Below are 56,077 nucleotides of genomic sequence, written 5' to 3'. Positions count from 1 at the left end.
TCGAAGCCGTCGCGGTGCTTGCCGAGGAAATCCATGACGCGGCTCACGCCGGCGGACTCCGAGCGGGGCACGATGTCGACCAGGACGAGCGCGCGGATCGCGCTCCCGCCCGGCGTCGCGGTGGCGAGCAGTCCCGTGATCCCGCCCATGCTCGCCCCGACGACCACCGCGCCCGCGTCCGGTGTCGCGCCGAGCTGTGCGAGGACGGCGTGCAGGTCGGCGATCATCGCGGTCCGGCCGTAGTCGGCGGTCGGCGACCAATCGCTGTCGCCGTGCCCGCGCGCGTCCACGGTGACAACCCGCATCCCCGCCGCCGCGAGCGCCCGCCCGGTCCGCTTCCAGGAAAACCGGTTCTGCCCACCACCGTGCAGCATCACGACCAACGGGCCGTTCTCCGCGCCGAAGCTGTCGGCGACCAGGGTGAGCCCGTCGGCACTGCGCAATCGCAACGTGGTCGGCTCTAGGGGACCGGTGACACTCATAGGACGAATGTACGACGAGCCGCGCGAATCAATGCCGCCGGGCGATGAAAATACGCCAGGATCCTTGAAGCTGCGGGTCAGGAATTGGCCAATTGTGATGCCCGCTGGAATGTCACGCCGAGAACGGCGCCGATATCGCGGACTGGTACGCCGTCCGCCGCCAATCGCCGCGCGGTCGCCGTCGCGACCCTCATTGCATGCGCTTCCTGGCGGGCGGCCTCCGCGCGGGCTTGTGAGACTTCTTCGGCGGCAGCTGTCACGTCCGTATCGCCGACATGGGCAGTTATGGCGAGTTCGACAGTTGAGGGAGCCACGTCGGCGACTGTGCAGATGTAGTCGGTTGCTTCCTTGGTGATGTCGGCATAGCGACGTGCCTGGGTGAGACCTTCGATGTTGCCGTTGACGCCGTCCAACTGCGGGATTCGGATCATCCACCAGCGGTCGTCTCTGGACACGTCGATCTGGTAGGTGGTCATGCTTCCTCCGTGCATTGTTCCTTGCACTGCGCGATCGCCTTGTTCACAGTCCGCACTACTCCAGGCGACTGTGAGTTGTGCCCGGAAGCCACGGTCACAGTGACGACTCCATGTTTGCAGATCCACATGGTATGGCTGCCTTTGCCTGGGCGGCTGCTGAATCCGGCTGCAACGAGGCGCTTCAAGGTGGTGCGCGTGGGTTCCGGTGCAATCACCAGAATAGTCTAGTATATTTTACGGAATCAAGTCTAACTGGGTAGACGATTCGGACATTCGACTGGAGGGCCCGGGGTTGTCCCGAGTCGGTAGCGTCTCGGGTTATGGCTGGACGGAATGTGGTGGATCCCGCGCAGGTACGGGCGGCTGTGTTGGGCGTGGGGGAGTGGTTGCGGGATCCGGGGTTGCCGGAGCCGGGGCGGGGGGAGTTGGGGGCGGCGGTGAAGGGGACGGTGCGGGCGTTGGCGGGGAGTGCGCCGGGGCATTCGGTGGAGGTGCGGGTGCCGCCGTTCGTGGCTGTGCAGTGCGTCGCGGGGCCGCGGCACACCAGGGGGACGCCGCCGAATGTGGTCGAGACGGATGCGCGGACCTGGTTGCTGCTGGCTACCGGGCTGTTGGATTTCGATGACGCGCTGGGGTCCGGTGCGCTGTCGGCGTCGGGGTCGCGGGCGCGCGAGATCGCCGCCTGGCTGCCGATCGTGGCGCTGCGCGCGACCGAGGATCCCGGCGTCGGTTAGGTCAGACGGGGGCGTTCTCCTCGGCGATCCGGTTCTGCCGGTGCAGGCCCTTGTAGTCGTAGTACCTGGTGATGAAGACTCCGCCGACCAAGGCAAGGAGCAAGCCGAGCAACGACATCCAGATTCCACGGCCGAGGCCTGCGGTGTAGTCGGATTCGAAGTACAGGATCGAGCGCATGCCCAGGTAGACCTGGTGCATCGGCTCGAACTCGGCCAGCCAGGCGATGTAGGTGGGGGTGGCCTGGATCGGGACGGTGCCGCTCGACGAGGGCAGGCCGAGGATGACGAAGACAGCCAGGTTGATCAGCAGGCCCGCGGTGCCGAACGCGGCCAGCGAGGCCATACAGGTCAGGCCGACCGCGATCAGCGCCAGCACCGAGAACAGGAACAGCTGCGTCGGATGGTCGCCGGAGACGCCGAGGGCCTTCGCCGCGATCAGATAGATCAGTGAGGCCACGACGGCCACGATGATCATCACGCCCCACTTGATCAACAGGGTGCGGAAACGCGAGATCGGCGTCGGCGGGTAGTGCACGTACCAGGGGCCGTACTCGGTGGGCTGGAAGCCGAGTTGGGCGTCGACCATGGTGTGCACGACCATCGCGCCGACCACACCGGCCATCAGGATCAGCAGCGCGTAGAAGAAGGCGGTCAGGCCGAGGCCCGCGCCCGCGCCCAGCGGTCGCCAGTCCTGCTGGACCACGTGGATCGGCTGCGCCAGTGTGAGCTGGGCGGCGCCGGAGATCTGCGGCTGCGTCGCGCCCGCGGGCGTCGCGGCGAGCGTGTCGCGGACCTGCGCGCTCAGCTGCTTGCCGACCTGCGCGTTCACCTCCGTCATCGCCCGCTCGCCGATGCGGGTCACGATGCCCGCGGAGTACGGGCCCATCCCCGGATTGGTCTGCACGGTGATGATCGGGCGCTCGATCTCGCCGCCGACCACGCTGCCCACCCCGAGAATGCCCAGTCGCTTGCTGAAATCGCTGGGGATGATGATGGCGCCGTAGATCTGGGCCGTGCGCATCAGCCGATCGGACTCGGTGATCGCGACCACCCGCAGGTCGACCTGATCGGCGGGCACCCCCGCCACCAGCGCATCGGCCACCTGTTTGCCGAAGTTGACCTGCTGGGGCCTGCCGTTGACGTCGATGGTGTCGCCGACATCCTGATTGACCAGCACGATCGGGAAATCGTGCAGATTGCCCTCCGGATCGGAGATGTAGGCCAGATACATCACGCCGAGCAGGGACAACACGACCGCGAGAACGGTGGTCGGCGCCAGCACGATCCGGACCCAGCGCCGGGCCGGGATCCGGAGTGTGTCCAACGTCGCTTCCCCTCGCCGCGAACTATCGGAATCCTTCGGCGCCGAATCGGCGTTCTCTTCAGGAGACGCTGGGGATACAGCGGGTTCGTGCGCACTGCCCTCGGTGGTCACGATCGGCACCGTAACAGCTGTTCCGCCGGAATTCGCGCGATCACCGTTGCTCGATTGCGCGGGGTTTGCACCGTGGTGCGCGTCGAGTCATGAATCACCCGTAGAATGACGGGTGCCCCCAGCCCGCCCGAACAGGGAGCAAACGGTGAACGACGTCGATCCCACGATCGTCTCCACGTCCAATACCCCCGATGAGATCGAGCACGACCCTCGCGAGGAGTGTGGCGTCTTCGGCGTCTGGGCTCCCGACGAGGACGTGGCGAAGCTCACCTATTACGGCCTGTACGCCCTGCAGCATCGCGGGCAGGAGGCGGCCGGTATCGCCGTCTCCGATGGTTCCCAGATCTTGGTCTTCAAGGATCTCGGCCTGGTCTCCCAGGTCTTCGACGAGCAGACGCTCGCGGCCATGCCGGGGCATATCGCCGTCGGACACTGCCGCTACTCCACCACCGGTGGTGTCACCTGGGAGAACGCGCAGCCGATCTTCCGCACCACCTCCGTCGGCTCCGGCCTGGCGCTCGGCCACAACGGCAACCTGGTGAACACCGCCGAATTGGCTGGTCGCGCACGCGAACTCGGCCTGATCGGCACCGGCGTGATCGACGGTCGGCCGCAGATGACCGGCGCCACCTCCGACTCCGACATCGTCACCGCGCTCCTGGCGCACGCCTCCGCCGATTCCAGCATCGAGGCCGCCGCGATGGAACTGCTGCCGCAGCTGCGTGGCGCGTTCTGCCTCACCTTCATGGACGAGCACACCCTCTACGCCGCGCGTGACCCGCACGGCGTGCGCCCGCTGGTGCTGGGCAGGCTCGATCGTGGCTGGGTCGTCGCCTCCGAGACCGCCGCGCTCGATATCGTCGGCGCCGCGTTCGTCCGCGAGATCGAGCCGGGCGAGCTGCTGGCCATCGACTCCGACGGTGTGCGCTCCATGCGCTTCGCCAACCCCGAACCCAAGGGTTGCGTCTTCGAGTACGTGTACCTGGCCCGTCCCGACACCACGATCGCCGGTCGATCGGTGCACTCCACCCGCGTGGAGATCGGTCGCAAGCTGGCCAAGGAGCATCCGGTCGACGCCGACCTGGTGATCCCGGTGCCCGAGTCGGGCACGCCCGCGGCGGTCGGCTACGCCCAGGGCTCCGGCATCGCCTACGGCCAGGGTCTGATGAAGAACGCCTATGTGGGCCGCACCTTCATCCAGCCCAGCCAGACGATCCGCCAGCTCGGCATCCGGCTCAAGCTCAACCCGCTGCGCGAGGTGATCCGGGGCAAACGGCTCATCGTCGTCGACGACTCGATCGTGCGCGGCAATACCCAGCGCGCGCTGATCCGCATGCTGCGCGAGGCCGGTGCGCTCGAGATCCACGTGCGCATCGCGTCGCCGCCGGTGAAGTGGCCCTGCTTCTACGGCATCGACTTCGCCTCGCGCGCGGAGCTGATCGCCAACGGCACCGGCGCCGACGACAGCTACGCCGACATGGTCGAGAACGTGCGCCGCTCTATCGGCGCCGACACCCTCGGCTACGTTTCCACCGAGGGCATGATCGCCGCCACCGAGCAGCCGCGCTCGCGCCTGTGCACCGCCTGCTTCACCGGCGACTACCCGATCGAACTGCCGCCGGAGGCCGCCATCGGCAAGAACGTGCTGGAGGGGATGCTCTCGGGCAAGGCGGAGTCGAAGCTGCTCGGCGAGAACGCCAACGTGGACGCGCTCAGCCGTCCCTGACGCATCGCCGTCGCACCGAGATCGCCGCCACATTCGCCACCGAGCTGGAACAATGACCGAGGAGCCGCACGACACCCGGACTGGCGGATCACTTAGAGTTATCAGGCATCTATCCGCCGATTCGGTTTGGAGCTTTCCCCCACAATGACTGAACAGACACCCAGCGGTGCAGGCGCTTCCTACGCTGCGGCGGGCGTGAGCATCGAAGCCGGTGACCGTGCCGTCGAATTGTTCGGACCATTGGCCAGGAAGGCCAGCCGACCCGAGGTACAGGGCGGTATCGGCGGCTTCGCCGGGCTGTTCGCGCTCAAGGGCGGATATCGGGAACCGTTGCTCGCCGCCTCCACCGACGGCGTCGGCACCAAGATCGCCGTCGCCCAGGCGCTGGACAAGCACGACACCGTCGGGCTCGACCTGGTCGCCATGGTCGTCGACGACCTGGTGGTGTGTGGCGCCGAGCCGCTGTTCCTGCAGGACTACATCGCCATCGGCAAGGTCATCCCGGAGAAGGTCGCCGAGCTGGTCTCCGGCATCGCCGAGGGCTGCATCAAGGCCGGCTGCGCACTGCTGGGCGGTGAGACCGCCGAACACCCGGGTCTGATGGACCCCGATGACTACGACCTGTCCGCCACCGGCGTCGGCGTCGTCGAGGCCGACGCGGTCCTCGGCCCCGACCGCGTGCGTCCCGGCGACGTCGTGATCGCGATGGGCTCGTCCGGCCTGCACTCCAACGGTTACAGCCTGGCGCGCAAGGTGCTGCTCGACATCGACCGGATGTCGCTCACCGGCTATGTCGAGGAGTTCGGCCGCACCCTCGGTGAGGAACTGCTCGAGCCGACCCGCATCTACGCCAAGGACTGCCTCGCGCTGATCGCCGAGACCGATGTGCGCACCTTCTCGCATGTCACCGGTGGCGGTCTGGCCGCCAACCTGGCGCGCGTACTGCCCGCAGGCCTGGTGGCCGAGCTGGATCGTGGCACCTGGAACCCGGCGCCGGTGTTCAAGATGATCGCCCAGCGCGGACGCGTCGAGCGGATCGAGATGGAGAAGACGTTCAACATGGGCGTCGGCATGGTCGCGATCGTGGCGCCCGAGGATGCTGATCGTGCGCTGGCGGTGCTCACCGCCCGCCACATCGACTGCTGGACGCTGGGTCAGGTCAAGAAGGCCGCCGATGTCGAAGCGCCGCGTGCGGTGCTGCTGGGCGAACACCCCAGGTTCTGATCTCCGCTGTGCACTGAGCCGGGTCGCGAGTCATCGCGACCCGGCTCAGTGCGTTCAGGGTTTGTCCGGCCACGTTTGTCCAGTCACTCTGTGGTTAACCCCATGGCAGGAGGGTTTGCCCGTCGGCTCGGGGTGGTCGGGGCCCCGAGGCGACGAAGACGACGAGCGCCCTGTGCATGCACAGGACGCTCGTCGCGTATTCAGGTATTCACCGTAACTGCTACTGCGAGCCTGTCGTCACTCACCTGAGAACGGCTGGAAGGGGGAGGCCCGCTCGGCCTCCCCCTTCGTCGCTGTCAGGTCAGCGGCGCCAGCTGTCGTAGCCGTCGTCCTCGTCGTTCCAACGAGACGGCGACTCGTCCGCATCGTGCTCATCGGACAGCACTGCACTACTCCTGGGTTGGGAGTAGGGCGAAGCATCGCTATCCGACAGCTCGCGCTGAAGGCTCGCGAAGTCCGTCGGCGCGGAGCTGTACTTGAGCTCACGTGCGACTTTGGTCTGCTTTGCCTTAGCCCGGCCACGGCCCATGGCTGACCCCCTCGCGTCACTGCGGGGCGGCCTGGGGTTTGTTGGCGGCCCCGTTCGAATTAATACTCTTCCTGACAGACACTTTAGCGTGTGTCAGGGCGTCGCGCTCCCAGGAGTGGGTGAAGACCTGTCGAAGCGCCCCGGTTTGCCCCTTCTTCGCCCAGACCGCCCGGTCTCAGATGACTCCCGGAATCGCGCGGATCACCCCGACTCTGGCGTCGCCGCCGAACACCGCGGTGGCCGCGAGTTGCGTGTGCTGATCGGTCCACTCGACACCCAGTTCGCGCAGAATCGCCAGCGTCAGAGGCATCCGGGCCCGATCGTGACCGTCTTCGATCTTGTACGCGAAGGCCCGTCCGTCGGGTAGCGCACCCGCGTGCACACCGTCGGCGCCGATCTTGCAGAACAGTCCGGGGGTCGCCGACATGGCCAGTAGATCCGGGCCGCTCGTGCCGGAAATCACTCGTGGATTCGCCCGAACGGCATCGGCGATCCGGCGCGGCGCGGTACCGGACTCGGCCGTGGTGAAGCCGGCGAACGCGCGCGCGAGGTTGATCAGCGAGACGGGCACGATCGGCAGGCCGCAGCCGTCGATGCCCAGATCGGTCTCCGGTTCGCCGGTGACGTCGGCGACGGTGGCCAGGACCGCCTGCTGCAGCGGGTGGTCGATCTCGAGGTATCCGGTGCGCGGCCAATCGTTGATCGCGCAGGTCGCCAGCATCGCGGCGTGTTTGCCGGAGCAGTTCATGTACAGCGGGCTCGCGCCGGCGCCGGTGATCGCGGCGGCGCGGGCTTTCTCCTCGATCGGCAGGTCGGGCGGGCAGGCGAGGTCGGCGGCGGTGAAGCCGAAGCGGTCGAGCAGGCGGCGCACGAGGGCGATGTGGTCGGGTTCGCCGAAGTGGGAGGCGGTGGCGATGGTGAGTTCGTCGTCGTCGACGGGGTCGAAACCGTTGCGCAGCAGAGCAAGTGCCTGCATGGGCTTGTTCGTGGAGCGCGGGAAGATGGGGCCGTGGATCTCGCCGAGTTCGAGGGTGGGGGTGCCGAAGGCATCGAGAATGACGACCGAACCGCGGTGCACGCACTCACGGAAGCCGGATCGGACCACTTCGACCAGTTCCACACTCATGCTGTCCCCCTCGGGATGCTCATGCCTCGACCTCCACGGTGGCGCCGGTGCGTTTTCGGGTGTGGCGGTCGATCTGCATGTGGACGTCGGTGGAGATGGTCGGCTCCTCGGCGCGCAGGCGTTCGAGGCGGGCGGGGTCGGCGCCGGTGAACAGGTCGCGGACGGTGACGCCGTGTTCGGGGACGTGGACGACGCGGACTTCGTCGCCCGCGCCGATCGTGCCCTCGGTCAGCACGCGGAAGTACGCGCCGGTGTCGGATCTCAGGGCGAAGCGTTTCACCCAGCGCTGTTCGCCGGACCACTGCTGGAAGGTGGCGCAGGGGACGCGGGGCGCGCTGACCTCGAGCAGGGTGTCGCCGATCGTCCAGTGCGCGCCGATCACCGCGTCGCTCACCGGCAGGCCGGTCAGGCGCAGATTCTCGCCGAACCAGCCCGCGGGCAGTTCGCGGTCGAGTTCGTCTGCCCAGCGGCGGGCGTCTTCGTCGGCGTAGGCGTACACGGCCTGGTCGAGGCCGCCGTGGTGGGCGGTATCGCACACGTGATCACCAGCGAGGCCGAGCGCGGCGACCGCCACCCTGCCCGCGACCGGGCGCTTGTCGATGGCGGAGCGGCCGACCCGCGTGCGCACCTCGATCTCGGCGTGCACCACACACACGGCCTCGACGCGGCCGGTGTCGCCGACGCGCATGACCGGACGGTTCATCGCCCGCGCAACCGGTCGACGGCCGCGCGGCCCGCCTGCACGGTGTCGTCGGCGGGGACCGAGTCGGGGTCGATGGCGGCGGCCATGCTGCCCACCACCAGTTCGGTGCCCGCGGGGACCGAACGCTTGACCAGGGCAAGGGCGATCGGGCCGAGTTCGTAGTGGTCGATGACGGTGCCCAGGCGCCCGACGGTGCGACCGCCCGCGGTCACGTCATCGCCGGTCGAGGGGCGCTCGTCGGCCGAGCCGTCCAGGTGCAGCAGCACGAGATTGCGTGGCGGCTTGCCGAGGTTGTGCACCCGGGCCACGGTTTCCTGGCCGCGATAGCACCCCTTGTTGAGGTGTACGGCCCCGTGCTCGTCGATGCCGCCGATCCAGCGGGCCTCGTGCGGGATGGTGCGTTCGTCGGTGTCGACGCCGATGCGGGGCCGCAGCGCGGCCACCCGCAGGGCTTCGTAGGCCCACATGCCCGCCGGCGCTGCCCCGGCCGCGGTGAGCCTGGTCCACCAGGCCGACAGCTCGGCCCTCGGCACGAGCAGGTCGAAGGAGTCCGGCATCCGCCGTAGGAATCCACCGCCGGGCAGCGGCGTGGCGACGTAGGTATCGGGCAGTTGCGCGATACCCAGGGCGTCGAGCAGCGTGTCCACCCGGGGGCCCAGCAGGCTCAGCACGGCGTGATCAGGGGCGGGCGCGGGTTTGGCGTCGGCCCAGAACACCATCTTCGTCAGGAACGACAGCAGGTCGGCGCCGCGCGCGGCCTCGGTATCGAGCCAGACGGTGCCGTCGAGGTCGGTGAGCACGAAATGGTGCAGGACCCGGCCGTTGAGATCGAGGTCGAGATTCTCGGCGCTGTGCCCGTCGGGCAGTGCGGCGATGTGCTGACTGGTGATGGTGTGCAGCCAGCTCAGGCGCTCCGCGCCGGTGATGGTGGCGACGCTGCGATGGGAGCGATCCACGACCGCGACCCGCTGCGCGGCAGCCTTCTGCTCACCGAAGGGATCACCGTAATGCCAGGCGACCGCGGCGTCCGGGGTATCTGGCGCACCCGCGACGGCACCCGGGGTATGCAGAACAGGACTGGGGGAGACGACCTGTGACACGACACCCACTGTAGGCGCGTCTACCGACACGCGCCGCACGTGGTCGTCTTCGCGGCGCGCGTCGCGACCTCGATTCGAGGTAGCCGTAGGCATAACGGAGCGATAACGCCTACGCTCGGCGCATGGGAGAACGGGTTCTTGTGACACTCGACGGGACGGTCGCCGACGCGAACGTGCCGTCACTGTATGCCGACGATATCGGCGCACTTCGTGGCGACGGAGTATTCGAAACGATTTTGGTGCGCGGCGGCACGGCCACCGCGCTGGAATTCCACCTGGCGCGGCTTCGCCGGTCGGCGCAGGCGTTGGAACTACCGGAACCGGGCCTGTCGAGGTGGCGTTCGGCGGTCGAGCTGGCGGTGAAGGAATGGGGCTCGGAAGAGGAGGGGATGTTGCGGCTGATCTACACGCGCGGCCGCGACTCGGAATTCGACGCGCCGCGCTCGGCGTTGGCGCCGGAGGACCCGCAGCCCACCGCGTATGTGCTCGTCTCCCCGGTTCCCGAGCGGGTCGCGACGGCGCGCGCCGATGGGGTGAAGGTGATGTCGCTGGCGCGCGGCATCTCGGTCGACCTCGCGCAGGCGGCGCCGTGGCAGTTGCTCGGCGCGAAGACGCTGTCCTACGCGACCAATATGGCCGCGTTGCGGTTCGCGCGGCGGATGGGCGCCGAGGACGTGATCTTCCACAGCACCGAGCACAAGGTGCTGGAGGGCCCGCGCTCGACGGTGGTGATCGCTCGCGGCAAGCAACTGATCACCGTGCCCGCCAAGAGTGGCGTGCTGCCCGGTGTCACCCAGCGCGCGCTGTTCAATGTCGCGGAGAAGGCGGGCTGGGAGTGCAAGTACCAGACACTGTTCACCGCAGACCTTTTCGACTGTGACAGCATATGGCTGTTGTCGAGCATCACCCTCGCCGCGCGAGTGAACCAGCTCGACGGAATTCGCTTGTCGGCGCCGGACAACGCGCAGGAGATCATCGACATGGTCGATCTCGGGATCGAACGGCCGGGGACCATCGGAGACTGGTGATCCGTGTGTGGGGCACGGGTGGGCGTGCCCCTGCGGGAAGGGGTTCCGTGCGTCGTGGCGGTTGTCACGTCGGAACGGGGTGATTCTGCGCGTACGATCTACTACACATCGTCGTAGAAGATTGTCGTAGTAGATCGGTGGAGGTCGGATGGACACCCTTGATGTCTCCCGGTGGCAGTTCGGGATCACGACCGTCTATCACTTTCTGTTCGTCCCGCTGACCATCGGACTCGCTCCGCTGATCGCGACGATGCAGACCGCCTGGGTGATCACGGGCGACGAACGCTGGTACCGGCTGACCAAATTCTTCGGCAAGCTGTTCCTGATCAATTTCGCCCTCGGCGTCGCGACCGGCATCGTGCAGGAATTCCAGTTCGGGATGAACTGGAGCGAATACTCCCGCTTCATCGGCGACGTCTTCGGCGCGCCGCTGGCTCTGGAAGCGCTGATCGCCTTCTTCATGGAGTCGACGTTCATCGGGTTGTGGATCTTCGGGTGGACCCGTTTGCCCAAACTCGTGCATCTGGCGACGATCTGGATCGTCGCCATCGGCGTGAACGCGTCGGCGTATTTCATCATCGCCGCCAATTCGTTCATGCAGCATCCGGTGGGCGCCCGATACAACCCGGAAACGGGACGTGCCGAGCTGGAGAGCATCGCGGCGCTGCTCACCAACAACACGACACTGGCCGCCTTCCCGCACGTGGTCGCCGGCGCGTTTCTCACCGCGGGCACCTTCGTCGCGGGCATCGCGGGCTGGTGGATGGTACGCAACGCGCGCAGCGGGGATCCGGCGAAATACGAACAGGCGCGGACGATGTGGCGTCCGGCGGGACGATTCGCGCTCGTGGTGGTTGCGCTGTCCGGCGTCGCCTTGATCTTCACCGGCGATATCCAGGGCAAGCTGATGTTCGAACAGCAACCGATGAAGATGGCATCGGCGGAATCGTTGTGCCACACGGCGACCGACCCCGATTTCTCCGTTCTCACCGTGGGCACGCACAACAATTGCGACGGTGTGATCCACGTGCTCGAGGTGCCCTATGTGCTGCCCTATCTAGCCGAGGGCGAGTTCACCGGGGTGACCCTCGAGGGTGTCGTCGATCTGCAGAAGACCTACAACGTCGCGTACGGGCCCGGTGACTACCGACCCAACCTGTTCGTCACCTACTGGTCCTTCCGCGCCATGATCGGGCTGGCAGGCGGGTCGGTGCTGCTGCTGTTGGTCGGGTTCTGGCTGACGCGCGGTGGCCGGGTGCCGGATCAGCGATGGTTCTCCTGGCTGAGCCTGCTCGCGATCCCCACCCCGTTCCTGGCCAACAGCGCGGGCTGGGTGTTCACCGAGATGGGCCGTCAGCCATGGGCGGTGGTGCCGAATCCGACCGGTGATCCGAACATTCGCATGACGGTGCAGCAGGCGGTCTCCGAACACTCCGCCGGGACCGTGCTGTTCTCGCTCGCGGTGTTCACCCTGCTCTACGGGGCGCTCGCGGTGGTGTGGTGCTACCTGATGCGCCGGTATGTCGTCGCGGGGCCGGATACCGAGGGGCACGCCGAAAGCCCGGACAGCACCGACACCCCCCAACTCTCCTTCGCCTACTAGGAGCCGACGATGGATCTGCAACAGTTCTGGTTCCTCCTCATCGGTGTGCTGTTCACCGGCTATTTCGTGCTGGAGGGATTCGACTTCGGCGTCGGCATGCTGATGCCGATTCTCGGTAAGGGGTCCGACACCCGCAGGCGCGTCGTGCTCAATACGATCGGGCCGGTTTGGGACGGCAACGAGGTATGGCTGATCACCGCCGCCGGTGCGCTGTTCGCGGCGTTTCCCGAGTGGTACGCCAGCATGTTCTCCGGGTTCTATCTGGCGCTGCTGCTCCTGCTCGTCGCCCTGATTCTGCGGGTGTGCGCGATCGAATACCGGGGCAAGATCAATGATCCGAAATGGCGGGCCTGGTGCGATATCGGCATCGGGATCGGGTCGTGGATTCCGGCGATGATCTGGGGATGGTTGTTCGCGAATATGGTGCGGGGCGTGCCGTTGAACGCGGAAAAGCAGATCGTCGGGTCGGTCGGGGAGCTACTCAGCCCGTATGCGCTACTGGGCGGTGTCACCACCGCTGTGCTGTTCGCACTGCACGGTGCGGTGTTCCTGGTACTCAAAACAGCGGGTGAGGTTCGCACCGACGCATTGCGGATCGCGCGGTCGCTGCTGATTCCCACCGCGGTGGTGGTCGGCGGATTCGGAGTGTGGACCCAGCTCGCCTATGGCGCCGGGTGGACCTGGATCGTGTTGGTGACCGCGGTGCTCGGACTCGCGCTCGCTGCGGTGGCGAATTTCGCGGGGCGGGACGGGTGGGCCTTTGTCGGCACGACGCTCGGTGTCGTCTCGGCGACGGTGTTGATCATCGGGTCGATGTTTCCGAATGTCTTGCCGTCGACCATCAGCTCGCTCTACGACCTCACCATCCACAATGCGTCCTCGTCGCCGTATACGTTGAAGGTGATGAGCTGGGCGGCGTTGCTCGCTACGCCGGTGGTGCTGATTTATCAGGGGTGGACCTATTGGGTTTTCCGGCAGCGAATTCGGGTCGAGCAGATTCCGCCGCCGATAGGTCTGCCGCGCAGCGGTAAGGGCTGACTGATGACGTCGGCCTTGTCTCGCGACAATGTCGCTCGTGAAAGGTCGGACGCTGTGGTGTCGGAGAGCTTGTCACCGGAGGGGACGCCGCGCCGACCCAGGCGCGGGCCGGTGGATCCGCGGTTGTGGCGGTACGCGCGGCCGGCGCGGCCGCATCTGGTGATCGCTGTCGCGCTGGCGCTGGTGATCACGGCGACGATCGTGGTGATCGCCCTCGTCCTGGGACGGGTGCTCGCCGGGGTGATCACCGATCCGGGCAAGCGTGAAATCGGCGCGTGGACAACGGAGTTGGCTGTGCTGGCCGTCGCCGTCGCGGTGCGCGGGTTTGCGAGTTGGTGGCAGGCGCGGTTGGCTCACCGGGCGGGCAGCACGGTGGTCGCGGAGTTGGAGACGGCGGTGCTGCGGGCAGGCGCCGAACTGCCGCCGCGGGAACTGGACGCGCGCCGAACCGAGATCGCGGTCGTCGTCGGCAACGGTCTGAGCGGGTTGCGAGGGTGGTTCACCGGCTATCTGCCCGCGCTGTTGCTGGCCTGTCTGGTGCCGCCGGTGGTGTTGGTGGTGATCGCCCTACACGATCGGACCTCGGCGCTGATCGCGGTGATCACCGTGCCGCTGATCCCGATTTTCATGGTGCTGATCGGGCTGCTCACCCAGGGTCGCGCCGAGGCGACGCTCGCGGCGACCACCCGGTTGTCGGATCAGCTCCTCGACCTCTTCGCGGGCATGCCCACCCTGCGCGCGCTCGGACGCGAGACGGCCGCCGGTCCCTCGATGGCGAATCAGGTACAGGCTCTGGGTGATTCGCTGCGGCAGCGGACCATGCGCGCGCTGCGGATCGCGTTCCTGTCGTCGATGGTGCTGGAAAGTCTCGCGACGCTCAGTGTCGCGCTGATCGCGGTCGCGATCGGGCTGCGGTTGGTGTTCGGGGAGATGGCGTTGTACAGCGGGCTGGTGGCGTTGATTCTCGCGCCGGAGGTGTACTGGCCGCTGCGGCAGGTGGGGGAGAAGTTCCACGCGGCCCAAGACGGAATGGCCGCCGCTGACCGGGCTTTCGCGGTGCTCGAACCGCGCCGGCGAGTCGAATCCGCGCCGCCTCGCGCCGCTTGGGGCGTCGTTTCCGGTGGGGGCGTGTCCGGCCTGTCCGAGGCGAGACCGGGACGCGACGGGGAATCGAGGGTGGTGGGCGTCGAGTCCGCGACGAGCGCGCGTGCCGACGCGGAAGTGGGTCCGGCGCGCATCGTCCTGCGCGGACTGTCTGTCGCCGCCAGGACGGGCACCGCGCCCGACCAACTGTCCGCCGTGCTCGAACCCGGGCTGGTGACCGTCTTGACCGGGCCGAACGGGTGCGGGAAATCGACTACGGTGCAGGCGATTCTGGGACTGATCGAACCCGATGACGGCGCCGTCCACGTCGACGGAATCGAGTTCGGTGATCTCGACTCCGAGAGCTGGTGGAGGCGGATCGCCTGGTTGCCGCAGCGGCCGGTGCTGGTTCCGGGGACCTTGCGCCACAATGTCGAGCTGCTCGGGGCCGTCCCCGACTCGACCGACGACGGTCTTCGCGCCGTGAGCGCCGCGACAGGATTCGACAGCGTGCTCGCCGAACTCCCCGACGGGTGGAACACCGTCGTGGGGCGCAACGGCGTCGGCCTGTCCCTCGGCCAGCGCCAGCGCCTGGCCCTGACCCGCGTGCTGGCCGCGCACCGACCGATCCTGCTCCTCGACGAACCCACCGCCCACCTCGACCCCGAGAGCGAGCAACGCGTGCTCACAACCCTGCGCGACCGGGCCGCCGCCGGGGCGACCGTGGTGGTCGTCGGCCACCGTCGGACTGTGCTGGCCGCGGCCGATGTGGTGATCGAGGTCGTCGCGGCCGACCGGCCGGACACCCCGGATCGCGCTGTGGCGAGTGACGCCACGCCGGACCTGCGGCATGCGGTGGGAGCCGCGTCGGAGTCGGCCGGTCAGATGTACGGGGCGCGGGTCCGATGATCGGCGATCTGCGGGAGATGTGGCGGTTGCTCGCGTTGTCGCCCGCGCGGGTAGCGGTGGCGATCGCGTGGGGTGTCGCGGCGCTGGGGAGCGGGCTCGGATTGGCCGCACTCGCCGCGTGGCTGATCGCGCGGGCCTGGCAGATGCCGCCGGTGCTGGATCTGAGCGTCGCGGTGGTCGCGGTACGGGCCCTCGGTATCTCGCGGGGGCTGTGCCGGTACCTGGAGCGGCTGGCCACCCACGATGTGGCGTTGCGGGCGATGACGACGGCCCGCACCTCGGTGTATCGGACGTTGGCGGCGTCCGATGTCTGGTGGTGGCGAGACCGCGGCGGCTCGCCTGCCGCGCGGTCCGGTCCGGTCGCCGCTGACCAGGGCTCCCGTCCGAGCGAGGAGCCGGTGAACCGGGTGTCGCCGGCACGGCGCGGTGCGGGTCAGGCGTTGCGGCGCGGGGATGTGCTGGTCCGGATCGGTACCGATATCGACGATCTCGGGGCGGTGGTGGTTCGGGTACTGGTGCCCGTGGCCGTCGCCGTGGTGCTGTCGCTGGCCGCGGTGGCGCTGATCGCGTTCATCTCGCCACTGGCCGCGGTGATCTTGGCTGTCGCACTGGCGGTTTCGGGGATTCTCGCGCCCTGGCTGTCGGCGGCGGCCGCGCGGCAGGCCGAGCGGGCGGTGGTTGCCGACCGGGCCGAGTTCACCGCCGAGGGCCTCACGGTGCTCGATCATGCCGCCGAGCTCCGGGTGGCGGGGCGGCTGGATGCGGCACTGACGGTGGCGGGCAACGCTTCTCGGCGTGCGGTGCGCGCGCAGGATTCGGCCGCATCGCGCAGCGCGTGGGCGGCGGCGGCCACTCCGCTGTCGATCGGGGTGAGCGCGTTCGGCGCGTTGCTGGTCGGCATCGCCGCCTACGGACCGACCGGCGGACTGCCCGGTGGCATGACGCCGATGGCGTTGACGATCCTGGTGCTGGTCCCGCTGTCGGCCTTCGAAGCCGTCGGCGCCCTTCCCGCCGCCGCGACCACCCTCACCACTTCCCGTGCGGCCCTGCATCGCCTCCGTGGCATCTCGGCAGGGTCCGACGACGCTGGGAGCGGGACGACACGCCGCGAGTGGGGGTCGGTCGAGCCTGCTCCGGCTGAAGTCGATCGGACATCCGCGGGTATTCGAGAACGTGCGCGGGCGGTGGACGTGACCGATCGGGCACCGGCGCCGGGTCCACAGGCCATGGCAAGGCGATTCCCGATGCCGACGGGGCGGCGGGTAGCTGTCGTCGGACCGAGCGGGGCGGGGAAGACGACGTTGTTGATGGCGTGGGCGGGACTGTTCGATACGCCTGCCGAGGGGGTCACGTTCTTCGCCGAGGACGCGCATCTGTTCGGTACCTCGATCCTGGAGAATCTGCGGGTGGCGCGCGGTGATCTCACCGTCGACGAGGCCGAAAGCGCCCTGCGAACAGTCGGTCTCGGCCCGTGGCTGGATTCACTGCCGGACGGCCCGCGCACTTCGCTCACCGCGGGCGCGGCCGCGGTCTCCGGTGGACAACGCCGCCGCATCCTGCTGGCTCGCGCCCTCGTCGCGTCCGCGCACACCCTGCTCCTCGACGAGCCGACCGAGCACCTCGCCGCAGCCGAAGGCGATCAGCTCCTGCGCGATCTCCTCGATGCGGGCAGTGGTCTCGTCGCACCCGATCGCACCGTTGTCGTTGTCACCCACCAACTTCCCGTCGACCATCGAGCGGACGTGATCGTCACCGTCGACGCCGACGGCTCCTGTCGAGTCGACTACCCGGCCACATCGGCCGGGTGAGCGGCGAACCGGTCTTCGCCTCGTGGCGTGGATTTCGCATTCGGCCAGGTCAGAGCCGCGATTAAATCAATTGCCGACAGCCGTGCGCGCCACTAGATTCATCAGTACACAAGAGAGGAGGTGGTCTGAAGAATGTATGTTCATCGGATGCGTGAGGTGGCTGCCCGCTAGCAGCTCCACTGCGGGAGATTCCCCAGCGGTGCGCTGAGCGAATCCCAGGCAGTCACCCGACCCCCGAGCCCCCGGACGATCCAACCGGGACCATCGCGTTCACAGATGCGGTGGAACGGCTCGGGGGTCGCTCCATTTCCGGACGCGAACGGCCCGCCCAGAGCTATCTGGACGGGCCGTTCGCGAAGAATTGTCAGCCGATGTAGCGGCCCAGCCGCGCCGAGAGGCGAGGCACGAGTGCGCCGTCGGGGTCGACGCGTTCCTCCACATAGGCCAGGTCGCCGTTGTCGACGATGCCGTAGAGGCGTTTCGCGCCGCCCACCACCGCGCCGGAGGTGCTGCGGATGGAGACATCGGTCGCGAGCTCCCAGGAGGACTGCGTGCGGGCCGTGCCGTAGTACAGCTCGATGACGCCGTTGCTGTGGGTGAGCAGGAGCTCGATCAACTCGTCGGTGCCCTCACCGCCGACCCGCCAGAACCCGCTCTCGCGCAGGTCGGGGCCGGTGTAGGCGCCCTCGGCGTCGAGTTTCCAGGTCTGCGATTCCCAGGTCAGGTAGTCGCCGCCGTCGTGGGCGACGATGATCTGCTGGCCGAACCGGTAGTCGCCCTCGCCGGGGTGATTGCCCTCGCCCTCGCCGCGCCACACACCGACCAGCGGCAGCAGGGCCAGCATGGCGTGGTTCAGATCCGGGCCGAGGCGCAGATTGGCGGTGTCTTCGGGCAGGGGAAGACCGGGCAGGACCGCGATATTGCGGGTGCCGGTCTCTTTCGCCCGTTCAGCCGCGACGTTCACTGCCTCGTCGCCACTACGACGCTCGGCCGGAGCGCCCTGCTCTGTGCTAGCTCGCTCGCCCGGTTCGTTACCTTCGCCAGCGAGCCCGCTCATGACTCGGTGAAGAGCCGGTAGAAGACGTACAGGCCGAACCAGCCGATGAGAATCGACACGGCGACAAGGAGTACCTCGAAGAAGATGACCACAGTCGGAGTCTAGCTACTGCGCGCGACAGATACGACAACGGCCCTGGTAGTTCCCGCACGGGAACTACCAGGGCCGTTGCGCGCCTGAGCGTCAGGGCTCGGAGGCGGTAGCTTGCGTCACCACGCAGAGCCCCGAGCAGGCGCCATTGATGCTGCTTCTTACTTGGCGACCGCGACGTCGACGGCGTGAATGCCGGCGCCCTCGGGGCTGATCTCGGCGGAGCCGTTGCCCGACGAGGACAGCGCGCGCAGGGTCCACGAACCCGGCGCGGCGAAGAAGCGGAAGTCACCGGTGCCCGAGGCGACGACCTCGGCGGTGAAGTCACCGTTGCCGTCGAGCAGACGCACGAACGCGCCGCCGACGGGCTGGCCGTCGGTGCTCAGGACACGGCCGGTGATGACCGTTTCCTTCTCCACATCGACGCCGGCCGGGATGGCCTGACCCTGGGTAGGTGCTGCACACATATTGATTACGCTCCCAACTCGATAGGCGCTCCGACCAGCGAACCGTATTCGGTCCAGCTGCCGTCGTAGTTCTTGACGTTCTGGTGGCCGAGCAGCTCCTGCAGCACGAACCAGGTGTGCGAGGAACGCTCGCCGATGCGGCAGTAGGCGATGGTCTCCTTCTCGCCGTCCAGGCCCGCGTCCTTGTACAGCTCGGCCAGCTCGGCGTCGCTGCGGAAGGTGCCGTCCTCGTTCGCGGCCTTGCTCCACGGCACGTTGATCGCGGTCGGGATGTGGCCGGGACGCTGGCTCTGCTCCTGCGGCAGGTGCGCGGGCGCGAGGATCTTGCCCGAGAACTCGTCGGGGCTGCGCACGTCGACCAGGTTCTTGGTGCCGATGGCCGCGATGACCTCGTCACGGAAGGCGCGGATGCTCAGGTCGGGAGCGGCGGCCTTGTACTGGGTGGCCGGGCGGCTGACCGCGTCACGCGAGAGCGGACGACCGTCGAGCTCCCACTTCTTACGACCGCCGTCGAGCAGCTTGACGTCGTTGTGGCCGTACAGCTTGAAGTACCAGTAGGCGTAGGCCGCGAACCAGTTGTTGTTGCCGCCGTAGAGCACCACGGTGTCGTCGTTGCCGATGCCACGCACCGAGAGCAGGTCGGAGAACTGCTCCTGGTTCACGAAGTCGCGGTTGACCTGGTCCTGTAGGTCGGTCTTCCAGTCCAGGCGGACGGCGCCTTCGATGTGGCCACCCTCGTAGGCGGAGGTGTCCTCGTCGACCTCGACGAAGACGACGCCGGGGGCGTTGAGGTTCTCTTCGGCCCAGTCAACGGAGACCAGGACATCGGAGCGAGCCATGTTGTTCCTTTCAGAGACGTGCAGGGGGTCAGTTCGGTGCCGGGGCTGGTGACCGGCGGAATCGGGCTACCAGTGGATAGATCTGGCAACCCAGGCAGACCCCGAACGCCGCGTTCAAGAACGCCGCGAACAGGGCGAAGCCGGCGAACACCGCGCCGACGATCGAGGAGCCGAGCGCGAAGCCCAGCAGGGAGAGACCGGCGAACACGAAGCCGAGCGCCTGCGCGAAACGCAGCGGCGGCACGGGCTCGGTCTCGGTGGGCGGACCGTTGCGCGGCGCGACGAACGCGGCGTAGATCCGGCCGTAAGGATGCTTGACGGGACCGGCGATCGCGCCGATCGCGAAGACGACGGCCTGCAGGCCGATCAGAATCGCGGCCGCGACGGTCGAGACGGCGCTGACGAGCAGCACGAGAACGAGAACCCCGGTGGTGATCCAGGCCACGAAACGCGGCCCGCGGACATCGACACGAGGGGGAGATGCGGAGGGACTGGTCATTGTGCGAACTCCTTGGCTTGGGTAAGTCAGAGGATCTGCCTGGTCACCGGGGGATCTGAAGGATCACTCGCACGGCGGGCATAGATCGACGTCAGAAATCTCGGGAGAGAAAAAAGCCGATCAATCAGCGGCACAGGCAGCAACAACCACCGAGGCGACACAGATCAACTGTGCGGCGTCGGGTGAGCATCAGCTCGTGGTCGGTTTGCACGAGAAGTAGTTTACCCGGTCTCCACGGAGAATGTCTCGGCCCCCCGGAATAGGGGGCTGGATCACACGGTCAGGGGCTCGAGGGCGGTGCGCAGATCGCCCGCCTTGGGGACGCCGGAGATGCGGAAGCGCTCCTTGCCCTCGGCGTCGAAGACGAAGGTCGTCGGTAGCGAGAGGACATTGAGCTCGCGGGCCAGCGCGGGGTCGGCGTCGATGTCGATCTCGATGTCGCGCGGGGCATTCGGGGACTGCGACAGGTCGGCGGTGACACCGGCCACGACCCGGCGGACCGCGTCGCACGGGCCGCACCAGTCGGCGGAGAAATGCAGCACCGCGGGGGCCTCGCCGGTCACCCCGGCGGCGTCGAGGAGGCGGGCGCGCTGTTGGGTCTGCGGGTCGAGCGTGGCCGGACGAACCTGCCCCTGCCGACGCGACACGACGATGCCGACGATGACGGCGGCCGCGATGACGGCGGCCAGAATGACGATCTCGATCATGGTTGCTGCAATCGGTCCAGGTCGATGGTGACGTTGCGGCCGACACCCTCGACGACGATCTGGCCGCCGAGCGCCCGCACCTCGGTCGGTGCGACACCGAACGGCAACTCCTTGATATCGATCGTACGGCTGAATCTGGCGAGGACAGCCGCGTGGTCGGTCTCGGGGATCTTGGAGTCGGTGGTCACCGCCGCGGTCGTGTCGACCGTGCTGGTGGTGTCGGTGTAGAAACCGGTCGCCTGGATGCGAACCTTGTCACCCTCGAGCAACAGGTCGGCCTGGATCTGCACCGGCACCCGCGTCGCGGAACTGGACGGGGTGACGCCCACCGGCAGGACCCGGCCGTTCGGCGCGGTCGGCAGGGTGCCCTTGAGGACGAGGACGCCCGCAGTGGTCATCCCCGAACCGCCGGAGCCGCCCGTGCCGTCGGACTTGTCCGCGGGCGGGGTGTGGACCTGCAGGTCCGGGATGCCGAAGAGTTTGCCGAGTTCGGTGGGCTCGAAACGCATCGACGCGTCGATCCGGTCGACCTGCGCCTTGCGTGCCCCACCGTCGAGCAACTCGCTCGCCGTGGCGTGCAGGCCCTGCAGCTTGGCCTCGATGCCGACCTCGCCGGGGATCTCGGGGCGCACGGCGCGGGCGCGGATCGTCACGTCGTCGTAGCGGCCGCTCATCGCCTGGGCGGCGAACGGGAAGCCGTGGAAGGTGACTTCCGGGTCGGCGGACAGATCCGCGCCCGCCCGCAGTTGACGGGAGACGTGGTACTCCGAATAGGCGGCGGCGCCGAAATCGATGACCACCGCCAAACCGGCCAGGCAGAGGAGCCCGATGATCAGCTTGCGCATGAGGTGACCCTAGCGGCTGGCGGCGCGGGTCCGGAAGCGGGACGGCCCGCGCGACGAGGCCGCACGGTGGACCGCCTACCAGGCACTCGGCAGCACGCAAAGACACAAATCGGACGCCGTGTTGCGGGGTAGTGGCTGCGGAGGCGCTAATGTTGCACACGACTTAACCTGTGTTTCGGCGACGTAGCTGCGCGGCTGCTGTCGTCCGCGGAGCAACGAGATAGGAGGAGAGCCCCATGGAGCTGCTCCTACTGACCTCCGACCCCAACCCCGATGCGGTCCTGCCGTCGTTGACGCTCTTGGCGCACAACGTCCGGCCCGCGCCGACCGAGGTGTCGTCCCTGTTGGAGGCGAGTAGTGCCGATGTCGCGCTGGTCGACGCCAGGACCGACCTGGCCGCCGCGCGCGGCCTGTGCCGACTGCTCGGCAGTACCGGATCGTCGGTTCCGGTGGTCGCGGTCCTGACCGAGGGCGGCCTGGTGGCGGTCAACGCGGACTGGGGCCTGGACGACATCCTGCTGCCCGGGACCGGCCCCGCCGAGCTCGATGCCCGCCTGCGGCTGCTGGTCGGCCGCAACGGGGGAGTCGCCAGCCCGGAGAACACCGGCAAGATCACCCTGGGCGAGCTGGTGATCGACGAGGGCACCTACACCGCGCGGCTGCGTGGTCGCCCGCTCGACCTCACCTACAAGGAATTCGAGCTGCTCAAATATCTCGCGCAGCACGCGGGCCGGGTATTCACCCGTGCCCAGCTGCTGCAGGAGGTCTGGGGCTACGACTTCTTCGGCGGCACCCGCACCGTCGATGTGCATGTGCGCCGCCTGCGCGCCAAGCTCGGCTCCGAGTACGAGTCGCTGATCGGGACTGTGCGCAATGTCGGCTACAAGGCGGTGCGCCCCGCCCGGACGTCGACGGCCAAGGGCGAACCCGCGGTGGCCTTCGTCGACGAGGACATCGACGGCGACGACTCCTTCGCCCCGCTCAACGGCACCGCGCAGTAGCGGCGAGGATACCGATGCCGCACACAGCAACCCTGACCTGGGCCGATCGGATCGAGCCGGGCTCCGCGACCGAGGTGCGCGCACTGCTCGAACGCGCGGCGGACCTCGACGGCGTCGCCCCGGTCTCCGAGCAGGCGGTGCTCTCGCTCGCCGAAGGCGATCCGTCGACCCGGCATCTGCTGGCGGTGCGCGCGGGCGAGGTGGTCGGCTACGCGAATCTCGTTGCGGCACATGACGAACACCCCGCGATGGCGGAGGCGGCCGTCGATCCCGCCGCGCGAGGCGCCGGCCTCGGCGCGGATCTGGTGCGTGCCGTGCTGGCGGCGGGCGGCGCGGGGGCCAGGGTATGGGCACACGGCGACCTGCCCGCGGCCAAAGCGCTGGCGACCGGCCTCGGTTTGGTGACGGCTCGCGAGCTGTGGCAGATGCGCCGCTCGCTGGCAACTCCGGAGTTACCAGAGCTCGAGCTCCCCGAAGATCTCATCCTTCGCACCTACGCGGGCCCCGTCGACGACCTCGAGATACTGCGGGTGAACAACGCGGCTTTCGCCTGGCATCCCGAACAGGGCGGCTGGACCGAGCGCGATATCGCCGCCCGCCGTGCGGAATCCTGGTTCGAACCTGCAGGTCTGTTCATGGCGTTCGATGCCGCCGATACCGACCGACTGCTCGGTTTCCATTGGACCAAACAGCATCCCGACGCCGCGCCCGCCGGTGAGGTGTACGTGGTCGGGGTCGACCCGGCCGCACAGGGGCGTGGCCTGGGCCGACTGCTCACCCTGGCCGGTCTGCGGCACCTGCGCGCAACCGGTTCCACCGAAGTGCTGCTCTACACCGAGGCCGATAACACCGCCGCCGTGCACACCTACACCAAGCTCGGATTCGCCCCCGCCCACATCGACGTCGCGTACACGACGTCCTGACGCGAGGCTCCTCACATTCGAGGTGAACTCTGGTGCGTCAGGAGAATATTGCGCGGATTACCGGGTAAGACCGAGTAAAACTGGGGCTAACGTCACATTCGCGGCATTGATCGCGCCGGGCTGTTCATTCTCCGTTAACCCACTCCGGGCCAACTGTCAACCGGGCGACCTTAAGTTACTTCTGGGCGGCACAGTCGTCGCCTGGTGCGCGCATTCCTCATCGGGATAGCGAGCATCAGCCAGCCTCGCTCGGGCCGGTGAGGGACCGAGCGGGACACCCAGGATTGTCGGAGGAAAAGTGAACTTCAAGCGCACCAGTGCCCTGGTCGGTGTCTTCGCCGTGGGCGCCATGACCCTGGCGGCCTGTGGCAGTGACGACAACACCACCACCGGCGATGCCGGCAGCGCCGCCAACACCAGCGTTTCCTGTGGCGGCAAGAAGGCGCTGAAGGCGTCGGGTGCCTCCTCGCAGAAGAACGCCATGGAGCGTTTCGTCGCGGCCTACGAGAAGAACTGCGACGGCTTCACCCTGAACTACACCTCGAGCGGCTCGGGCGCGGGCGTCAACGAGTTCCTCGGTGGCCAGACCGATTTCGGTGGCTCCGACTCGGCGCTGAGCTCCAAGAAGGAAGAGCCGGCCAAGGCCGCGGAGCGTTGTGGCGCCCCCGCGTGGAACCTGCCGACCGTCTTCGGCCCGATCGCGGTGACCTACAACGTCGACGGCGTCACCGACCTGGTGCTCGACGGCCCGACCGCCGCCAAGGTGTTCAACGGCTCCGTCGCCACCTGGGATGCCCCGGAGATCAAGGCGCTCAACCCGAACGCCAAGCTCCCCTCGGAGAAGATCGCCGTGATCTTCCGCTCCGACGAGTCGGGCACCACCGACAACTTCCAGCTCTACCTCGACGCGGCCTCGGACGGCGCGTGGGGCAAGGGCGCGGGCAAGGCGTTCACCGGCGGCGTCGGTGAAGGCGCCAAGGGCAACGAGGGCACCTCGGCCGCCATCAAGAGCACCAAGAACTCGGTCACCTACAACGAGTGGTCCTTCGCCAAGGCGCAGAACCTGTCCATCGCGCAGATCATCACCTCCGCGAGCAAGGACCCGGTCAAGCTGTCGGCCGAGTCGGCCGCCAAGGCCATCGACGGCGTGAAGATCAAGGGCGAGGGCAACGACCTGGTTCTCGACACCAGCTCGTTCTACAAGCCGACCGCCGCGGGCTCGTACCCGATCGTCATGGCCACCTACGAGGTCGTGTGCTCCAAGTACGCCGACGCCGAGACCAGCAAGGCCGTCAAGGCGTTCCTGACCTCGGCCGTCACCAACGGCCAGACCGGTCTGACCGAGGCCGGCTACGTGCCGCTGCCCGACGCGTTCAAGACCAAGCTGACCACCGCGATCAACGCCATCTCCTGATCGCTCACTGGCCATGACCATGCACCCCGAGGTGACCGCAGTGGGCTCGTCGAACTCGACGAGCCCACGGGCGGCCGGAGATACTGCGAATATGCCGACCGAACCGAAAATCGACAAGGCCCCTGACGGGGGTCGTACCGGCCGCCTGAACGCCGAGACGATCTTCCGGTGGACGGCCACCGCGGCCGGCGCGACGATCGTCGCGGCCATCGCGCTGATCGCGCTGTTCCTGCTGATCCGCGCGGTCCCCTCGATCCGTGCTGATCAGGTCAACTTCTTCACCAGTACCGAATTCTCGACCGGTGACGCGAACAACCTGCGCTTCGGTATCCGCGACCTGTTCATGGTCACGGTGCTGAGCTCGGTGTTCGCGCTCATCGTCGCGGTGCCGATCGGTGTCGGCATCGCGCTGTTCCTGACGCACTACGCGCCGTCGCGACTCGGCAAGCCGCTCACGATGCTGGTCGACCTGCTCGCCGCGGTGCCGTCCATCGTGTTCGGCCTGTGGGGCTTCCTCGTGCTGGCGCCCAAGATCGTGCCGGTCCAGGAATTCCTGAACGAGAACCTCGGCTGGTTCTTCCTGTTCTCCCACACCGAGGGCGGCATCTCGATCAGCGGCGGCGGTACGATCTTCACCGCCGGTGTCGTGCTCGCTGTCATGATCCTGCCGATCATCACCTCGGTGTCGCGTGAGGTGTTCTCCCTCACACCGCGTGCGCACATCGAAGCCGCGCAGGCGCTCGGCGCGACCAAGTGGGAAGTCGTTCGCATGACGGTCCTGCCGTACGGGCGCAGCGGTGTGATCGCCGGTTCCATGCTCGGCCTCGGTCGCGCGCTCGGTGAGACGATCGCCGTACTCGTCGTGCTGCGGACGGCCTCCGTCGCGGGTCAGTGGTCGCTGTTCGACGGCGGCTACACCTTCGCCTCCAAGATCGCCTCGGCAGCTTCGGAGTTCAGCTCGCCGCTGCCGACCGGTGCCTATATCGCCGCGGGCTTCGTCCTCTTCGCGCTGACCTTCGTGGTCAACGCACTGGCCCGCCTGGCTTCCGGTGGAAAGGTAAACGGCTGATGACCACCACAACCACTCTCGACAAGCCGGTCAAGGCTCGGACCTTTCGCGAGGTCAGTACCGCGCGGCGGATCAAGAACAACGTCGCCACCGGCCTGGTCACGCTCTGCTTCGTCATCGCGCTGATCCCGCTGGTGTGGGTGCTCGGCCTGGTGATCACCAAGGGCATCACCGCGGTCGCCTCCGCCGACTGGTGGATGAACTCGCAGAAGGGCATTCTGCCGGATCAGACCGGCGGCGGCGTCTACCACGCGATCTACGGCACGATCGTGCAGTCGCTGGTCGCCTCCGTGATCGCGGTGCCGCTGGGCATCATGGGCGCGGTCTACCTGGTCGAATACGGTCGCGGTCGGCTCGCCAAGGTCACCACCTTCATGGTCGACATCCTGGCCGGTGTGCCCTCGATCGTCGCCGCGCTGTTCATCTTCGCGCTCTGGATCGCCACCTTCGGCATGCCGCAGAGCTCCTTCGCCGTCTCGCTGGCGCTGGTGCTGCTGATGCTGCCGGTGGTGGTGCGCAGCACCGAGGAAATGCTGAAACTGGTGCCCGACGAGCTGCGTGAGGCGTCCTACGCGCTCGGTGTGCCGAAGTGGAAGACCATCCTGCGGATCGTCATCCCCACGGCGGCGCCCGGCATGATCTCCGGAATCCTGCTGTCGGTGGCCCGCGTCATGGGTGAGACCGCACCGGTGCTCGTGCTGGTCGGCTACAGCAAGTCGATCAATCAGAACATCTTCGACGGCAACATGGCCTCGCTGCCGCTGCTGATCTACCAAGAGCTGGCCAACCCGGAGGCCGCCGGCCGCGAACGCGTCTGGGGTGCGGCGTTCACGCTGATCCTCATGATCGCCCTGCTGTACCTGGCCGCCGCCGGTGTCAACAAGCTGCTCACCCGGAACCGATAGAAGCGAACGGAATACTCAGATGGCCAAGCGGATCGACGTCAAAGATCTCAACATCTATTACGGCAGCTTCCACGCCGTGGCGAATGTGGAACTGACCGTGCTGCCGCGTAGTGTCACCGCCTTCATCGGTCCGTCCGGCTGCGGCAAGTCCACCGTGCTGCGCTCGCTCAACCGCATGCACGAGGTGACCCCGAACGCCCGGGTCGAAGGTGCCGTGCTGCTCGACGGCGAGGACATCTACAGCTCCTCGATCGACCCGGTCGGCGTGCGCCGCACCATCGGCATGGTGTTCCAGCGCCCGAACCCGTTCCCCACCATGTCGATTCGCGACAATGTGGTGGCCGGGCTCAAGCTGCAGGGTGTGCGCAACAAGAAGGAACTCGACGAGGTCGCCGAGCGCTCCCTCAAGGGCGCCAACCTCTGGAACGAGGTCAAGGACCGTCTGGACAAGCCCGGCGGCAGCCTCTCCGGTGGTCAGCAGCAGCGTCTGTGCATCGCCCGCGCCATCGCGGTCTCGCCCGACGTCCTGCTGATGGACGAGCCGTGTTCGGCGCTGGACCCGATCTCCACCCTGGCGATCGAGGACCTGATCACCGAGCTCAAGAAAGAGTTCACGATCGTGATCGTCACCCACAACATGCAGCAGGCCGCGCGGGTGAGCGACCAGACCGGTTTCTTCAACCTCGAGGCCCAGGGCAAGCCCGGCAAGCTGATCGAGATCGACGACACCGAGAAGATCTTCTCCAACCCCACCGAGCGCGCGACGGAAGATTACATCTCCGGCCGCTTCGGTTAAGAGTAGTTCCGCCTCCCCGCGACTTCAGGCCGGACCTGAAGTGCGGGGAGGTTTGCGTTCGGCGCCCGGACGATGGTTGTTGCCGGGTCGGCCCGTACCGGTGAGTTGCCCATGTTCGTGCGAAATCAGTGGGCAGGTACGCAAATGGCCCGTGCGTGTGCACGGGCCATTTGCGTTCTGGCTCAGCTGGTTTCGAGGTCCTCGTCGCTCGGTAGGACGCCTGTTACCAGGAAGATCACGCGACGGCCGATCTCCACGGCGTGGTCGGCGAAGCGCTCGTAGTAGCGGCCGAGCAGGGTGACGTCCACCGCGGCGGCCACACCGTACTTCCAGTCACGGTCCATCAGGAGGGTGAACAGGTGGCGGTGGAGGTCGTCCATCGCTTCGTCGTCCTGGTTGAGCTGGGCGGCGCGCTCGGGGTCGCGGGACTCGAGTACCTCTTTGGCGCCCGCGCCCATGTTGACCGCGATGCGGCCCATCTCGGCGAAGTAGCCGTTGACCGACTCGGGTAGCGCGTGGGCGGGGTGGCGGCGGCGGGTCACCTTGGCGACGTGCAGTGCGAGCGCGCCCATCCGGTTGACGTCGCCGACGATCTGAATGGCGCTGACGACCTGGCGCAGGTCGCCCGCGACGGGGGCCTGCAGTGCGAGCAGCGCGAAGGCCCGCTCCTCGGCCTCGGCGATCATCACCGAGATCCGATCCTGCTCGCCGATGACCTGCTCGGCCAGACCGAGGTCGGCCTGCAGCAGCGATTGGGTGGCCTGTTCCATGGCCTGGCCAGCGAGACCGGCCATCTCACCAAGGAGATTGGCGAGGTCGGCCATTTGCTCGTTGTAGATGACACGCATGATTGCAGACCCTAGTGGGTACGGGGACCCCTGTCACCCAACACTGGGTGAATGCCGCATGGCACCGTCATGGCAGGTCAGCGGAGGTTCACCTTACTTGCAGGTGTCGTCGGCGGCGTTCATGTGCTCGAGGTCGGAGGGCAGCGCGATCGGGGCCGCGCTGTGCGGCTGTCCCATCGGCACGATCGGCAGCTCGGTGCCGACCGGCGTCGCCGAGCGGACGGTGCCGGCGAAATCGGTGCCGACCACCACCTCGATGATGCTGCCGAGCTCGTTGGCCTGTTCCAGGACCGCGCCGGGGATCGTGCTCGCCACGGTGGCGGCCTCGGCTTCCAGACCCGCGGCGTAGCGGATCGTGGAGGTCGACGCGGTACCACCGGCGTAGTTGCCGGTGTTGTAGATCCCGAACCCCTGGTAGCTGAGTTTGGAGGCGACGGTCTTGGCCGCGCCCACCGTGCCAGAACCGTTGGACACCAGCAGCGACGTCGTGCTCGGCGACACCGCGTACTGCTTGGGTGCGACCTGGGCCGATGACGGCGTCGAACTCTGCACCTCGGGGGCCTTGGTCTCACCGGGCAGCGGCTGGTCGTCGATGACGGCGCGGAAGATGGCCTTGATGTCGGATTCGCGCGGGATCTCGTTGCCGTAGGAGGTGGTGCCCGCCGTCGGGATGGTCAGGAAGGTCACCGCGCCCGCGTCCATCTTCTGCAGCGAGCGGCCGAGCAGCAGCAGATCCTGCGGCGTCACCTTGTCGACGAAGGTGTGGGCGGTGAACGCCTGGATGAACCCGTTGAGCTTGCCCGGATCGAAGAGCACCTTGCTCGACAACGCCCCGCGCAGCAGCGAAGCGAGGAAACGTTGCTGCCGGTTGATCCGGTCGTAGTCGCTGCGTTCCTCGCCGATCACGTGCCTGGCGCGCACATAGTTGAGGGCCGTCTCGCCGTTGACCCGCTGCTTACCGGAGGTCTCGAGCACCGTGCCGAGTACCCCGTCGAGGATCGGCTTGGTCGAGCACACCTCGACGCCACCGATTTGATCGACCATTGCCTCGAAACCGGCGAAGTCGATGCCGATGAAGTGGCCGATGGTCAGGCCCGACATCTTGCGCACCACGTCGACGAGGCACTTGGGGCCACCGAGGGCGTAGACGGCGTTGAGCTTGTCGCCCATGGCCGACGGGAACTTCTGGTCGGTGTAGGCGGCCTTCTCGTTGTCCCAGCCCGCGCACTGGGGCCGGGTGACGTCGAGGTCGCGCGGGAACGACACGACAACCACGCGCGAGCGGTTCTTCGGGACGTGCACCAGCATCGCCGTATCGGCGCGGGCGCCTTCGGTGTCGGTGGCATTGCCCGCGCCCATCTCGGCGTTGACGCCCGCCCTGGTGTCGGTGCCGACGATCAGATAGTTCTCGTCGCCGAGCTGCATGTCGCCGTCGAGCACGTCGCCGGAATCGCCGCCGCCGAGCGCGTCGACCTGGGTGAAACTGTTGTTGGTGGCCTGCAGGTAACTCCAGCCGCCGCCGGTGATCACCAGCGTGAGCACCGCGACGAAGGTGAGCGTGACGCGCCCCGCCATCCGTGCCTGCTTGTTCCGGCGCCCTCCGGCACCCGCGGCGCCGGCCGGACGACGCGGTGGCGCCCCGGACGCGGTCTTGACCGGCCTGGCGCGCCCCGGTTCGCCCGCGGGGTCGACCGTGGGCAGGATGTCGGTGGGCGGATCGACCGGCCCGCCCACCCGCCGTGCCGGGACGGCGGTGCGCACCGACTCCTTCGACTGGGCGGGCAGTGCGGTGGTCGCGGTGCGGTCGGCGGGAGATTCGGCGCGATGGGGTGGGGTGCCCGCGATGTCGTCGACGACAGGGGAGCCGCCGGTGCGTGGCGTGATGTCGGGACGCGGGGTGGGGCGCGGTGCCTGTTCGCGGGCGCGGCGGCCCGCGCGGGAGCCGGGTTCGGCGCTCTCGGCGGGCGGAACGCGTCGTCCGCGTTTGGTGCGTTCGCTGTCGACCCGGTTCACCAGGTCGGCGACCGTCAGCGGTGCGGCACCCGCGTCCGGTGTCGCATCGGCATGACGCGAACGCCGAGCGCCGCTGTCGGACTGCTCGGTGGGTTCGGCCGTCGGATAGCGCTCCCAGGGGGCGCGATTTCCGGGCCGGGGCGTACGCCCGCGCCGATCGTCACCCACCAACGAACCTCACTTCTCTATCTGGCGCAGCCTGCGCGTCATCGGCCGGCTCCGATTCGAACCAGAGTCGAACGATCCCGCAATGATAACGATTCCGCCACGAGAGGCCACTCCAGTGCACACGGGAATCGCTGACGATCTGGTGACGAAACCCGAACCGCGGCGGAAAAGACCTGTTCGAGCGGGTGTCGTCGGACGAAACCGCGGCGGCTTACGAATTGATGTAGGCCCGTTGGCGGCGGCGGGTCAGCCGCCGCTGTGCATCACGTCCGCCGCGGCCGGGACGGTGTCGTCCTCCGGGTCGTCGAGCCAGCCCTCCGGCAGCACCACCTTGGTCTGCGGTGAACCCTGCCGTCCGCGGGGTCCGAGCGCGTCGGTGGGGAACGGCACGGTGGGGTCGAGCTGCCCGACCAGATCCTCGATCTGCGACAGCTTCGACACGGTGGCGAAGCTGCGCCGCAGCTGCGAGCCGACCGGGAAGCCCATCAGGTACCAGGCCATGTGCTTGCGGATATCGCGCATCGCCTTGTCCTCACCGTCGTGCTCGGTGAGCAGGGTGGCGTGGCGCACCAGGATCTCGCCGACGCGCCCGAGGGTCGGCCCGTCCGGGATCGGTTCGCCGCGCAGCGCCGCGCTGAGTTCGGCGAACAGCCACGGCCGCCCGAGGCAGCCGCGGCCGACGACTACGCCGTCGCAGCCGGTCTCGCTCATCATCCGCAGGGCGTCGTCGGCGGTGAAGATGTCGCCGTTGCCGAGCACCGGGATGGTGGTGACGGTTTCCTTGAGCCGGGCGATGGCCGACCAGTCGGCCGCGCCCGAGTAGAGCTGGGCCGCGGTGCGCGCGTGCAGCGCCACGGCGGCGGCGCCCTCGGCCTCGGCGATGCGGCCGGTGTCGAGGTAGGTGTGGTGGTCGTCGTCGATGCCGACGCGGAACTTGAAGGTCACCGGAACGCCCGCCGGTTCGGCCGCCGCCACCATCTCGCGGACGATATTGGCGAACAGCCTGCGCTTATACGGCAATGCCGAACCGCCGCCGAGTTTGGTCACCTTGCGGACCGGGCAGCCCAGGTTGAGGTCGATGTGGTCGGCCCAGCCCTCGCCGACGATGATCCGCACGGCCTCGCCCAGCGTCTTGGGGTCAACGCCGTAGAGCTGCATCGAGCGTGGATGCTCGTCGGCGTCGAACGACATCATGTGCAGCGTCTTCTCGTTGCGCTCGACGACCGCGCGCGCGGTGATCATCTCGCACACATAGATCGAGGTAGCGCTACCGAACTCCCGGCACAGCCTGCGGAAGGCACGGTTGGTGATGCCCGCCATCGGCGCGAGCACAACCGGCGGATCGACCGGGTAGGGCCCGATCCGCAGCGCCGTGGGCGCCTGGGGCAGTGTGGTGGTCACGGCTGCCATTCTCTCATCCGGGTCGATGTGATCGATCTCGCGCACCGAGGCCTTTGCCCGGGTCATGACCGCCATCACGACCACGCGCCACCTTTTACCTGTTACTCGGGGTACGAGTATTGTCCACTCACTCAGTAGCCTTGGCATGCTGGCACCGTCGCCTCCGGCGGTGCGCTGTCCCCACGTAATCGGAGAAGACCCCCATGGCCGAACGCAACGAAGGCGCCACCGACCTGCCGGAAACCCCGGCCCCCACGACAACCCTGCCCGCGCCCGCGAAGGGTACCGTCGCCGTGCGTGTCTCGTCGCTGGTGGGCGGCGGCGTGATCGTCGTTCTCGCGGTTGTCGCGCTCGTGCTCGGCGTGCTGCTCGGTTCGGCCCGCTCGGAGATCTCCGACATGAAGGACCAGGCCGCCGACAACGCCAAGGCCGAGCAGATCGCCCTCGACTACGCCGTCGGCTCGGCGAGCTTGAATTACCAGGACGTCAACGCCTGGGTCGGCAAGCTCAAAGCCGGAACCTCGCCCGAGTTGTCCAAGAAGTTCGACGCCACCGGCGCGAAGCTCGAGCAGATCATCATCCCGCTGAAGTGGACCTCCACCGCCACGCCCATCACCGCAAAGGTGCTCTCCCACGAGGGCGGGGTCTACCGGGTCGCCGCGTTCGTCGATGTGAGCACCACCAACGCGCAGAACCCCGACGGCCTGCGCAACACGGTCACCTACAACATCACCGTCGACGCGGGCAAGGACTGGAAGATCACCGATGTCGGCAGCGCCGACGGCGCCCTTCCGATGAAGTAATCCCCACGAAAAAGCGACGCCCACCTCGATCGAGGTGGGCGTCGCTGTGTGTGCGTGTGCTGACTAGACGCTCACCATCTCGCGGCGCTTGGCTTCGCGAGCGAGCATCTTGTCGCGCTGCTCCTCGAACTTCAGCACGTCCTGGCCCAGCTTCTCCAGGAAGTCGGCCAGCCGCTCGCGGGTGGCCTCGCCACGCGCGGTGAAATCGGTGCGATCGAAGACGTTCCACTTCTTGAGCACCGGCTGCACGACCTCTTCGAGGTGCTGGCGCAGATCGTAGATGCCGTGCTTGGCCATCAGCACGCCGTTGCGACGGAAGTTCGGCATGCCGGCGCCGGGCATCTGGAAGTTCTCGACGATCAGCGAGATGGCCTCGATGGTCTGGTCGGGGCTCAGGTCCATCGCCGCGCCGCAGAGGTTGCGGTAGAAGATCATGTGCAGGTTCTCGTCGGCGGCGACGCGCTGCAGCATGCGATCGGCGATCGGGTCGTCGCAGACCCGGCCGGTGTTGCGGTGGCTCACGCGAGTGGCGAGCTCCTGGAAGGTCACGTAGGCGACCGAGTGCAGGAAGCCCGCGTCGACCTCGGTGGGGGAGGCGAACCCGTTGGTCATGTGGATCATCCGCGCCTCTTCGAGGGCGACCGGGTCGACGCCGCGGGTGACCACCAGGTAGTCGCGCATCACGATGCCGTGCCGGTTCTCCTCGGCGGTCCAGCGGCCGACCCAGGTGCCCCAGGCGCCGTCCTGGGAGAAGTTCTCGGCGATCTCGCGGTGGTAGGACGGCAGATTGTCCTCGGTGAGCAGATTGGTGATCATGGCCGCCTTGGCGACCTCGCTGAGCTTGGACTGCTCAGGATCCCAGTCGATGCCGCCCATGGCGGCGAAGTTGCGGCCCTCGTCCCACGGGACATAGTCGTGCGGGTGCCATTCTTTGGCGAGCGACATGTGGCGGTTGACGTTTTCCTCGGCAACCGGCTCCAACTCCGTGAGCAGTTCGAGTTGAGTCAGATCCCTTGCCATGTAAAAACCCTTCGCTGTCGTGCTTGCGGTCGAACGTCGCGATGCCGCCATACCCTACGGCACCGTAGGTGTGACGCGAAACGCAACGGAACGATTTCTCATCGATGTCGTGCCACGCCACAATGCGGTGGCAGATCCGATGGTCGTGCTGACGAGTCTAGGCGTTCGGCCCGCAGCATAGGGTCTATCGCTGCGGGGCTCGCGACGTTAGCTACAGGTTGATGAATTCTCGGCGCTTGCCCTCGGCGGCGCCGCCCACGTCGAGTGGTGCGGGCGCGCCCCGGGCCCTGGGTCGGGCGTGGGTCAGGTGGGTCGGCGCAGGAAGCCGATGGTTCGGCGGCGTCCGCGCGGGGGCGGACGGTCACGTGAGGATGGTCACGCAGGCAAGTCGTGGTGCCCCCTGTAGGACTCGAACCTACGACCTAGTGATTAAAAGTCACCAGCTCTACCAACTGAGCTAAAGGGGCGCGCAGCGGAGTCTAGCTGACGCTGTGCCGAAGGGCCGAACCGTGGTCCCCGGTGGGGTGGCGAGCGGTGGATCGTCGCTGGTGGTGGTCGGTGACCGGACGGGCATCGGCGATGATCGGCGGGTAAATACCTGGTGCCCAGTGGGGTTCGCGTTGTGAGTTGCGTAAGGTCATCGAATATTGTTGTATCGCAACATCTTTCGACAAGCAGGGGTGCAGCAGCGATGGAAAGGTCCAAGGCGGGCGCCGGTCTCGCGACCGTTCGGCGGCCGTCTGTGGTGTCGGCGAGGTGTTCAACCGGGCTGCGCGCCTATGTAATTCGTACCCGAAGTAACCATTCCGGTTGCGCGTCGGTTGCTGGTGTGGATAACCGAACCGGATGTGCGGATAGGTACGTCAATCGTCGCGTGGCGACTCGCGAATACGGGTACGGTGATTGCCTGGTGAATTTCGAAACTGTCACCGGTGCCGCGTTTTCCGTGGCTTCGGTGCAGGGTGTGGCGTTTCGGGAATTCATCGATGGATCGCAGGCCGAGGTGATCGCGATGGGTACGCGAACTCCGGGCAAAGGGGCAGTCGTTACCGCGGGAGGAGGCGGTTCTCACTGGTGGCGGGGCCGCTGTGCGAGGCATCGCGAGTCTTTCATACCGAAAGTTTGAATTAAAACCACAATTCGTGCCAGCGGTCTGTATTCGACCGTCGGCGTCGAGAAGGTTCGGAGGCGTTTCGAGCATGGCACGGCAGCAAGAGCGGGCGCGCCGGACACGCGCGGCGATTATCAAGTCCGCGGCCGTCGAGTTCGGCAAGAGCGGATATGCCGCGGCATCGCTCAACCGCATTCTGGAAGGTTCGCGCGCCACCAAGGGCGCGATGTACTTCCACTTCGACTCCAAGGAGGACCTGGCGCGCGCGGTGCTCGAGACCGCGGTCGAGCGCTACCGGATCTGCTCGGAGCGCTGGCTCGCGCGCGCCGACCTCGGCCCGCTCGACGTCCTGCACGGCATGGTCGACGAGATCGCCCTTCGCCTGGAACACGACACCATCGTGCAGGCCGAGTACCGGCTCGTGATCGAACCCGACTTCCATCGCGACGCGGGCAACGGCGGCGGACGCATCGTCGGCCGCGCCACCCGCGTGCTCGCGGTCCGCGCCATCGACGACGGCCACCTGCGCGCCGACGCCGACCCCGACCGCTTCACCCGAACCCTGTCCGCGGCACTGGCGGGCCAGCGCTATCTGGTCGATCCCATCTCCAACGGGTCCGCCGCCGACCTGCGCGCCCGCTTCGCCGAGGTGCTGGAGGTTATCGTGGAGGCGATGGCCACCCCGCTGTGGATTCAGAACTTCCGCGCCGAGGGCTGGCGCGAGCAAGCGCGCCTGGATGACCTCGGTTTGGGCGCTTGACCAGGCGATTTGGAACTCTGCGCACACCTGTCATAAGCTATGCGAGCTCCCAACGGAAACGTTGAAGCCGCCCCGGAGAGATTCGGAACGAGCCCCCTTCGTCTAGCGGCCTAGGACGCCGCCCTTTCAAGGCGGTAGCGCGGGTTCGAATCCCGTAGGGGGTACAGTCTTCGGACTGTGTCTAGCAGTACTGCAGAAGCATGGCCCTGTAGCGCAGTTGGTTAGCGCGCCGCCCTGTCACGGCGGAGGTCGCGGGTTCGAGTCCCGTCAGGGTCGCACGTAGTACCAGAGCAATCCGGTACTTCCGGCCAGGTAGCTCAGTTGGTACGAGCGACCGCCTGAAAAGCGGTAGGTCGCCGGTTCGATCCCGGCTCTGGCCACCTTCGATCCCCTCACCAGACAACTCGGTGAGGGGATTTTTTCGTTATGCGCAACGCGTTCGCCCAGAGCCGGGTCACGGTGTAGACGAGCTCCTCGATCGGGCGCGGTGTGCCGTCGAGAAGCCCGTCGCCGACGACGAAATAGTTGAAGGCCAGCCTGCTGACCATTCCCGACAGCGCCCGCGAGGACAGCATCGGATCCAGCTCGGGATCGGCGAGACCACGCTGCTGGAGAGCGGCGATGCTGCGGGCGTTGCGGTGGATGAACGCGTCGGCCCGTTCCTGGCGGAGCTTGCTGAACTCGGGGTCGATGGTGGCGACCTGCTCGAGCAGGCCCATCAACTTCGCGTTGCGCCGGTAGGCCTCGAAGTACGCCAGATTGCTGGCCTCGATGATCGACACGGGATCGTCGTCGCCCGCCACATGCTCCATCCCGGGATGCATCATGTCCTCCTGGGCGTGCTCCAGGATCGCCGCGAAGATCTCCTCTTTCCCGGCGAAATAGGTGTAGAAGGTGCCCGAGGAGCAGTTGGCCTCCTGGGTGATGTCCACGAGCCGGGCATCGAGATACCCCATGCGCTCGAACACCTTCCGTCCCGCGTCGATCAGCGCGGTCCTGGTACGCAGCCCACGCGGCGTCGCCGGCAGCTCGCGCAGCAGCGAGGTACGCGCCATCGAGGGCGGCGCGCCCTCGCCCCCGGTCTCCGCACGTCGTTCCATGTCCTATTTATAGCGGGGGATGGAAGACGAGTCTGCCGACGGTGTCGCCGTCGCCGAGCCGACCGAGTCCGTCGGGGATATCGCCGAGTGAGAGCCGTTCGCTGATCAACGGTCGAACCTCGCCCGCCGCGGCCAGCCGGGACAGCTCGGCATGGCAGTCGGCGATCGCCTGCTGGTTGTACTGCTTGTAGAGCCCCCAGTGCAGGCCGATGATCGAGTAGTTCTTGATCAGCGCGTGATTGAGCGCGGGCTGGGGGATGGTGCCGCCCGCGAAGCCGATCACCAGGATGCGCCCTTCGAACGCGATGCATTTGGTGGACTTGGCGTAGGCGTCGCCGCCGACCGGGTCATAGACCACATCGGCGCCACGACCGCCGGTGAACTCCTTGACGATCGGCACGAAATCCTCTGTGTGCCGGTCGATCACGAGATCCGCGCCGAGGCGCCGGCAGTACTGCGCCTTCTCCGGCCCGCCGACGACCCCGATCACGCGCGCGCCCGCCGCCTTGCCCAGCTGCACGGCGGAACTGCCTACGCCGCCCGCGGCGGCGTGCACCAGCAGCGTCTCGCCGGGCCGCAGCTGGGTGCGCCGGTGCAGGGCGAACCAGCTGGTCTGATAGCCGATGACGAGTGCGGCGGCCTCGGCGTCGTCGAGGGAATCCGGTGCGGGAAAGGCGCTGTCGGCGTCGAGCACGGCCAGCTCGGCGAACGCGCCGCCGGGTAGGTTCGTGGTGCCGACGACCCGGTCGCCGATCGCGAAGCCAGCACCGTCGCCGACCGCCACCACTTCACCGCACAGTTCCACGCCGGGCGTGAACGGCAGCGGCGGCTTGACCTGGTACTGCCCGCGACACAGCAGCACGTCGGGGAAGTTCGCCGGCGTCGCGAGAACGCGCACCAGCACCTGCCCCGGTCCGGCCACGGGATCGGCTATGTCGTTGAACCGCAGCACATCGCGTGGTTCACCGAGTTCTGTCACCTGCCATGCTTTCATCGTCGGATCAGTCCTTCGGTCCGCCGGCGACGTAGACGACCTGGCCCGAGACGAACCCCGCGCCCTCACTCACGAAGAACGACGCGGTGTGGGCGATGTCGTCGGGGGTACCGACCCGGTTCACCGGGATCTGCGCGGCCGCGGCGGCCTTGAACGCCTCGAAATCGGCACCGACCCGGGCCGCGGTGGCCGCGGTCATCTCGGTTTCGATGAAGCCGGGCGCGATCGCGTTGGCGGTGACACCGAACTTGCCGAGCTCGAAGGCCAGGGTCTTGGTGAACCCCTGCATCCCCGCCTTCGCCGCGGAGTAGTTGACCTGGCCGCGATTGCCGAGCGCCGAAGTACTCGACAGATTGACGACACGACCGAACTTCGCCTCGACCATGTACTTCTGCACGGCGCGGGTCATCAGGAAGGCGCCACGCAGGTGCACGTTCATGACAGTGTCCCAGTCGGCGACCGACATCTTGAACAGCAGGTTGTCGCGCAGCACGCCCGCGTTGTTGATCAGCACGGTCGGCGCGCCGAGCTCGGTGGCGATCCGCTCCACCGCGGCGGTGACGGCCGCCTCGTCGGCCACGTCGGCGCCGACCGCGAGTGCGGTGCCCCCGGCGGCCTCGATGGCGTCGACCGTTGTCTTACAGGCTGATTCGTCGAGGTCGAGCACGGCGACGGCCATGCCGTCGGCGGCCAACCTGGTCGCGATGGCGGCGCCGATGCCGCGGGCGGCGCCGGTGACGATGGCGGTGCGAGTCATGTCTGCTCCTGTCTAGGTTTCTTCGGTGACGTCGAGTGCCCGGTGCACGATCGCGTCGATACGTTCGACGGTCGGGGTGCCCGCGGCGGCTTTGTTCTGCGGTGTGTCGCGCGCTCGGCGCAACACGCCCTCGCCGATGACGGCGAGTTTCCAGAGCCCGAAGGCGTGCCAGTAGCGTAGGGCGGCCGGGTCGCGCCCGGTCAGTTCCAGGTAGGCCGCCGACATCTGCGCGCGGTTCGGGAAACCGGGCAGCGCGGAGGCGGGAAAGTCGCCGCCGGTGTTCTCGCCCGGTTCCGTCCAGTAGGCGAGCAGGCTGCCCATATCGGCCAGCGGGTCGCCGAGGGTGGACAGTTCCCAGTCCAGCGCGGCCACGATGTCGCCGGTGTCGTGCGCGGTGATCACATTGCGCAGGTGGAAGTCACCGTGCACGAGCGTCACCTCGCGCTGCGGCGGGATGTCGGTGGTGAGTTTGCGGGTGAGCTCGTCGAGTTCGGGCAGTTCCCTGGTCTTGGATTGCTCCCACTGCCCGCTCCACCGTTTGAGCTGGCGCACGGCGTAGGGCTTGTGACTCGCGAGATCGGTGAGGCCGACGGCGGTCAGGTCGACCGCGTGGATCTTCGCCAGCGTGCGCGGCAGAGACTCGGCGATGGCCCGACGCCGCGCCGGGGTGAGCGACTCCACGATCGCCATGGTGTCGACCACCTGCCCGTCGACGAATTCCATCAGCACCAGCGGGACCTCGGACACCGTTGGATCGTCGACGACGCCGAGAATCCGCGGCGCCGGGACGTCGGTGGTCTCGAGCGCCGCCATGATCCTGGCCTCGCGCACCACATCGTGGGCGGAGGCGAGCAGCTGCCCCAGCGGCGGCCTGCGCAGTACCCACCGGCGGTCGGCGTCGTCGCGCACCAGGAAGGTCAGGTTCGATTGGCCGAGGCCGATCCGGTCGAAACGCAGTGGCGCGGTGTGCTCGACGCCGAGCGCGGTGAACCACCGGCCGACGGCGACCGGGTCGACCACTTCGCGCACGTCAGGCACCGACCGTGGCTCCGCCGCGGAACGGCGCGACATCGCCGAGCCGCTGGCCGCCGTCGATCACCATGGTTTCGCCGGTGATCCAGCTCGCGGCATCGGAGGCCAGAAACGCCACGGCGGCGGCGACGTCGTCGGGTTCGCCGATCCGGTCGAGCGCGGTCGAGGCCGAGAGCTCGCGTTCCTGCTCCTGCCACAGCGCCTCGGCCAGTTTGGTTCGCACCACGCCCGGCGCGACCGCGTTGACGCGGATCTTCGGCGACAGTTCCATCGCCAGCTGCTCGGTCAGGTGGATCAGCGCGGCCTTGGACGCGTTGTACAGCCCGATGTTCGGTTCCAGGCTCAGCCCGCCGATGGAGGCGGTGTTCACGACGGCGCCGCCGTGCTCACCCATCCACGCGCGGGTGACCAGCGACGTCCACAGCACCGGCGCCCACAGATTCACGTCGAAGATCTTGGCGAAGCGGGCGTGATCCTGGTCGATCGTCGGGCCGTACGCGGGGTTGGTGCCCGCGTTGTTGATCAGGATGTCGACGCTGCCGAACTGCCGCACGGTCAGCTCGACGCAGTGCCGCGCGGCATCCTCGTCCACCACGTGCGCGCCGACGCCGATCGCGGTGCCGACGATCAGGTCGGCGGCCGCGTCAGCGGATTCCTGTGTGCGCGCGGTCAACACGACGTTCGCGCCCGCGGTGGCCAGCGCCTGGGCGATCGACAGGCCGATGCCGCGCGAGGCGCCGGTGACGATGGCGGTGCGGCCGGTGAGGTCGAGTCCGGTCATCTCAGTTGCTCTCCTTGTACTTGCCCAGTTCCTGCCGTGCGATGGCGCGCTTGTGCACTTCGTCGGGGCCGTCGGCGAGCCGGAGGGTGCGCAGGTGCGCCCAGGCGGCGGCGAGCGGGAAGTCGTCGGTGACACCGCCCGCCCCGTGCACCTGAATCGCCCGGTCCACGACCTTGAGCGCGATGTTCGGCGCGGCCACCTTGATGGCGGCGATCTCGGTGCGCGCGGCCTTGTTGCCGACGGTGTCCATCAGGTGCGCGGCCTTGAGTGTGAGCAGCCGGATCATCTCGATATCGATGCGCGACTCGGCGATCCAGTCCTGGATATTGGCGTTGTCGGCGATGGGCTTGCCGAAGGCGACCCGCGCCCGTGCGCGCTTGCACATCATCTCCAGCGCGCGTTCGGCCATCCCGATGCTGCGCATGCAGTGGTGGATGCGGCCGGGGCCGAGCCGGGCCTGGCTGATCGCGAAACCCTCGCCCTCACCTTTGAGCACGTCGGTGGCGGGCACCCGCACGTCGGTGAAGTCGATCTCGGCGTGACCTTCGCGTTCCTGGTAGCCGAAGACCGGCAGCCCGCGCAGGATCGTGACGCCCGGCGCGTCCATCGGGACCACCATCATGGTCTGCTGGCGGTGCGTGGCCGCGCTGGGATCGGTCTTGCCCATCACGATCATCACGCGACAGTTCTTGTGCAAGGCGTTGGTGGCGAACCACTTTCGGCCGTTGAGCACGTAGTCGTCGCCGTCGCGCACCATCGACAGTTCGATATTGGTGGCGTCGGAGCTGGCCACCCGTGGTTCGGTCATCGCGAACGCCGACGCCATGGTGCCCTCGAGCAGGGGCTTCAGGTACTTCTCTTTGTGCTCCTCGGTGCCGAACAGCTCGAGCACTTCCATGTTGCCGGTGTCGGGGGCGTTGCAGTTGCAGGCCTCGGCGGCGAGGTGGCTGCGGCCCATGATCTCGGCCAGCGGCGCGTATTCGAGGTTGGTCAGGCCGGGCCCGCGGCCGGGGTGCGGGTGGAACAGATTCCACAGGCCGCGCCGCTTGGCCTCGGTCTTGAGTTCCTCGAGGATGGGCGGCTGGAAGTGCGGGTCGCCGGATTCGCGCATCTGCGCGTCGTAGACGCTTTCGGCCGGGTAGACGTGCGCGTCCATGAAGTCGAGCAGCTCGTCGGAGTACTTCTTCGCGCGATCGCTCAGATCGAACAGTGACATGGCTTCTTCCTCGCTCAGTGGTTCTCGCGCAGCGACGACTGATAGCGGCGTATGCCGCGCAGCCAACGGTCGTAGTCGGCGCCCTTGTGGCGGTACATGTCCAGCACCTGAGGATGGGGCAGGATCAGGAATTCCTCGGCGGCGACGGCCGTGAGCACGATGTCGGCCACGTCGGCGGGTTCGAGGACCTCGCCGGCCGACACGACGGCGCGGGTCGCGGTGGCGCCGAGTTCGGTGCCCGAATCCTGGCCCTCGTACAGCAGTTTCGTATTGACGCCCATCGGGCACAGGCAGCTGACACGAACACCCTGGTCGCCGTAGGTGACACTGAGCCACTCGGCGAACCCGACCGCGGCGTGCTTGCTCACCGAGTAGGTGGCCGAACCGATCTGGGTGAGCAGACCAGCGGCCGAGGCGGTGCTGATGAAATAGCCGCCGCCGCGTTCGATCCACTGGGGCACCAGCAGCCGCGCGGCGCGGATGTGGGCGCGCAGGTTCACGTCGAGCGCGCGATCCCAGTCGTCGTCGGCGACATCGAGCCCCGGAGCCCCGACGACGCCCGCGTTGGCGAAGTACAGATCGACCGGCCCGAAGCGCCGCTGCGCCAGCTCGATCAGCCCGCTGATCTGCGCGGTGTCGGCGGCATCGGCGCCGACACCCACGGTGGCGCCCGGGTGCTCGGCGTTGATCGTGTCCGCCACGGCCAGCGCGGCGGGTTCGTCGAGGTCGGATACCACTACCTTCGCGCCTGCCGCGGCGAGTGCGGCGGCCAGCGCGGCGCCGATGCCCGCGCCGCCACCGGTCACGATGGCGACCTTGTCGGCAACTCTCACGAGAGTTCCTTCCGTTCGTTCAGTACAGCGCGGTCCGCGGACCCGTCCGGTGAACCCGCAGGTCTGAATGTATTGAAAGTTGACGTCAACTTCAAGTGTGAGCGCGTGCACAGCGTGGCGCGGGGAAAACGCGCCGTCCGGCACCGTGGAAGTGGTGCCCGAGCGCATCCCGCGGCGCGCGGCAAGCCTCAAAATCCCGCGCGCGCCCCGGTGTCGACGAGGGTGGCGATCCAGGCGCGGGTGTCGGCGGGGTCGATCACATCGTCGAGTTCGAAACCCGTCGCGGCGGTGAGTGCCTTGCCCTGCTGATAGCCCACGGCCAGCAATTGCTGGAACAGCGTCTCGCGCTCCGCCGGATCGGCCACGGCGGCGAGCTCTTTGCTGAAGCCGAGGCGAACGGCGCCCTCCAGCCCCATCGGCCCGATCTCGCCCGTCGGCCAGGCGACGGTGAACCGCGGCGCGCGGAAGTGGCCCGCCGCCATCGCCATCGCGCCGAGCCCGTAGCCCTTGCGCAGGATGACGGTGCCGAACGGGACGCTCAGTTGCGCGCCGAGCACGAACAGTCTGCTGAACCGGCGCACCGTCGCGGTCTTCTCCGCATCGGGCCCGACCATGAAACCCGGTGTGTCGCAGAGAGAGACGACCGGCAACCCGAACGACTGGCACAGGCCGAGGAAATCGCCCATCTTGTCGGCCGCCTCGGCATCGATCGCACCGCCGAGATGATGGCTGCTGTTGGCGATCAAGCCGAACGGTTCGCCGTGCACCCGCACCAGCGCGGTGACGATGCCGACCCCGTAGTCCGGCCGCAGCTCCAGCGCCGAACCCACGTCGACGATCGCGTCGATGGCGCGATGGATGTCGTAGGCGCGTAACCGGTTCTCCGGCACCACATGTCGGGCCAGGCGTGGATCCGGCGCCCGCGCATCGTCGACCCTGCCCTGGAAATAACCGAGGTACTGCTTGGCCAGGGCCACCGCGTGCGCCTCGTCGCGCGCGACCAGGTCGACGACACCGTTGCGGCGCTGCACCTCGACCGGGCCGATGTCTTCCGGACGGTAGGCGCCGAGCCCACCGCCCTCGATCATCGCCGGTCCGCCCATGCCGATATTGGCCTCCGGCGTCGCGATGATCACATCGCAGACACCGGCCAGAGCGGCATTGCCCGCGAAGCAGCGCCCCGACACGATCGTCACCAGCGGTACCTTGCCGCGCAGGGCGCCGAGTGCGCGGAAGGTCGTCACGTCCAGGCCCATGCCGGTCACGTCGGTGTCGCCCGGCCTGCCGCCGCCACCCTCGGCGAACAGCACCACCGGAACCCGCTTGCGTTCGGCGAGTTCGAAGGCGCGGTCGGTCTTGGCGTGGTTGTTCTTGCCCTGGGTGCCCGCCAGCACGGTGTAGTCGTAGGAGATCACCACCGCCTCGGCATTGTCGAAACGGTCGGCGCCGATGGTCGCCAGGCCGGTGATCAGGCCGTCGGCGGGGGTGTTGGCGATCAGGTCCGCTTCGGTGCGCCTGCTGCGTTGCGCGGCGAACGCGAGGGCGCCGTATTCGACGAAGCTGCCCGCGTCGACCAGGTCGGCGATGTTCTCCCTGGCGGTGCGCCGGCCCAGCCCGCGCCGTTTGGCCACGGCCGCCGGGCGGGCTTCGTCCAGCGTCGCCAGGTGTCTGGCACGGATCTCGTCGACATCGGCGCGAGCGCGGTCGGGATCTGAATCGGTATGCGCGCTGCCGGTTTCGTCCGCGCCGGTGCGGGTGATGATCACCAGCGGATCGCCCGGCGCGACGACCTGGCCGGGGCGGACCAGTACCCGGACGATCCTGGCGGCGTCGGGCGTGGTGCGCACATGCTGCATCTTCATCGCCTCCAGCACGGCGAGCTGACCGCCCGCGCCCACGTGGGCACCCTCCTCGGCCACTTCGACCACCGTGCCCGCGAGCTGCGCGCGCACGGCCTCCTGCCCCGGATACAGCTCGATCGCGGCGCTCGCGACCTCGGGCTGATCGGTCTGTGCCGCCGCCACCAGTTCGGTCGTGTGCTCGGCGAGGAAGCCGGTGGTGGCGGTCCCCGACTGGAAAGTGCTGTCGGCGAGGATCTCGCGCAGGAACGAGATGTTGGTACCGATGCCGGTCACGGTGAACTCGGCGAGTGCGGTCGCGGTCTTGCGGGCGGCGGCGGGGAAGGACTGTCCGCGGGTGCGGGTGATCACCTTGGCCAGCAGCGAGTCGTAGCGCGGGCTGGGGGTCAGCCCGGCGCGGCCGAAGGTGTCGACGCGCACGCCGGGGCCGGTCGGTGGTGCGAAGGCGGTCAAGGTGCCCGCGGTCGGCACCGCTGATCCGTCGGCCGTCATCGTCTCCATGTTGACCCTGGCCTGGATCGCGATGCCGTCGGCGGTGGCCGGGTCGCCGGTGGACGCTGTCGCGTCGGCGGTGATTCCGCGGGGGAGTCCCAGTGCGCCGAAGGGTGTGCCCGCGGCGATCGCGAGCTGCGTGGCGACCAGATCCACGCCGGTCACCTCTTCGGTCACGGTGTGCTCCACCTGAATTCGCGGATTCACCTCCAGGAACACGAATTCGCTGCCGGAGACCAGGAATTCGACGGTCGCCAGTCCGCGATAGTCCACGTGGGCGCACAGCCGGGCCGCCGCCGCGTGCAGCTGACCGCGCAATGTGCTCGAAAGCCCTTGCGCGGGAGCTATTTCGAGCAGTTTCTGGTGCCTGCGCTGAACGCTGCAATCGCGATCGCCCAGTGCCAGCGCCGTGCCGCCGGTGGCGACGATCTGCACTTCGATGTGGCGGGCGTTCTCGAACAGTGTTTCGGCGAAGACCGACGAATCACCGAAACCGAGCCGCGCTTCCGCGGCGCACTGCCGGTAGGCGTCATCGATCTCCTCGGCGGTTCGCACCACCCGCAGGCCACGGCCGCCGCCACCGCCCAGCGCCTTGATCATGATCGCGCCGGGATGGGTGTCGAAGAACGCGCGGACCTCCTCGACGGTGCTCGGTCCCATCGTCGCGGGCAGGACGGGCAGGCCCGCGGCCACGGCGCTCGCGCGGGCCGAGGACTTGTCGCCGAACAGCTCGAGCACCGCGGGATCGGGACCGACGAACGTGACGCCCTCGGCCGCGCACGCACGGGCGAATTCGGCGTTCTCGCTGAGGAAGCCGTAGCCGGGATGGAGATAGTCGGCGCCGGACTCCTTGGCGGCGGCCAGGATCGCGGCGTGGTCGAGGTAGGCCCTCGCGCCAGTGCCCGCCAAGCCGATCGCTTCACCGGCCGCGTGCACATCGGGATTGTCGGCGTCGTCCTCGGCGTACACGGACACGGTGTCGATGCCGAGTTCGGCGGCGGTGCGCAGGACGCGCAGGGCGATCTCGCCCCGGTTGGCGATGAGCAGCTTCACAGGGCGTCCTCGGATTCGGTGGTGGCGCGAGTCGGGCTGGGGAAGCCGATCAGTCGTTCGGCGATCGCGATGTGATCGGTGATGAACTGCTCGCGCCGGTGCCGGTCGGCTCCGGCGCGCCGGGAGGCGCCGATCAGCAGCGCGTCGGCGAGGGCCTCGACGATCCGCGACGGCGGGGCGCACGGGTCTATCCCGCCACGCACCTCGGCGCGTTCGAGAAACGCCGTGAACCGCTTGCGCAGGCGAGTGCGCACCCCCGACCACTGCTCGCCGATCGCGGGATCGATCCCCGCCCGGTGTTCGATCAGCGCCACCAGCGCGCCGTTGGCGAACACGGCTTCCGCGAACGCCCGTGTGGTTGCCCCGATGACCTCGGCGGCCGGGGTCACCTCGATGTCCACCACGAGTTGAGCGGCGAGGAACTGGGCGCATACCCGCTCGGTGATCGCCCCGAACACCTCGTCCTTCGACGAGAAGTACGCGTAGAACGTCGCCCGGGAGACCCGCGCCCGCGTGGTGATCGTCTCCACCGAGGTCTGGTCGTACCCCCACTCGGCGAAGCACTCCGCTGCCGCGTCCAGCAACTCGCCGCGGCGTGGTCCGGCGCTGTCCTTGCGCGCCGACCGGGCCCGCTCTTGTGCGTCGCTCGTGGTCACCGTCGCCAGTGTCATTGACGTTGACGTCAATGTCAATGGTCGATCAGGCCGTTGACCTGTTCGGTTACCGAAAGTGGCACCCACCGGGTAATATCGCCCGACGTAACGACGCAAGGCCCTGTAGCGCAGTTGGTTAGCGCGCCGCCCTGTCACGGCGGAGGTCGCGGGTTCGAGTCCCGTCAGGGTCGCTACACCACGAAGTCCCCCACACCGATCCGGTGCGGGGGACTTCGTCGTATCAGCTGATCGCGCTCGGACGGGCCCGCGCGATCGCGGCCGATTCCGCTGGCGGGGTCAGCGGAACGGCCAGCGGGTCAAGCGGTCGTGGGCGCGCTTCTCGTACGGGCGGGCGCCGAGCACGCGGGATCGGTGCATCGCGGCGATGACCAGGGCTTCGGCGTCCGAATGGCCCAGCAGGGCGCGGGCGGTGCCCCGGTAGAGGCCGGACGGGCCGAGACAGACCAGCCCTGGCCACTGCACGAGAAGCGTTTCGCCCCAACCCTGGGTGAGTGGTTCGACGGCGGCGGCGGCTTCGGCCACGCGGTCGCGGTGGCGCGGGGCGTGCTGTCCGATGGTGAGCAGGGCCTCAACGACCAGCGGGACGCGGACGGCGGCACGTGGACCGTGCAGCGTTCCGGGCAGCGCGACGATGGTTTCGACCAGGCGCAGCGCGCGTTCGTGATCGCCGATCTCGGCGGCGGCCATGGCGACCACGATGCCGAAATCCTCGTCGAAGTCCTCGGCCATGCGATCCACGTCGGCCAGGACCTCGCCGAGACGGCCGCGATGCCACAACTCGATGGAACCGGCGGTCAGCATCGAGGCGTCGGCGAGCAGCCGGGCCGGACCGTCGACCGCGCCGAGGTCCTGTGCGAAACGGGTCATCAGCGTGCGTGATTCGTCGTAGTCGCCGCGCAGCACGGCGAGCATCACCTGCCACCACAGCTGCGTCGCGGCCAGATCGGTGCCGTGATCGGCGGCCAGGCGCGTGAATTCCGCCGACAGCCACCGGACCGAGCGCAGCTCGCCCGCCTCCAACGCGCAGACGCGGCGCAGGTGGATCGCGGTGGCCCTGGCCTCCCGATCGTGACCGGCCAGTTCCTCCAGTTCCTCGGCGATCTTCTGACGTTGGGCAACCGTCGACGGACTCCAGGAGCACACGAACTCGGCGAGCAGCACCTGCGCGCGCGACGACGAGCCGGGGGCGCTGCGCGAGCGGGCCTCGGCGAGGGCGTCGAGGTCACCCGCGAGGCCGTGGACGGCACGGTCGACGGCCTCCATCGCCTGGATCTCCGCGACGAGATCGGCGTCGAGGCTCAGCCGATGGGTGAGTGCCTGAGCACGCAACCGGGACGAACCCGACAGCACCACACCGTATCCCGAGAAGTACCCGGCGGCGCCGCGCGGCGCCGCCATCAGTGCGGTCCGCGCCAGCTCCGCCTGGTCACCGCGCGTCGCGCACAACCGCGCGGCCCGGTCGAAATGGGCCTCGGCCAGGTCGTAGCGGCCGAGACGATGGTATGCCTGACCTGCCAGCCGTTCGAGTTCGATGCCGGGGGCCGGGTCGTTCGAGTCGAGATGGCGCAACCCTCGGGTCGCGAATTCGACGCAGTCCTGCGCCGCGCCACAACGTAGCGCCTCCCGCGCCGCGGCCAGACAGGCGAGCGCGGCCGGGCGGTCGAGACAATCCAGGGCCGCCGCGCTCAGGTGCAGTGCCCGCTGCGCGGTCGCGTCCGGACGCCGAGCGGCGAGCGCCTCGGCGGCGCGCTTGTGCAGCAGGGCTTTTCGCTCGGCGCCGACCCCGGTCAGTACGGCGGTCCGCACCAGGTCGTGCGCGAAGACGATCGCGTCGTCGGTGTGGGTGACGACGCGGGCGGTGACGAGTTCGGCGACCTTCGCGTCGAAACCGGGGGCGGCTGCGGTCGCGACCACACCGACCGGGACGCGCGCGCCGAGAACGGCCAGCAGTTCGGCCAGCTCCCGAGCCGCCGCCGACACCGTCGCCAGGGTCGCGGTGGTGATCTCACCCACCGCGCCGGCGAGCGGGCGACCGGCGCGGACCAGCCCGCACAGTTGCGCGGCGAGCAGGGGGCTGCCGGCACTGCGGGCGACGATCTGCGCGCGCGTCCCGGCATCAGCGATCGCGCCGCCACCGCCCGCGAGTTCGGCGTCCACCAGTTCGCCGATCGCGGCACTCGGCAGCGGCGGCAGGTCGACGAGAACATGCGCGCCCGCCGAGCTCAGCACCCGCAGCAGCGAATCCCGTTCCGGCGCGAGGGGTTCGGGTCGGACGGTGAGCAGCACCAGCACCGGATGCGCGCGCAGCACCCGCACGGCTCCCGCGATCATCCGCAGCGAGTCGAGATCAGCCCATTGCGCGTCGTCGATCACGGCGACGAGGGGTCCGGACTCACGCGCAACGGCGGCGAACAGAGCCGCCAGCGAGCGGGCGGTCGGCAGGGGCGGCACCGCGTGGCCCGCCAGGGCGAGCTGGTCGAGCCACGGGGTGAGCGTCGCCATGGCGGCGCCGACGCCGTCGACCCCCGCGGTGAAGTACCCGTTTCCGCCGTGGCGGCGCAGCGCGTCCTCGACCACGGCGGTCTTGCCGAGGCCCGGCGCGCCACGCACCGTCACGACGTTCAGTCCCCGCCGGGACTCGCTCCACGCGCGATCGAGGATCGCGGCGATCCCCGCCCGCCCGACCAGCCGCGAACCGGTCACCGGCGCGGGCGACCGGGGCGGATCACGGATCTCGACCTCCACCCGGACCGTGTCCGGCGCGGGGTCGAGCCCGAACTCCTCGCGCAGATCGCGCCGCAATCGCGCCAGGACGTCGCACGCCTGCGGTACCCGGCCGGCATCGCGCAGCGCGAGCGCGAGCAGGCGGGCGGTCGATTCCCGGAGCGGGTGGCGCTCGTGTTCCTCGCTCAGCGACGCGACGGCGGCTCGGGCGCGCCCGAGCGCGAGCAGCCCCTCCGCGCGCAGCTCCACCAGATCCGAGCGCAGCTCGCCGAGCCGGGTGCGTTCGGGCGCGAGCTCGACGATGTCGGAGATCTCGGGCAGCGCCTCGGCCCGCCACAGCCCCAGTGCCCGGTCGAGCAGCGCGACGGCGTGTTCCAGGTCGCCGTCGGCGCACGCCGCGCGCGCTTCGCGCGAGAGCACGTCGAGCAGGTCGAGGTCGGTGCCCGTGCCGGCGCAGCGCAGCGCGTAGCCGCCGGCCACGGTGTCGATGCGCAGGTCCGGCAGCGGTCTCAGCGTTTTGCGCAACCGTGAGACATACCCCTGCAGGGTGACCACGGCACTCTCGGGCGGCGTGCCGCGCCACAGCAGCTCGCACAGGTGATCCGGACTGCGCGCGGTGCGTTCGGCCGCGAGGATGACCAGCAGTTCGGCGTGCTTGCGCGCGGGCACTTCGATCCGGATGCCGTCGGGCCCCCACACCTGCAGCGGGCCGAGCACCGCGACCGTGGGCCGGTTCGCGTCGAACCATTCGCGCACCAGCGTCACACCAGCGCTTCGGTCGACTCTAGGTTCATGACCAACACCGAAACCCTCCTGGCAACCCCCGCAACGCGCGCGAAGCGAACCGCGACCGGTAGTCCTTCTCGCGCGACTTTACTGCGCCTGAGCGGCGCCGCGCTGTCCATCGCCGGTGCTCTGTGCATCACGGGCGGCACCCTGCATCCCATCGTCGCGCGCAAAGGGCACTCCGTCGAAGCGCTCACCAGTCCGGGCACGCCGATCGCGCAGATCCTGATCGGGCTCGGCACCATCGCGCTCGTCCTCGGTCTGCCCGGCATGTACGTGTGGATGCGGCCACGGCTCGGCCCGGTCGGATTCATCGGCGTGCTCTGCTACCTGATCGGCAACATCGTCACCGCGACCGGTCATCTCACCGTCGAACTCTTCGTCGCCTACCCGTTCGCCACCGATCCCGCCACCGCCCACCTGATCGCCGACAACGACAACATGATCGGCACCACCGCCTTCGCGCTGTTCAACGGCATCGGCGGCGCGGTAATGCTGATCGGCATGGCCCTGCTGGGCGCGAGCATGCTGCGCAACGCCACCGTCCCACGCCCGATCGCCCTGCTGACACTCGTCGGGATGGTCGGGTTCTTCCTCCCGATTCCAGCGACGGCGGGCATCTCCGGCTTCATCTACGAGGCCCCGCGCGGCATCGCGGTCATCGCCATCGGCGTGCTGATGATGCGGCGACCGACGGCGGTCCGACCTCGATGACGACGTTCGACGTGATCGTGCGGGGCGGGTTCGCCTCCGCACGGGCATGTCCATCGCAGGTCATGCCGTATTTCCACGACCGGCGAGACCGGTCGCCACGAGTTCGATCCACGCGGGCCGGTGCTCAGATGCGGTGGTCGATGCTGGTGATGCGGTGGCGGCCCGCGGTGACCTCGGTGGTGCGCATGACCTGGTTGATCTTCTCGGTGGTGGCGTCGCCCGGCCATTTCTGGTGGATGGTGACGTTCCAGAGGGTGGGGTCGGCGGCGTCGGCCTTGGTGATGTGGACGCAGTATTTGACGTCCAGCGGGAGCGAGCCGATGCCTTCGGCGAGCGCGGACGCACTGCCCACGTGGGCGTTGTCGGTGACGAAGGACCGGGCCTTCGCGGCGTCGCGGTCGACGTAGTAGCTGTATTCGAAACCGAGGATGGCGCCCTCGGGGCTGGCGGTGTCGCCGCGCTCGGCGCTGATGGTGATCGAGGGGGTGCGGAAGGACTCGCAGCCGGACAGGGCGTGGGCGGGCAGCGGCGGAACCACGGTGGACGTGGTCGCCCGCGAACCGGGAACGGCGGCCTGGGTGGTGGTATTCGACTTGTCGCCGGGGCCGAGAAAGATGGTGGCGGCCACCCCGAGGACGACCACGAAGGCGAGCGCGCCGACGACACCCTTGATCGCGGCGGCGGCTTTCGCCCGGCCGCCGCTGTCGTCGTAGCGCTCGTCGTCGTAGTTCTTGCGCGGGCGCCGGGCGACCTGACCGCCGCCGCCGAAGTCCTTGAGGCGCGGCAACACCGGCATCTCGACGTGGTCGCCGCTCTGTTCGGACGCTGTGGTGGTGGCCCAGTCGTTCCAATCGACGTCGTCGCCGCGCGGCGCCTCCGCGGGCACGTCGCCGTCGTTCCAGTCGTTCCAGTCGCCGGTGAACCCGTCGTCGTCGACGGGGGTGCGATATATCGGCTGGGCGGGTGCGGGCTGGAACGGGTCGGTGTTGTCGAACGGTTCCGGGTCGGGTGGCGGCCAGGTCTCGGGGTTCGTGCCGATCGTCTGTGGTTCCGCTTCGCGCCGTCGCCCGCGTCGCCGTTTGCCCTGCGGGCGACGGCGACCGGGCGTCGTAGCGTCCGGCGACGCGAAGTAGGCACCGAACGGATTGTCCATCGCCGGTTCCTACGCCGGCGCCGGGACGACTCCCGGTTGACCGTGTCTGGGCGCGGCGGAGGGCTTTTCGGTCTCCTGATCCTGCTGCGGACGGCTACCGGGCGGAACCACCCCGCCCTGCACCGGCTGCTGGGCGGGCGCGGGCGCGCTCGGAGCCTGCTGTGGCTGTTCGACTTTGGGTGTCTGGTTCGACTGGAACGGCGCGGCGGGTGCGGGTGCGGCGGGCTTCGACGATGCGCCACCGTCGTTGTTCGCCCCGGCCCCGGTGCCGCTGCCCCCGGTACCGCCGGTGCCGCCGTTCAGTCCGCCGAACAAGGTGCTCGTGCCGGTCCCGCCGCCATTGGTCGACGGCGAGGTGGGCATGGTGCCCGCCGGGGTGGTGGACGTGGTGCCCTCGGTCCCGGCGGCATTCGCGGCGAGCGTGTCGATTCCGGTCGTCGCCAGGTCTGTTCCCGCGTCGATCCCGTGCATCGCGACCTCGGCGATCTTGTCGATCAGGTGCGTTCCGAAGGTGACACCGGCGTCGATCGCCGCGGTCCCCAGCGACACCCCACCGTCGATCAACGCCTCCTGCAACGCGATCTGGGCGGCTGTCGCCGGATCGACGTTGTCGTCCTCGTCATCCCACGAGGAGTCGTCCCATGACGACGTGTCGGACCCGCCGGTGCCGAGCACGTAGACCCCCGGCGCCACCTCCGTCGCGCCGGGGGGCACGGTCACCCCGTTGGTCCCCCCGAGATCGCTGGTGAGTCCCTTGGTGTCTCGGGTGTACTGATCCATCTCGGTGCTGGCATTACCCACCACCCCGACCGCTTCCGAAATGGCCTCCTCGGCCAGCGCGACGATGGCGTCGAGGTTGTTCTCGTTCACCGCGGGCGCGGCCTTCTTCGCCTTGGCCCGGAAGTCGGCGATGATCGCGTCGACCTTGGCGGCCGCGGTCGACTGCGTCGAATGTGCCTGTCCGAGTAAGGAACTCAACTGAGTCCCGCGATCGGCCGCGGCCGAGACCTCGGTCGCGGTCTGTCGCAGCGAGGGGGTGGCCGGTGCCGCTGTGTCGGTCGACTCGAGCGCGTACAGCCCGAGTCGATGGGGGTCCTCGGTAGCCGTCGTCGCGAGGGAGGCCGAGTTCAGCGCGGCGACCACCGAGGCGTCGGGATCGGCGGAAGTATTGCTGCCCAACGATCTCCGCAATTCGAGCAGCGGCACTTCGAGCAGCGCGATCACCGGCTCGATCTTCGCCTCGGCTTCGGCGGGGGTGATCGTGCTCACCGTGGTCTCGGTGATCAACGACTTGGCACGCATCACGCCACCTCACTTTCGACTGCCCGCAGGTCGCCCGCCAGCCCGGTGTCGATCCCGGTCACGCTGGCGCCGTAGCGATTCAGGATGTCCTGATAGGCGTCGACCAGATTGCCCGCTGTGCTCAGCGTCGACGCGTGCTCGCCCGCGGCCTGTGTCCAGGCGGCGGCGAACTCACGTCCGAGCACGCCGAGCCCGGACAGGTCGACCCCGGCCGCGGTTGTCGTCTCTGCGGCCGCTGTGCCGAGTAGTTCGGAAACCCGAGCTGCCGCACGCTGATAAGCGTCGAGCGCTGACGGGTCGAAAGACATTTCTGCCACGATGTCTGCCCCTTCACGATCGCGGATCCCGGCACGGCCGGTGCGAAAAGCGTAACCACCCAGCGCCGTTTGTGGGGGAATCCTGTCCAGATGACAGGATCGATCTCGAGATCGCGCAGGTCAAAGACTTTCGCTGTGGTGTCGCGTGGTGCTGGTGTGACTGCCGGGCCGGTGCCCGAAATCAGACCGGCGAGTAGGGTCGGCCGTGTCATGGATGGGTATGGACTGCTGGCCCTGCTCGGGTTCGCGTTGCTCGACGCGCTCGACGTGTTGCTGGTGGCGATCACCACAGCCGTGGTCGCCGACGCCAGGCTGACCCGGCGCTCGCCGATGACCGGGGTGCTCAGCTTCCTCGGCGGCGTTTTCGCGATCTCGGTGGCCTTCGGTGTGTGCACCGTGCTCGGCATCGACTTCCTGGTCCGGCTCCTCGACTTCGAACTGACCCCCACCCTGCGGTACCGGGGCGAGCTGGTGATCGGCCTCGCGCTGGTCGCGGTGGCCGCGCTGCCGGTGGAGACCACCGCGTCCACCGGCGGTCGCTGGGTCGAGCCGGTGCGAAAGCGTCCGTGGTTGATGGGCGTGATCGGCTTCACGCTGGGGCTGGCGAAGGTGCCGACCTCGGTGCCCTACCTCGCGGCCCTCGCGCTGCTGTCGGCCCAACGGCCGCTGCCGGTGGTGTGGCCGGTGATCGTGGCGGGCTACTGCGTGATCGCCCTGCTGCTGCCGCTGGTCGTGCTCGCGCTGGCGATGCGCCGGACACCGCGTTCGCGGCGGGTATACCGCCTGCTCGTGCGAGGCATCACCCGCTTCGGGCCGCCGGCGATCAGGGTGCTCTTCGTCGTGTTCGGCCTCGGATTGATCATCGACGCGCTGGTCCACGCGAGTCGGCTGTGGTGAGCGCCGCCCGGCCACTCAGGAAAGCGTCAGGACCATCGAGTACGGTCATAACGAATCGATGACATGCCACGTGCCCGCATCCTGGGCCGCGGGGCTATCCAGGTGAGCAGGGAGGGCGACCCTTGAGGGTTACCGTTGTTGTGCCGACCTACAACGAGCGGGAAAATCTGCCGGTGGCTGTGGAGCGGCTGACGGCTCTGCCGGTGTCGGATCTGCACGTGTTGGTAGTAGATGATAATTCACCCGACGGCACGGGTGACGTGGCCGACAAACTGGCCGCTGAGCTGCCGAATGTCGTGAGTGTGCTGCACCGCACCGAGAAGGACGGCCTCGGCCGCGCCTACATCGCGGGCATCACGGCCGCACTCGACGAGGGCGCCGACGTGGTGATCCAGATGGACGCCGATCTGTCGCACCCCGCCGAGGTGATTCCGTCGATGCTGGAGAAGCTGAGTTCCGACGACGTCGGGGTGGCGCTCGGGTCGCGCTATGTACCCGGCGGTTCCACCGCCGAGGAGTGGAAGTGGTACCGCAAGGCCCTGTCGGCCTGGGCCAACTTCTACGTGAACCTGATCCTGCGCCTCGGGGTGAAGGACGCGACCGCCGGTTTCAAGGCCTGGAAGGCCGACACCCTGCGCGCGATCGACGTGGCCTCGATCCGCAGCAACGGCTATTCGTTCCAGGTCGAGATGAACTACCGCGCGATCAAGAAGGGCTACACGATCGCCGAGGTGCCGATCCGCTTCGAGGAGCGCACCGTCGGCGCGTCGAAGATGAGCCTGAAGGTGCAGCTCGAATCGGCACTCATGCCGTGGAAATTGCTGTTCGGCCGCTCGGTATAAGTGCTCTACGCGAAAGGCCCCGCCGAATCTCGGCGGGGCCTTTCGCTGTGGGTCACTCGGCGGTGATGCCGCGACGCACACCTTCGAGCGCGATCACGATGATCGGCACCAGCACCACGTGCATCACCGAGAGGGCGATGGTGGAGGCGGTGTCGAAGTCGGTGGCCACGGTCAGCGCGATGGTCCCGATCGACAGCACCGATCCGACCACGGCGGCGGTCCGCAGCACGCCGGTCCATACATAGGACACCAGCACCGCGACGGTCAGTCCGATCAGCAGCGGTACGGCCGACATCACGATCACCCCGCCGGGCGCGACGCTGGAAGCCTTGCCCTGGTCGGTCATGATGAACGACCCGCCCGCCGCGGCGCCGATGGCCCAGACGATCAGGTTCAGCACTACGGCGGCGGCAGCGGCGCCGAGCACGGCGACGGGCCGGTTCAGCGCGGGAACGGTGTAGGTGGTGGAGGCGGCGGTGGTCATGATGTTCTCCCTCATTCGGTGGTGAGACCATCATCAAACCCGAACTATGGTTGGGGTCAAGTCTTTCAGTGGAATTCGGGTTCGGGCCAGTTCAGCAGCGTGTGCTCGAACAGCTGCCGAACGCTCTCCACCTCGGCGTCCATGTCGGCCGGGTCCCAGCCGGAGACGTCGATCGGCGCCAGCACCGCGACATCGACTGTGCCGGACCGGGCGATCGGTGAATCCCGCCAGGCGATCTCGCCCGCGTTGCGGATCACCACCGGAATCACCGGCACGCCCGCCTGGATGGCCATATGGAAGGCGCCCTTCTTGAACGGCCCGACGCCA

The 56,077-nt window shown here is 68.2% G+C and carries 51 protein-coding genes and 5 tRNA genes (2 of these 56 only partly in view); 23 read left to right on the top strand and 33 right to left on the bottom strand.

The window, feature by feature from the left end:
• Together NA12_RS09955 and NA12_RS09950 are read right to left on the bottom strand one after the other, a co-directional pair.
• Window positions 1-482: the 5' portion of an alpha/beta fold hydrolase gene (locus tag NA12_RS09955; RefSeq protein ID WP_067448615.1), read on the bottom strand. The gene continues 385 nt to the left of window position 1, outside the view; 482 of the gene's 867 nt are visible here — the first part of the coding sequence; it begins with the start codon at window positions 480-482; the stop codon falls past the left edge of the window.
• A 77-nt stretch (window positions 483-559) separates the two neighbouring features.
• Window positions 560-958 carry a hypothetical protein gene (locus NA12_RS09950; protein ID WP_067448614.1) on the bottom strand — a complete coding sequence of 133 codons (399 nt, stop codon included), beginning with the start codon at window positions 956-958 and terminating at the stop codon, window positions 560-562.
• 320 nt (window positions 959-1,278) lie between these two features.
• Between NA12_RS09950 and NA12_RS09945 the strand changes: the two genes are divergently transcribed.
• Window positions 1,279-1,692, top strand: a complete 414-nt coding sequence (locus NA12_RS09945) for a sterol carrier family protein (RefSeq protein WP_067448613.1) — start codon at window positions 1,279-1,281, stop codon at window positions 1,690-1,692.
• A 1-nt stretch (window position 1,693) separates the two neighbouring features.
• Here the strand turns inward: NA12_RS09945 and NA12_RS09940 are convergent, their stop codons facing one another.
• Window positions 1,694-3,016 carry a YhgE/Pip domain-containing protein gene (locus NA12_RS09940; protein ID WP_255284075.1) on the bottom strand — a complete coding sequence of 441 codons (1,323 nt, stop codon included), beginning with the start codon at window positions 3,014-3,016 and terminating at the stop codon, window positions 1,694-1,696.
• A gap of 256 nt (window positions 3,017-3,272) precedes the next feature.
• Here NA12_RS09940 and purF point away from each other — a divergent pair, with 256 nt between their 5' ends.
• Entirely contained in the window at window positions 3,273-4,853 is a 1,581-nt protein-coding gene (gene purF, locus NA12_RS09935) for an amidophosphoribosyltransferase (protein WP_067448612.1), read from the top strand.
• A gap of 144 nt (window positions 4,854-4,997) precedes the next feature.
• On the top strand, window positions 4,998-6,077 hold the full coding sequence (gene purM, locus NA12_RS09930; RefSeq protein WP_067448611.1) for a phosphoribosylformylglycinamidine cyclo-ligase: 1,080 nt from the start codon (window positions 4,998-5,000) through the stop codon (window positions 6,075-6,077).
• Window positions 6,078-6,378: 301 nt separating this feature from the next.
• Here the strand turns inward: purM and NA12_RS09925 are convergent, their stop codons facing one another.
• The 4 genes from NA12_RS09925 to ygfZ form a co-directional block, all read right to left on the bottom strand.
• Complete coding sequence (locus NA12_RS09925) at window positions 6,379-6,606, bottom strand: DUF3073 domain-containing protein (RefSeq protein ID WP_067448610.1); 228 nt, start codon at window positions 6,604-6,606, stop codon at window positions 6,379-6,381.
• 175 nt (window positions 6,607-6,781) lie between these two features.
• A complete protein-coding gene (locus tag NA12_RS09920) occupies window positions 6,782-7,732 on the bottom strand; it encodes an asparaginase (RefSeq protein WP_067448608.1) in 951 nt (316 codons plus the stop codon).
• Window positions 7,733-7,751: 19 nt separating this feature from the next.
• Window positions 7,752-8,420 carry an MOSC domain-containing protein gene (locus NA12_RS09915; protein WP_067448677.1) on the bottom strand — a complete coding sequence of 223 codons (669 nt, stop codon included), beginning with the start codon at window positions 8,418-8,420 and terminating at the stop codon, window positions 7,752-7,754.
• Window positions 8,421-8,431: 11 nt separating this feature from the next.
• Window positions 8,432-9,535, bottom strand: coding sequence for a CAF17-like 4Fe-4S cluster assembly/insertion protein YgfZ (ygfZ, locus tag NA12_RS09910; RefSeq protein ID WP_067448675.1), 1,104 nt, complete (start codon window positions 9,533-9,535; stop codon window positions 8,432-8,434).
• A gap of 122 nt (window positions 9,536-9,657) precedes the next feature.
• Between ygfZ and NA12_RS09905 the strand changes: the two genes are divergently transcribed.
• The 5 genes from NA12_RS09905 (at window position 9,658) to cydC (ending at window position 17,004) form a co-directional block, all read left to right on the top strand.
• The gene (locus NA12_RS09905; RefSeq protein WP_067448606.1) at window positions 9,658-10,563 is read left to right on the top strand and encodes an aminodeoxychorismate lyase; all 906 of its coding nucleotides are present in this window, start codon (window positions 9,658-9,660) and stop codon (window positions 10,561-10,563) included.
• A gap of 148 nt (window positions 10,564-10,711) precedes the next feature.
• Entirely contained in the window at window positions 10,712-12,166 is a 1,455-nt protein-coding gene (locus NA12_RS09900; protein WP_067448604.1) for a cytochrome ubiquinol oxidase subunit I, read from the top strand.
• A gap of 9 nt (window positions 12,167-12,175) precedes the next feature.
• Window positions 12,176-13,204, top strand: coding sequence for a cytochrome d ubiquinol oxidase subunit II (cydB, locus tag NA12_RS09895; protein ID WP_067448602.1), 1,029 nt, complete (start codon window positions 12,176-12,178; stop codon window positions 13,202-13,204).
• Window positions 13,205-13,315: 111 nt separating this feature from the next.
• Window positions 13,316-15,196 (top strand): thiol reductant ABC exporter subunit CydD, encoded by a 1,881-nt coding sequence (gene cydD / locus NA12_RS09890; RefSeq protein ID WP_067448600.1) that lies wholly within the window; start codon window positions 13,316-13,318, stop codon window positions 15,194-15,196.
• Window positions 15,193-17,004 (top strand): thiol reductant ABC exporter subunit CydC, encoded by a 1,812-nt coding sequence (cydC, locus tag NA12_RS09885; protein ID WP_084472596.1) that lies wholly within the window; start codon window positions 15,193-15,195, stop codon window positions 17,002-17,004. Before cydD ends, cydC begins: the two co-directional genes overlap by 4 nt.
• Window positions 17,005-17,368: 364 nt before the next feature.
• Here the strand turns inward: cydC and NA12_RS09880 are convergent, their stop codons facing one another.
• The 6 genes from NA12_RS09880 to NA12_RS09855 all read right to left on the bottom strand — a co-directional run bounded on the left by NA12_RS09880 (window position 17,369) and on the right by NA12_RS09855 (window position 21,508).
• Window positions 17,369-18,061 (bottom strand): heme-binding beta-barrel domain-containing protein, encoded by a 693-nt coding sequence (locus NA12_RS09880; protein WP_067448599.1) that lies wholly within the window; start codon window positions 18,059-18,061, stop codon window positions 17,369-17,371.
• Window positions 18,062-18,312: 251 nt separating this feature from the next.
• The gene (locus NA12_RS09875; protein ID WP_056818727.1) at window positions 18,313-18,618 is read right to left on the bottom strand and encodes a DUF1416 domain-containing protein; all 306 of its coding nucleotides are present in this window, start codon (window positions 18,616-18,618) and stop codon (window positions 18,313-18,315) included.
• Window positions 18,619-18,623: 5 nt separating this feature from the next.
• Window positions 18,624-19,457, bottom strand: coding sequence for a sulfurtransferase (locus NA12_RS09870; RefSeq protein ID WP_067448597.1), 834 nt, complete (start codon window positions 19,455-19,457; stop codon window positions 18,624-18,626).
• A 28-nt stretch (window positions 19,458-19,485) separates the two neighbouring features.
• Window positions 19,486-19,956 (bottom strand): DUF4395 domain-containing protein, encoded by a 471-nt coding sequence (locus NA12_RS09865; protein WP_067448595.1) that lies wholly within the window; start codon window positions 19,954-19,956, stop codon window positions 19,486-19,488.
• 272 nt (window positions 19,957-20,228) lie between these two features.
• Entirely contained in the window at window positions 20,229-20,663 is a 435-nt protein-coding gene (locus NA12_RS09860; RefSeq protein WP_067448593.1) for a thioredoxin family protein, read from the bottom strand.
• Window positions 20,660-21,508 (bottom strand): LmeA family phospholipid-binding protein, encoded by an 849-nt coding sequence (locus NA12_RS09855; RefSeq protein WP_067448591.1) that lies wholly within the window; start codon window positions 21,506-21,508, stop codon window positions 20,660-20,662. The genes NA12_RS09860 and NA12_RS09855 overlap by 4 nt, the downstream gene beginning before the upstream one ends.
• Before the next feature lie 236 nt (window positions 21,509-21,744).
• Between NA12_RS09855 and NA12_RS09850 the strand changes: the two genes are divergently transcribed.
• From NA12_RS09850 to pstB, 6 genes are all read left to right on the top strand, one after another.
• Window positions 21,745-22,509, top strand: a complete 765-nt coding sequence (locus NA12_RS09850; protein ID WP_067448589.1) for a winged helix-turn-helix transcriptional regulator — start codon at window positions 21,745-21,747, stop codon at window positions 22,507-22,509.
• A 14-nt stretch (window positions 22,510-22,523) separates the two neighbouring features.
• Complete coding sequence (mshD, locus tag NA12_RS09845; RefSeq protein ID WP_067448588.1) at window positions 22,524-23,432, top strand: mycothiol synthase; 909 nt, start codon at window positions 22,524-22,526, stop codon at window positions 23,430-23,432.
• Window positions 23,433-23,730: 298 nt separating this feature from the next.
• On the top strand, window positions 23,731-24,846 hold the full coding sequence (gene pstS, locus NA12_RS09840) for a phosphate ABC transporter substrate-binding protein PstS (RefSeq protein WP_132370140.1): 1,116 nt from the start codon (window positions 23,731-23,733) through the stop codon (window positions 24,844-24,846).
• Between the two features lie 91 nt (window positions 24,847-24,937).
• Complete coding sequence (gene pstC, locus NA12_RS09835; protein WP_067448586.1) at window positions 24,938-25,915, top strand: phosphate ABC transporter permease subunit PstC; 978 nt, start codon at window positions 24,938-24,940, stop codon at window positions 25,913-25,915.
• A complete protein-coding gene (pstA, locus tag NA12_RS09830; protein ID WP_067448584.1) occupies window positions 25,915-26,820 on the top strand; it encodes a phosphate ABC transporter permease PstA in 906 nt (301 codons plus the stop codon). The genes pstC and pstA overlap by 1 nt, the downstream gene beginning before the upstream one ends.
• Window positions 26,821-26,839: 19 nt before the next feature.
• Window positions 26,840-27,616 (top strand): phosphate ABC transporter ATP-binding protein PstB, encoded by a 777-nt coding sequence (gene pstB / locus NA12_RS09825; protein ID WP_067448582.1) that lies wholly within the window; start codon window positions 26,840-26,842, stop codon window positions 27,614-27,616.
• Window positions 27,617-27,798: 182 nt separating this feature from the next.
• On the opposite strand, the gene phoU is transcribed toward pstB, so the two are convergent.
• The 3 genes from phoU to dusB form a co-directional block, all read right to left on the bottom strand.
• On the bottom strand, window positions 27,799-28,464 hold the full coding sequence (gene phoU / locus NA12_RS09820; RefSeq protein ID WP_067448580.1) for a phosphate signaling complex protein PhoU: 666 nt from the start codon (window positions 28,462-28,464) through the stop codon (window positions 27,799-27,801).
• A 93-nt stretch (window positions 28,465-28,557) separates the two neighbouring features.
• On the bottom strand, window positions 28,558-30,645 hold the full coding sequence (locus NA12_RS09815) for an LCP family protein (RefSeq protein WP_067448578.1): 2,088 nt from the start codon (window positions 30,643-30,645) through the stop codon (window positions 28,558-28,560).
• A gap of 246 nt (window positions 30,646-30,891) precedes the next feature.
• Entirely contained in the window at window positions 30,892-32,055 is a 1,164-nt protein-coding gene (dusB, locus tag NA12_RS09810) for a tRNA dihydrouridine synthase DusB (RefSeq protein ID WP_174551066.1), read from the bottom strand.
• A gap of 194 nt (window positions 32,056-32,249) precedes the next feature.
• On the opposite strand from dusB, the gene NA12_RS09805 reads away from it, so the two are divergent.
• The gene (locus tag NA12_RS09805; RefSeq protein ID WP_067448576.1) at window positions 32,250-32,849 is read left to right on the top strand and encodes a hypothetical protein; all 600 of its coding nucleotides are present in this window, start codon (window positions 32,250-32,252) and stop codon (window positions 32,847-32,849) included.
• A 63-nt stretch (window positions 32,850-32,912) separates the two neighbouring features.
• On the opposite strand, the gene NA12_RS09800 is transcribed toward NA12_RS09805, so the two are convergent.
• Window positions 32,913-33,869, bottom strand: coding sequence for an acyl-ACP desaturase (locus tag NA12_RS09800; RefSeq protein ID WP_067448575.1), 957 nt, complete (start codon window positions 33,867-33,869; stop codon window positions 32,913-32,915).
• A gap of 391 nt (window positions 33,870-34,260) precedes the next feature.
• Window positions 34,261-34,336, bottom strand: a tRNA-Lys gene (locus NA12_RS09795).
• A 732-nt stretch (window positions 34,337-35,068) separates the two neighbouring features.
• On the opposite strand from NA12_RS09795, the gene NA12_RS09790 reads away from it, so the two are divergent.
• From NA12_RS09790 to NA12_RS09775, 4 genes are all read left to right on the top strand, one after another.
• On the top strand, window positions 35,069-35,740 hold the full coding sequence (locus NA12_RS09790; protein WP_067448573.1) for a TetR family transcriptional regulator: 672 nt from the start codon (window positions 35,069-35,071) through the stop codon (window positions 35,738-35,740).
• A gap of 91 nt (window positions 35,741-35,831) precedes the next feature.
• Window positions 35,832-35,904, top strand: a tRNA-Glu gene (locus tag NA12_RS09785).
• A 38-nt stretch (window positions 35,905-35,942) separates the two neighbouring features.
• Window positions 35,943-36,016: transfer RNA gene (locus tag NA12_RS09780), tRNA-Asp, on the top strand.
• A gap of 30 nt (window positions 36,017-36,046) precedes the next feature.
• A tRNA-Phe gene (locus tag NA12_RS09775) sits at window positions 36,047-36,120 on the top strand.
• Window positions 36,121-36,132: 12 nt separating this feature from the next.
• On the opposite strand, the gene NA12_RS09770 is transcribed toward NA12_RS09775, so the two are convergent.
• The 9 genes from NA12_RS09770 to NA12_RS09730 all read right to left on the bottom strand — a co-directional run bounded on the left by NA12_RS09770 (window position 36,133) and on the right by NA12_RS09730 (window position 46,513).
• On the bottom strand, window positions 36,133-36,840 hold the full coding sequence (locus NA12_RS09770; protein ID WP_067448571.1) for a TetR/AcrR family transcriptional regulator: 708 nt from the start codon (window positions 36,838-36,840) through the stop codon (window positions 36,133-36,135).
• Window positions 36,841-36,847: 7 nt separating this feature from the next.
• A complete protein-coding gene (locus NA12_RS09765) occupies window positions 36,848-37,834 on the bottom strand; it encodes an NADPH:quinone oxidoreductase family protein (protein ID WP_067448569.1) in 987 nt (328 codons plus the stop codon).
• 7 nt (window positions 37,835-37,841) lie between these two features.
• Window positions 37,842-38,591, bottom strand: a complete 750-nt coding sequence (locus NA12_RS09760; RefSeq protein ID WP_067448567.1) for an SDR family oxidoreductase — start codon at window positions 38,589-38,591, stop codon at window positions 37,842-37,844.
• 12 nt (window positions 38,592-38,603) lie between these two features.
• Window positions 38,604-39,662: a phosphotransferase family protein gene (locus tag NA12_RS09755; RefSeq protein ID WP_067448565.1), complete on the bottom strand. Its 1,059-nt coding sequence runs from the start codon at window positions 39,660-39,662 to the stop codon at window positions 38,604-38,606.
• On the bottom strand, window positions 39,622-40,404 hold the full coding sequence (locus NA12_RS09750; protein ID WP_067448563.1) for an SDR family oxidoreductase: 783 nt from the start codon (window positions 40,402-40,404) through the stop codon (window positions 39,622-39,624). The genes NA12_RS09755 and NA12_RS09750 overlap by 41 nt, the downstream gene beginning before the upstream one ends.
• 1 nt (window position 40,405) lies before the next feature.
• Window positions 40,406-41,620: an acyl-CoA dehydrogenase family protein gene (locus tag NA12_RS09745; protein WP_067448561.1), complete on the bottom strand. Its 1,215-nt coding sequence runs from the start codon at window positions 41,618-41,620 to the stop codon at window positions 40,406-40,408.
• 14 nt (window positions 41,621-41,634) lie between these two features.
• Entirely contained in the window at window positions 41,635-42,453 is an 819-nt protein-coding gene (locus tag NA12_RS09740) for an SDR family oxidoreductase (RefSeq protein ID WP_067448559.1), read from the bottom strand.
• 188 nt (window positions 42,454-42,641) lie between these two features.
• Window positions 42,642-45,857: an acetyl-CoA carboxylase family protein gene (locus tag NA12_RS09735; protein ID WP_067448557.1), complete on the bottom strand. Its 3,216-nt coding sequence runs from the start codon at window positions 45,855-45,857 to the stop codon at window positions 42,642-42,644.
• Entirely contained in the window at window positions 45,854-46,513 is a 660-nt protein-coding gene (locus tag NA12_RS09730; protein ID WP_165914856.1) for a TetR/AcrR family transcriptional regulator, read from the bottom strand. The genes NA12_RS09735 and NA12_RS09730 overlap by 4 nt, the downstream gene beginning before the upstream one ends.
• A 114-nt stretch (window positions 46,514-46,627) precedes the next feature.
• Between NA12_RS09730 and NA12_RS09725 the strand changes: the two genes are divergently transcribed.
• Window positions 46,628-46,701: transfer RNA gene (locus NA12_RS09725), tRNA-Asp, on the top strand.
• 106 nt (window positions 46,702-46,807) lie between these two features.
• On the opposite strand, the gene NA12_RS09720 is transcribed toward NA12_RS09725, so the two are convergent.
• Window positions 46,808-50,011, bottom strand: a complete 3,204-nt coding sequence (locus NA12_RS09720; protein ID WP_067448667.1) for an ATP-binding protein — start codon at window positions 50,009-50,011, stop codon at window positions 46,808-46,810.
• A 36-nt stretch (window positions 50,012-50,047) separates the two neighbouring features.
• On the opposite strand from NA12_RS09720, the gene NA12_RS09715 reads away from it, so the two are divergent.
• Window positions 50,048-50,755 (top strand): hypothetical protein, encoded by a 708-nt coding sequence (locus tag NA12_RS09715; protein WP_067448553.1) that lies wholly within the window; start codon window positions 50,048-50,050, stop codon window positions 50,753-50,755.
• A 124-nt stretch (window positions 50,756-50,879) separates the two neighbouring features.
• Here NA12_RS09715 and NA12_RS09710 read toward each other — a convergent pair whose 3' ends face one another.
• Genes NA12_RS09710 through NA12_RS09700 form a run of 3 tightly spaced genes read right to left on the bottom strand, consistent with a single transcriptional unit; the run spans window position 50,880 to window position 53,527 of the window.
• Window positions 50,880-51,908 carry a DUF8176 domain-containing protein gene (locus NA12_RS09710; RefSeq protein WP_067448551.1) on the bottom strand — a complete coding sequence of 343 codons (1,029 nt, stop codon included), beginning with the start codon at window positions 51,906-51,908 and terminating at the stop codon, window positions 50,880-50,882.
• 9 nt (window positions 51,909-51,917) lie between these two features.
• Window positions 51,918-53,210, bottom strand: a complete 1,293-nt coding sequence (locus NA12_RS34325) for a hypothetical protein (protein ID WP_067448550.1) — start codon at window positions 53,208-53,210, stop codon at window positions 51,918-51,920.
• Entirely contained in the window at window positions 53,210-53,527 is a 318-nt protein-coding gene (locus NA12_RS09700) for a hypothetical protein (protein WP_132370144.1), read from the bottom strand. The genes NA12_RS34325 and NA12_RS09700 overlap by 1 nt, the downstream gene beginning before the upstream one ends.
• A gap of 210 nt (window positions 53,528-53,737) precedes the next feature.
• Here NA12_RS09700 and NA12_RS09695 point away from each other — a divergent pair, with 210 nt between their 5' ends.
• Together NA12_RS09695 and NA12_RS09690 are read left to right on the top strand one after the other, a co-directional pair.
• On the top strand, window positions 53,738-54,424 hold the full coding sequence (locus NA12_RS09695; RefSeq protein ID WP_067448546.1) for a GAP family protein: 687 nt from the start codon (window positions 53,738-53,740) through the stop codon (window positions 54,422-54,424).
• A 122-nt stretch (window positions 54,425-54,546) separates the two neighbouring features.
• A complete protein-coding gene (locus NA12_RS09690) occupies window positions 54,547-55,266 on the top strand; it encodes a polyprenol monophosphomannose synthase (protein WP_255284074.1) in 720 nt (239 codons plus the stop codon).
• 52 nt (window positions 55,267-55,318) lie between these two features.
• Here NA12_RS09690 and NA12_RS09685 read toward each other — a convergent pair whose 3' ends face one another.
• Entirely contained in the window at window positions 55,319-55,750 is a 432-nt protein-coding gene (locus NA12_RS09685) for a DUF6069 family protein (RefSeq protein WP_084472592.1), read from the bottom strand.
• A 65-nt stretch (window positions 55,751-55,815) separates the two neighbouring features.
• Window positions 55,816-56,077: the 3' portion of an HAD-IB family hydrolase gene (locus NA12_RS09680; RefSeq protein ID WP_067448540.1), read on the bottom strand. It continues 1,157 nt past the right edge of the window; only the last 262 of its 1,419 coding nucleotides appear in the window; its start codon lies off the right edge, out of view; the stop codon is at window positions 55,816-55,818.

Source organism: Nocardia alba NBRC 108234 (assembly GCF_001612665.1).
In the GTDB taxonomy this organism is placed as follows: domain Bacteria; phylum Actinomycetota; class Actinomycetes; order Mycobacteriales; family Mycobacteriaceae; genus Nocardia; species Nocardia alba.
Note: the sequence above shows the minus strand (reverse complement) of the source record. Positions and strands in the feature narration are given on the sequence as shown.

What these genes read in the sequence shown, in the direction of transcription:
- NA12_RS09950 (WP_067448614.1), bottom strand. Translation starts at nt 958, where the DNA reads ATGACCACCTACCAGATCGACGTGTCCAGAGACGACCGCTGGTGGATG.
- NA12_RS09945 (WP_067448613.1), top strand. Translation starts at nt 1,279, where the DNA reads ATGGCTGGACGGAATGTGGTGGATCCCGCGCAGGTACGGGCGGCTGTG.
- purM (WP_067448611.1), top strand. Translation starts at nt 4,998, where the DNA reads ATGACTGAACAGACACCCAGCGGTGCAGGCGCTTCCTACGCTGCGGCG.
- NA12_RS09925 (WP_067448610.1), bottom strand. Translation starts at nt 6,606, where the DNA reads ATGGGCCGTGGCCGGGCTAAGGCAAAGCAGACCAAAGTCGCACGTGAG.
- NA12_RS09920 (WP_067448608.1), bottom strand. Translation starts at nt 7,732, where the DNA reads ATGAGTGTGGAACTGGTCGAAGTGGTCCGATCCGGCTTCCGTGAGTGC.
- NA12_RS09915 (WP_067448677.1), bottom strand. Translation starts at nt 8,420, where the DNA reads ATGCGCGTCGGCGACACCGGCCGCGTCGAGGCCGTGTGTGTGGTGCAC.
- NA12_RS09905 (WP_067448606.1), top strand. Translation starts at nt 9,658, where the DNA reads ATGGGAGAACGGGTTCTTGTGACACTCGACGGGACGGTCGCCGACGCG.
- NA12_RS09900 (WP_067448604.1), top strand. Translation starts at nt 10,712, where the DNA reads ATGGACACCCTTGATGTCTCCCGGTGGCAGTTCGGGATCACGACCGTC.
- cydB (WP_067448602.1), top strand. Translation starts at nt 12,176, where the DNA reads ATGGATCTGCAACAGTTCTGGTTCCTCCTCATCGGTGTGCTGTTCACC.
- cydC (WP_084472596.1), top strand. Translation starts at nt 15,193, where the DNA reads ATGATCGGCGATCTGCGGGAGATGTGGCGGTTGCTCGCGTTGTCGCCC.
- NA12_RS09880 (WP_067448599.1), bottom strand. Translation starts at nt 18,061, where the DNA reads ATGAGCGGGCTCGCTGGCGAAGGTAACGAACCGGGCGAGCGAGCTAGC.
- NA12_RS09875 (WP_056818727.1), bottom strand. Translation starts at nt 18,618, where the DNA reads ATGTGTGCAGCACCTACCCAGGGTCAGGCCATCCCGGCCGGCGTCGAT.
- NA12_RS09870 (WP_067448597.1), bottom strand. Translation starts at nt 19,457, where the DNA reads ATGGCTCGCTCCGATGTCCTGGTCTCCGTTGACTGGGCCGAAGAGAAC.
- NA12_RS09865 (WP_067448595.1), bottom strand. Translation starts at nt 19,956, where the DNA reads ATGACCAGTCCCTCCGCATCTCCCCCTCGTGTCGATGTCCGCGGGCCG.
- NA12_RS09860 (WP_067448593.1), bottom strand. Translation starts at nt 20,663, where the DNA reads ATGATCGAGATCGTCATTCTGGCCGCCGTCATCGCGGCCGCCGTCATC.
- NA12_RS09855 (WP_067448591.1), bottom strand. Translation starts at nt 21,508, where the DNA reads ATGCGCAAGCTGATCATCGGGCTCCTCTGCCTGGCCGGTTTGGCGGTG.
- NA12_RS09850 (WP_067448589.1), top strand. Translation starts at nt 21,745, where the DNA reads ATGGAGCTGCTCCTACTGACCTCCGACCCCAACCCCGATGCGGTCCTG.
- mshD (WP_067448588.1), top strand. Translation starts at nt 22,524, where the DNA reads ATGCCGCACACAGCAACCCTGACCTGGGCCGATCGGATCGAGCCGGGC.
- pstC (WP_067448586.1), top strand. Translation starts at nt 24,938, where the DNA reads ATGCCGACCGAACCGAAAATCGACAAGGCCCCTGACGGGGGTCGTACC.
- pstA (WP_067448584.1), top strand. Translation starts at nt 25,915, where the DNA reads ATGACCACCACAACCACTCTCGACAAGCCGGTCAAGGCTCGGACCTTT.
- pstB (WP_067448582.1), top strand. Translation starts at nt 26,840, where the DNA reads ATGGCCAAGCGGATCGACGTCAAAGATCTCAACATCTATTACGGCAGC.
- phoU (WP_067448580.1), bottom strand. Translation starts at nt 28,464, where the DNA reads ATGCGTGTCATCTACAACGAGCAAATGGCCGACCTCGCCAATCTCCTT.
- dusB (WP_174551066.1), bottom strand. Translation starts at nt 32,055, where the DNA reads ATGGCAGCCGTGACCACCACACTGCCCCAGGCGCCCACGGCGCTGCGG.
- NA12_RS09805 (WP_067448576.1), top strand. Translation starts at nt 32,250, where the DNA reads ATGGCCGAACGCAACGAAGGCGCCACCGACCTGCCGGAAACCCCGGCC.
- NA12_RS09800 (WP_067448575.1), bottom strand. Translation starts at nt 33,869, where the DNA reads ATGGCAAGGGATCTGACTCAACTCGAACTGCTCACGGAGTTGGAGCCG.
- NA12_RS09790 (WP_067448573.1), top strand. Translation starts at nt 35,069, where the DNA reads ATGGCACGGCAGCAAGAGCGGGCGCGCCGGACACGCGCGGCGATTATC.
- NA12_RS09770 (WP_067448571.1), bottom strand. Translation starts at nt 36,840, where the DNA reads ATGGAACGACGTGCGGAGACCGGGGGCGAGGGCGCGCCGCCCTCGATG.
- NA12_RS09765 (WP_067448569.1), bottom strand. Translation starts at nt 37,834, where the DNA reads ATGAAAGCATGGCAGGTGACAGAACTCGGTGAACCACGCGATGTGCTG.
- NA12_RS09760 (WP_067448567.1), bottom strand. Translation starts at nt 38,591, where the DNA reads ATGACTCGCACCGCCATCGTCACCGGCGCCGCCCGCGGCATCGGCGCC.
- NA12_RS09755 (WP_067448565.1), bottom strand. Translation starts at nt 39,662, where the DNA reads ATGTCGCGCCGTTCCGCGGCGGAGCCACGGTCGGTGCCTGACGTGCGC.
- NA12_RS09750 (WP_067448563.1), bottom strand. Translation starts at nt 40,404, where the DNA reads ATGACCGGACTCGACCTCACCGGCCGCACCGCCATCGTCACCGGCGCC.
- NA12_RS09745 (WP_067448561.1), bottom strand. Translation starts at nt 41,620, where the DNA reads ATGTCACTGTTCGATCTGAGCGATCGCGCGAAGAAGTACTCCGACGAG.
- NA12_RS09715 (WP_067448553.1), top strand. Translation starts at nt 50,048, where the DNA reads ATGACCAACACCGAAACCCTCCTGGCAACCCCCGCAACGCGCGCGAAG.
- NA12_RS09710 (WP_067448551.1), bottom strand. Translation starts at nt 51,908, where the DNA reads ATGGACAATCCGTTCGGTGCCTACTTCGCGTCGCCGGACGCTACGACG.
- NA12_RS34325 (WP_067448550.1), bottom strand. Translation starts at nt 53,210, where the DNA reads ATGCGTGCCAAGTCGTTGATCACCGAGACCACGGTGAGCACGATCACC.
- NA12_RS09695 (WP_067448546.1), top strand. Translation starts at nt 53,738, where the DNA reads ATGGATGGGTATGGACTGCTGGCCCTGCTCGGGTTCGCGTTGCTCGAC.
- NA12_RS09685 (WP_084472592.1), bottom strand. Translation starts at nt 55,750, where the DNA reads ATGACCACCGCCGCCTCCACCACCTACACCGTTCCCGCGCTGAACCGG.